The sequence below is a fragment of the Chryseobacterium sp. NFX27 genome (genome assembly GCF_049887855.1).
Taxonomy (GTDB): domain Bacteria; phylum Bacteroidota; class Bacteroidia; order Flavobacteriales; family Weeksellaceae; genus Chryseobacterium.
Genome location: NZ_JAGEKK010000017.1, coordinates 57,672 through 102,511, shown reverse-complemented (window position 1 = coordinate 102,511; position 44,840 = coordinate 57,672). Strand labels below are relative to the sequence as shown.

Here is a 44,840-nt window from a genome sequence, read left to right as displayed (position 1 = left end):
GCTTTTTACTAAAATATCAAAAAAATTCCTGAAAAAACAAATAACGGAAATCTAAACCTGAAAAATTGTAGATCGCAAACTTTGAGACACAAAAAAAGACTGCCCCTTTTGAGACAGCCTCTTTTTTGTTTTTGTCTCTCACAGACCAAGCAAATTTGGCAGATGATTCCGTTAAAAAAATCTGCAAAATCAGCGAGAAATTATATAGTTTTAATTAAAAGATTGCCGGAATTCCAAAGGCGACATCTTAGTTTTCTTTTTAAAAAGTGTACTAAAAGACTGAGAATGTTCAAAACCTAAAATATAAGCAATTTCACTTACAGAAAGATCGGTGGTTGAAAGCTTTTCTTTCGCTTTATTGATCAGCTTTTCATGGATATGCTGCTGCGTATTCTGTCCGGTATGAATTCTCAGAAGATCACTCAGGTAATTGGGAGAAAGATTCATCGCTTCCGCAATCTGATGTACGGTTAAAAGCCCCTTTTCTGCTGACTGTTCATCATCAAAATAATGATTCAGAAAACGCTCAAATTTTACCAATAATTGATGGTTATTGTTTTTCCGGGTGATAAACTGTCGCTCGTAAAAACGGTTGGAGTAGCTGAGAAGCAGATCAATTTGAGATAAAATAATTTCCTGGGTATGTCTGTCGATATACTGACATTCTTTATCTATTTTATGTAAAATATCGATGAGATTATTTTCTTCATCTTCAGATAAATGTAAGGCTTCATTCACAGCATAAGAGAAAAATCCGAAGCCTGAAATTGTATTCGCCAAAGGATGTTTCAGCAAAAAATCTTCATGAAAAATTAATAAATATCCGGAGCCGCATTCCATATTATGCCAATCTAAATATTGGACTTGATTGGGAGCTGTAAAGCTTAAAACTCCTTTGTCATAGTCGTAATGTTGCTGTCCGTATCTTATTTTTCCTTTTGCATCTCTTTTTAAAGCCACACAATAAAATCTGTTTACAAAACCTTTCCACACTTCATCTTCCAAAAAAATACTTTCGGATAAATTGATGACACTTACTAACGGATGCTTTGGTTCGGGCAGCGAAAGTAACCTGTGAAATGCTGAAATCGAAGAAATTGTATTCATCAGTGCAAATTTATAGTTTTAATAATCTAAAAGTCCCATACTGAATTCGTCATAAGGAGCACCCGTATCTGTTCCTAAAGGTACGATGTTTTCTATCCTTTGAAGTTCGCCTTCACTTAAAACAATTTTACCGGCTTCAATATTTTGCTCAAGATATTTTCTGCGCTTAGTTCCCGGAATCGGTAAAATTCCTTTGCTGATGATCCACGCCAAAGCCAATTGTGATGGTGTAATATTCTTTTCTTTAGCAATGGTTTCAATGGTTTCCACCAATTCAAGATTTTTATGAAAATGGTGCTCCTGAAAACGAGGAATTCCTCTGCGGAAATCATTTTCCGGCAAATCATCAATAGAACGGATCTGGCCGGATAAAAATCCTCGTCCCAAAGGTGAATAGGCCACAAAACCAATTCCCAATTCATTTAAAGTTTTGATCACACCTTTTTCCTCTACTGTTCTTTCGAATAAAGAAAATTCACTCTGTACAGCAGTAATGGGATGAACTGCATGTGCTTTTTTTACCGTTTCTGAAGATACTTCCGACAAACCGATATAGCCAACTTTTCCTTCTTTCACAAGATCGCTCATTGCCTCTACCGTTTCCTCGATCGGAGTGCTTTTATCCAAACGGTGCATATAATAAAGGTCTATATAATCGGTTTTAAGATTTTTAAGTGAACGCTCGACTGCTTTTCTTACATAATTTTTGTTTCCGTTAATCGCCCAGGTCACCTTATCATTATCATCTATTTCCCAGCCAAATTTTGTGGCAATGATGTACTTGTTACGATCTGTTCCAATGGCTTTTGCGATAAGCTGTTCATTTTTAAACGGGCCATACAAATCAGCCGTGTCCAGAAAGTTCCCACCCAATTCCAAAGAGCGGTGAATGGTTGCAATTGCTTCTTTTTCATCGGCCTCACCATAGATGTTCCCATCTTCAAAACCTGTCATTCCCATACATCCCAAACCGATATTCGGAACATGTAGTCCTTGATTTCCTAATTTTACTTTGTTCATATTCTGTTGATTTTTAATAAGACAAAATTCAGCAGAAATTAGGAGGTTGATGTATGCAAAATGATGATTATCGTATGCAAATTACGGATTGTACTTTTTACTTTAATTATAAAAGAAATTATAATACAATCATCTGTAAAATCTGTGGGACTAAAATTATTTTTTCGGCTTAGCACTCATATAAAAACTCAGCTTTCCACCTTTCATAATCTCAGAATGTTTCAATGTAAAGTTTTTAATTTCTTTGCCATTGAGAAGAATCTTTTCAACATAAACATTCTCCGGACTCTGATTGATGGCTTCAATCTCAAACCGTTTTCCGTTTTCTAAATTTAAAACAGCATTGTCAATCGCCGGGCTTCCCATCGCATAATCTTCCGAGCCCGGTGCTACAGGATAAAATCCGAGTGAGCTTAAAATATACCATGCACTCATCTGTCCCGCATCATCATTTCCGCCGAGACCATCCGGTGTAGCTTTGTACTGCATTTCCAAAATACGTCTGATCTGAGCCTGGGTTTTCCAGGGCTGTCCTGCCCAGTTGTAGAAATAGGCCACATGATGAGCCGGTTCGTTTCCGTGAACATAGCCGCCGATAATTCCTTCTCTTGTAATATCTTCTGTGTCTGCAAAAAACTCGTCGGGTAAATGCATTGTGAACAGTTCATCTAATTTTGAAGCGAATTTTTTCTTTCCGCCCATCAGTTGAATTAATTCATCCGGATTCTGAGGAACGAAGAAACTGTAGTTCCAGGAATTTCCTTCAATGAAACCCTGCCCATGAGTGCTTAGTACATCAAAATCTTTTTTGAAGCTGCCATCTGCTAACCGGGGACGCATGAAACCTGCTTTCGGATCAAAATTATTTTTCCAGTTTTCAGAACGTTTAATGAATTGGTTGTAAATTTCTGTTTCACCTAAATGTTTTGCAAGTTGGGCAATTGCCCAGTCATCATAAGCATATTCCAGAGTGTTGGAAACCGAAGTTCCGTTTTTCTCAGCCGGAATATATCCCATATCTATATAATATCCAATGCCTTCATAATCTCTCTTGTTAGCTGTTGCGACACAGGCTTTCAAGACTTCTTTAGGATCCCCGTTATAATTTCCTTTGATCACAGCATCGGCTGCTACGCTTACACTGTGATAGCCGCTCATGCACCAGTTGTCGTTGGCATAATGGGACCATATCGGAAGCATTTTCATGGAGAACTGGTCATAATGGGCCATCATCGATTTTACCATATCATTATTCCGTTTAGGCTGGATGATGTTAAAGAAAGGATGAAGGGCACGGTACGTATCCCAGATAGAGAAAGTAGTATAGCTAGTAAAACCTTCTGCCTTGTGAATATTCTGATCTAAACCTTTATATTCCCCATTGATATCCATGTAAGTGGTAGGACTGATAAAAGTATGATACATTGCCGTATAAAAGTTCGTCTTTTCGGTTTCAGAACCTTTGATGACAATTTTATTGAGCTCCTTATTCCAGTTTTCCTGGGCTTTGGCCTTTATCTGATCAAATGACAGGTTTCCGGTTTCTTTTTCCAGGTTTTCTAGTGCATTGGTTTGGCTTACGGGAGAAATGGCCAGCTTTACTTCGACTGCTTCATTCTCCTGAGTATCGAAATCAAAATACATTTTCAGATTTTTACCGGCAATCTCCGGGAAGTTTTTATTCTGGTCGAATTTTCTCCAGAAGCCTTTGTACACCTGAGGCCCGTCAAAGTTTTTCTGTCCGTATGATTTAAAAGGTTTTGAAAATTTCATAGCGAAATAAACTGTTCTGGTTCTTGCCCAGCCGTTGGTCTGGCGGTAGCCGGTTACCGTACCGTCATTTTCCACGCGTACGTAGGTCCATACATTTTTGCCTTCATAATTATAAATTCCTGCGGTAAGGTCTAAAATAATATGTGCCTGATCAGATTTGGGGAAAGTATATCGATGAACTCCGGTTCTTGTTGAAGCCGTCAGTTCTGCAAGAATATTGTGATCATCCAGCTTTACCTTATAATATCCGGCTTCAGCTTTTTCATTTTCATGGGAGAATCTGCTTCGGTAGCCGTTTTCAGGATGTGAGGCTGTCCCGGGATTCAGCTGCAGCTTTCCAACCGTTGGTATAATCAGAAAATCTCCAAGATCAGAATGCCCCGTTCCGCTGAAATGTGTTGAACTGAAACCTACAATGGTTTTGTCTTCATAGCGGTATCCCGCACAATATTTATAGACCTCGCCGTTGTATTTCCCATTGAGCTCATACGAAATAGTATCAGTTTCCGGGCTCAGCTGTACAGCTCCGAAGGGAACGGTAGCGCCCGGATAGGTATGACCCATTTTTTCAGTTCCTATTAAAGGATTTACATATTGATGGAGCTTTTCGAATTGTTGAGCTTTAAAATTTAAATTAAATAATAAAAATAATAGAAAAACAGAAGTTCCCGAATTTTTCATGAATAAGTAAATTTTCGAATGATAAAAGTAGTCAAAATCAAAGAATAATGTACAAATCTTTGTATTGCTTTGCGTTAATTATCGCAGGATAGACAAGATTTTTGAAAGTAATCCGCTTAATTAAAGATAAGGCACTTCGTTTACATCAGTAAGGCAAATGTGTATTTAATTATTTTTCAGAAAACCGGAAGCCTATTCCGTGCAGATTTTCGATAAGTATATTCTGCTCATCCGCGAACACTTTTCGCAGTCTGGAAATAAATACATCCAGACTCCGCCCCATAAAATAATCATCATCTCCCCAGATTGCCTTCAGTATATCCTGTCTTTTCACAACCGTATTTTTGTGGCGGATAAAATATAGGAGCAGATCAGACTCTCTTTGGGTAAGGGTAATGGTATTTCCTGTATCCTGAAGGGTGTAGTTCTTAGGATCAAAATAATATTTTCCCACTTTGTATTTTAGCGGTGAGGCCTCTGTTTTTCTGCTGCGTTTCAGGAAAACTTCAATCTTTAAAATTAATTCTTCTATACTGAATGGTTTTACCAGGTAATCATCGGCACCTATCTTGAGGCCTTTGATCCTGTCTTCTTTCAGGGCTTTTGCAGAAATGAAAATGATGGGAATTTCAGAGTTGTTATTACGGATGTGTTTTGCCAGCTCAAATCCGTTGAGTTCAGGCATCATAATATCCAGCAGACAGATATCAAAATTTTGGCTGTTGAATGCTTCAAGGGCAGATTGTCCATCGGGGTAATGATTTATATCATAATAGCTTTCCAGGCTGTCCTGGATGAGGAAAGCTATAGTAGTGTCATCTTCTGCATATAAAATTTTCGATTTTTCCATTACTTACATTATTAAATTTTAAACGGAAAAAACAGAGTGACGGTAATTCCTTTATCCGGATTATTTTCAACCGAAATTTTCCATTGATGCTGCTGAACAATTTTTTTTACATAAAATAAGCCTAGCCCAAAGCCATTGACCTCATCACTTTTTTTTGTACTGACCCTGTAAAACTTATCAAAAATATGAGGAATATTTTTAGCAGGAATCCCCATTCCGTTATCTTTAAACTTTAAATATAAGCCTTTTGAATCTTTATTTGATGAAATGGTAATATCGGGCTTCATATCACAATATTTAACAGAGTTATCCAAAATGTTGTAAATAATATTGGTAAAATGAAATTCATCTGCAACAATTGAAAGATGATCTTCAATATCTATATGGAGCCTAAGGTTTTCATTCTTTTGATGCAGGGTATCTGCAATTTCCTGAATAAATGGAAGTAGTACAATTTTCTGAGGCTTTAATGACAGTCCTGAAGCATCATTTTTCGCAATATTTAATATTTTTTCAATGTGGTTGTTGAGTTTGTAGCTTTGATTGATGATAATGGAGGTATATGCTTCCAGCTTAGAATTCTCCTGTATGATGTTGTGCTTGTTAAGAGCTTCCGATGCTAAAAGTATGGAAGATAAAGGCGTTTTAAATTCATGGGTCATATTATTGATAAAGTCCCTCTGCAGTTCTGAGAATTTTTTTTGCTGAATAATGGTATATATAGAATAAACATAGACAAGAAGAATGATGAAGAGTGCCAGCGTAAGCAAGTACCAAAACCGTAATGAACTTATCAGATAAGTTGTTTTGTCGGGAAAACGGATCGAAAAGTAATACGTCAGATTTTTATGTTTTGGAAAATTAATCATCTTATTACCGGGATTTTCCTGATGGCTCGAAATATATTTCCCATAAATCATTTTATCGCTGTGGCAGTTGTACAGGGCATATGTATAATCTGTATTGATTTGAAAACGGGTAAATTCTGTCTTAAGATAGTGTTCCAGAACTGCAGGGTGGAATTCATTGTTGATATTGACTACGTAGTAATCGTTGGCAATATTCTGTACAGGACTTTCAGTAAAAGAAGTTTTTCCGCCGGACAATTTTTCCACAACTTCCAGTAAAGCGATATTCACCTTCTGGTTAAATTTTTTATCTTCAAGATTATAAGCCTGCCGGGTCCATAAAAGCTGTGCCGTCATAATTCCGATGATAGCAAAGAGCCCGAGGGTTATAATAATATTGAGTTTTTTTATTTCCATTTCTGGAGCAATATTATCCAAAATATCTATTAAATTTTTATCATTAACAACTCGTTAACAAATGTTTGATAGCGATTAACAAGTTGTATAGGCAATCCGCTTTACATTTGCTGTATCAAAAGATAATAACCGATTTTTTTAATCTTGTAACTCTTAAAATTTATACTCATGAAAAAATTAAAAATCACAGCACTTTTAGCAGTTTTGGCATTCTCTCCGTTTTATGCCAATGTATTTCCTGTTGAAAGCAATTCAGTAGTAAAGATGATTGCAGATGCTATTAAATGGAAATCAGAATCTATAGACGTAGGAACCATTCCTCAGGGAAAACCTAAGCTCATCAGATTTGAATTCACCAATACCTCTTCAAAGCCGATCGTTATTGAAAATGTAGCTCCTTCATGCGGATGTACAACCGCAGATTATACTAAAACACCAATTCTTCCCGGAAAAAAAGGATTTGTAGAAGCGAGTTATAATGCAGCAAGCAAAGGTGCATTTATGAAAACAGTGAATGTTACGACCAGCGAGAGCAAAACTCCAAAAACACTTTCTTTCAAAGGAGTAGTTTCATAATAAAAATTTTACAGCCAGCCATTATAGAAATAACCTTGTATTCGTTGCAGGGTTATTTTTTTTATGATTTTAAACGCAGCAGCAGAATAACTATTTATAACATTATTATTTATCCCATTATTTTAAATGGCATCCATTCAATATTTAGTATTTTTAGGAAAAAATAAGATCATATGAATTTATATACACAGCCAATGTTGCGCGAAGGTGCATTACAGGATAAAGTAGCGATTGTAACGGGAGGCGGAAGCGGCCTTGGAAAAGCAATGACCAAATATTTTCTGGAACTGGGAGCAAAAGTGGTGATTACTTCCCGTAATCTGGAGAAATTACAGGGAACGGCAAAAGAACTGGAAGAGGAAACTGGCGGGAAAGTTCTGTGTGTTGCCTGTGACGTCAGAAACTGGGATGAGGTGGAAGCCATGAAAGAAGCAGCGTTGAAAGAATTCGGAAGAATAGATATTTTACTGAACAATGCAGCCGGAAACTTCATCTCTCCAACAGAACGACTGACACACTCGGCTTTTGATTCTATTTTGGATATTGTGTTAAAAGGAACAAAAAACTGTACCCTTTCTATCGGTAAGCATTGGATTGATTCCAAAAGCCCGGGAACTGTTTTAAATATTGTAACAACCTATGCATGGACAGGATCTGCTTATGTGGTTCCTTCCGCATGTGCCAAAGCAGGAGTTCTGGCAATGACCAGATCGTTAGCGGTAGAATGGGCAAAATATGGAATCCGCTTCAATGCAATTGCTCCGGGACCTTTTCCTACGAAAGGAGCATGGGACAGACTTCTTCCGGGAGATCTTCAGGAAAAATTCGATATGAGGAAAAAAGTTCCTTTGAGAAGAGTAGGAGAGCATCAGGAGCTGGCCAACCTTGCTGCTTATCTGGTTTCAGACTATTCTGCTTATATGAATGGGGAAGTAGTGACTATAGACGGTGGCGAATGGCTGCAGGGAGCCGGAGAGTTCAATATGCTTGAAGATATTCCAAAAGAAATGTGGGATGCACTGGAAGCGATGATTAAAGCTAAAAAGACAAATTAAATAAAATACTGATAAAATGACCCGGATTTGTAACGATTCCGGGTTTTTTTATAACTTATCACAGAAATAATATAACTTATTCCTATGAATTATAAACTTCCAGCCCTTATTGCAGCAGCAGCAGTCTTCCTTTTTTCAGGATCTGCTTTAGCACAGGAGACTCCGAAATATAGTTATGTAGAGGCATTTAAGCCTTTCTTTTATCCCCAGACCGGTACGGAAACCCGTTCTGCAAGCGGACAGCCGGGACATGCCTATTGGCAGAATTCGGCAGATTATGATCTGAATGTCAGCCTTAACGATGTAAAAAATGAAATCACCGGCACTGCTGAAATTACTTATACCAATAACAGTCCTGACCAGTTAGGCTTTTTATGGCTGCAGCTTGACCAGAATCTATTTGCAAAAGATTCCCGTGGTAATGCAGTTGTTCCGCCATCAGGAAGCAGAAACGGAGCTCACGGTGAAGAACTGGATGGAGGCTATAAAATTAAATCTGTAAAACTCGACGGTAAAGATGTGAAATATACCATTACCGATACCAGAATGCAGATCGATCTTCCTAAAGAACTGAAGGCGAAAGGCGGTACTGCTAAAATAAAAATTGAATATTCTTTTGTTTCTCCTGAATATGGATCTGACAGAATGGGAGTCCAAAATACTAAAAACGGTAAAATATTTACAGTCGCTCAATGGTATCCAAGAATGTGTGTTTATGATGATGTAATGGGCTGGAATACTCTTCCTTACATTGGAGCATCAGAATTTTATCTGGAATATGGCCGTATTACAGCCAATATTACAGTTCCGGCAAATCATTACGTGGTGGCATCCGGAGAACTTCTGAATTATAAAGAAGTATACAGTAAAGAAGAAAATAACCGCTGGGAACAGGCAAGGAACAGTGATAAAACAGTCATGATCCGTCCGGAATCTGAAATCGGAAAGAACCAAACCTCAGGGACAAAAACATGGAAATTTAAAATTGAACAGACCCGTGATTTTGCATGGGCTTCATCGCCGGCATTTATTCTGGATGCAGCAAAAATAAACCTTCCGAGTGGCAAAAAATCTGTGGCGATATCTGCTTATCCTGCAGAAAGCGCAGGCGAAAAGGCATGGGGCAGGTCTACAGAGTATACAAAGGCAGCCATTGAGCATTATTCTCATAAATGGTATGAATACACTTATCCGGCAGCAACCAATGTCGCAGGGAATGAGGGTGGTATGGAATATCCCGGGATTGTATTCTGCCATATGAATTCCGCCGGTGAAGGTCTTTGGGGAGTTACAGATCACGAATTCGGGCACAACTGGTTCCCGATGATTGTAGGTTCTAACGAAAGACTGTTTGCATGGATGGATGAAGGTTTCAATACCTTTATCAATGGGTTGTCGACGAAAGCGTTTAACAACGGAGAATACTATAAGAAGCAAGATATTGCCAAGAGTGGAGGCTTTATGATGGGTGATAATATTGAGCCCGTTATGGTAGGTCCGGATAATATGAAAGAAAGAAGTATAGGAGTTCTGGCTTACTTTAAGCCGGGAATGGGCCTGCAGATTTTAAGAGAGGCAATTTTAGGCCCTGAAAAATTTGATAAAGCTTTCAAAACCTACATTGACCGATGGGCTTTCAAACATCCTACCCCCTGGGATTTCTTCCATACAATGGAAAATGTTTCCGGAGAAGAACTGAACTGGTTCTGGAGAGGATGGTTTATCAATAAATGGAAGATCGATCAGTCCGTTAAAGAGGTAAAATACATCAACGGGGATTTTAAAAACGGTGCTCAGATCACAGTAGAAAATCTTGGACAGCTTCCGATGCCTACAACCGTTCAGGTGAAATTTAAAGACGGTACGAAACAGGTCGTAAAAATTCCTGTTGAGGTTTGGAAGCGCAACACGGAATGGCTGTTCAACATCAATTCAGAGAAAGAAGTTAGTGAAGTAATGCTTGATCCGGATTCTCTGGTTCCTGATGTTAATCCAAAGAATAATATCTGGCCTTCAGCACAGGCAAAGCCCGTTGAAAAGATCAATGCAAAAGATTTTGCAGGAACATATGGGATTGCAAGTGACCCGATCAAGCTGGTCTTTACCGATAAAAACGGCCAGCTGTATGTTAAAGCAGGAAACCAGCCGGAATTTCCCCTTCAATATATAGGAAGTAACCAGTTTACATTTGATGAGGCCGGAATAACCCTGGTGTTTAGCAAAGATAAAAAAGATCTTATTTTTAAACAGGCCGGAAGGGAATATAAATTTACCAAAGAATAAAAACATAGCTTTAAACAGTATTGAGAGACCTGGATTTCGCTTGAAATTCAGGGTTTTTAATAAAGATAGGTGGAAGTACTGCTGGATTTTTACCTCAATGATTGCAAGGTATATGATTAAATTTTTATAAATTAAACTGGATTCTTTTTTACTTTCAGCTGCTTTAGTTTCTTTTTTTATTTTAATCTGAGTTGATGATAAAAAATGCTTGAAACTAATTTTTATTTATCGCAAAGATAAACGAAGAAGATTTTCTGAGACGTATAGAAAGGGAAAGAGAGGCATTTCATTCAGCAAAGGAATACAAAATATTTTCCTGTGTATTGCTATCTATAAGTGGAACGGCTTTGTTTATCCTTGCGTTTATTAAGAACTATACCGAATTTGGAGTTAAATAAATTAATAATAATGTATCCTAAATCTTTATTGTCTCTCAAAAAGATATTCTATTTTTGTTATTCTAAATAAAATAGGATTATGAATTTCAGATTTTCAATGGTAACCTTGCTGTTCTTTGCACTGGGATTTTCACAGGACCTTAAAGTGATGAGTTTCAATATCAGGCTGCAGGTTACATCAGATAAGGAAAATGCCTGGACGGAAAGAAAACAGGATGCTGTGGATTTGTTAAATTATTATCATCCCGATTATTTCGGAGTTCAGGAAGCACTTCCTGAGCAGATGAAAGATATAAAGGACGGCCTTAAGAATTACGATTATGTAGGAGTAGGAAGAGATGACGGAAAGGATAAAGGTGAGTTTTCAGCTATTTTTTATGATACAAACAGACTTCAGGTGGTGAAATCCGGGACATTCTGGCTTTCGGAAACACCGGAAAAACCTTCCAGAGGATGGGATGCTGCCCTTAATAGAATCTGTACCTATGCTTTCTTTAAGGATAAAAAGTCAAAAAAAGAATTTCTGGCGATGAACCTTCATTTTGATCATATCGGAAATGTGGCAAGAGTGAAATCTTCTGAACTTATTCTGAAGAAAATTAAAGAGATGAATCCTAAAAACCTTCCTGTAACTTTAAGCGGAGATTTTAATTTAACAGAAGATTCTGAGCCGATAAAAATCCTTTCCCAGAATTTGAATGACAGCTTTTATCATTCCGAAACAAAACCTTACGGGCCAAAAGGAACATTTACCGCTTTCAATGTGAATGAAATTCCTAAAGACAGAATCGATTATATTTTTGTAAAAGGGTTTACAATAAAATCCCAGAGACACATCAACGACAGAAGAGGAAACCTGCTGTATCCATCGGATCATTTTCCGGTATTGGCAGAGCTTTCTTATTAATTGGAGATCAGCTCACCGGGAAATCAACTTCAAATCCAATGCCTCTCAGAGATTGGATTTTTATTTTGGGGTCATTCATAAAATATTTGCGGAGCCGGCTGATAAATACATCAAGGCTTCTTCCTGTAAAATAATCATTCGTCTCCCAAAGATTATCCAAAATGTCATCTCTTTTAATCATTGTACCGTTATGTTTCAGAAGATACAGAAGAAGTTCCCGTTCCCGGATTGTAAGACGGGTGTTTCCTTCAGGATGGGAAAGCAGCAGCTTTTCAGTATCTAAAGAATAACTTCCGATCTTTATTTGTGGTGAAACGGCTGGCTGAGTCCTTTTCAGAATATTTTTGATTCTTAAAACCAGCTCTTCCGGATCGCAGGGTTTAGCAATATAATCATCTGCTCCTATCTTTAGCCCCATCAGGCGGTCTATTTTCTGGTTCTTGGCAGTCAGGAAAAGTAAGGGGAAATTGTTTTTCTCCTTTAGGATCATTTTTGCTAAAGAAAAACCGTCGATCGAGGGCATCATAATATCCAGAATGCCGATATGAAAAGGAAAATCTGTACTTAGAAGGCGGACAATGTCTTCCGGATTCTGAAACCATGCTACTTCAAAATTTTCCAGTTCCAGATACTGTTTCAGAATCATTCCGAAATCCGGATCGTCTTCGGCCAGAAGAATCTTAGTTTTCATAAGGAATAGATATTTTAAAGGCAGTTTCAGTTTTAGGACGGCTGGAAACCTCTATGCTGCCATGGTATTTCATTACTATTTTTTTTACAAAATAAAGCCCTAACCCCAGGCCTTTGGTGTTATGGACATTATTAGACTGGATCCTGTAAAATTTTTCAAAAATGTGATCAAGTTCTTTTTTCTCTATACCACAGCCGTTGTCGTGGACCTCTATTTTAAGATGTTGAGAACTGTCGTTGATATTGATTTTTATATGGGAAGCTCCATACTTTACGCTGTTTTCACCAAGGTTTTTGATCAGGGTTTCCATGAGATTTTTATCAAAAGGAAGCTCTTTTGAAACCTGGCTGGTCAGTTCAAAATTTGTCTCAGGATAGGTAAAGGCGAGGTCCTGCACAAAAAAGCTCCAATCTTCAGGTTTTACAGACCGAACTTCTCCAGCTGTTTCATCCCTGTGAAGCTGAAGCATCAGATTTTCCAGTCGGCTGATCTGTCGGTCGATCAGCGGCAGAGTTTCAGGATTCCATTCTTTTTTTAAAGCTTTCGATGCGATCTTTAAAGTGGCAATCGGGGTTTTGAATTCATGGGAAATATTATCCACCACAGTATGGAGAACTTCAATCTGTTTCTGTTGCCGGGCTAAATTTTTAATGGTGAAAATATAAATCAGCAGAACACTGGCAAGGATTGCTGCACAGCATATTGTCAGCAGGGCAAGCTCTTTGAATATAATTGTTTTGATGTTTAAGATTTCAAAGCCTGTAGTGCTTTTTAGAAGAAAAGAATCGTTTCGGCCGGGTCTGCCGTCTTTAGTACTGGATTTTGATGTTGTTTCCCATTTGCCAGTATTGGAAATCTTGGGGGCCGTGACTTTATTTCTGGTTTCGTATACTGTGATCGGCTGATTGATCAGGTGGGTGCTGTCAGGAATATAAATGATCGAAATATATTCTGTTTTTGTCGCAATTTTATACCCTTCTTTTTTAAAACGGCTGTCTACATAATTGCTTAAATGTTTTTCGTTAGCTTTTCTGTTTTTTTCAAAATAAGCTAAGAAGTCTTTTTTACTTATCTTTTTGTCATGATACCTGATCAGGATCTTCTGGATAGAGTCATCTGTCTTATTTGCTATACCACCCAGATCCTCCAGTTTATCGGTGTAGTTGGTGAGGCCTTCGTGCACGGTTCTGTAGATTTCCCGTTCCTTTACCTGATATGTTTTGTACATAAAATATGCCTGTATTCCGAGCAGAAGCAGGAACAGTGCGGCGAAAAGGGCAATAAGATATTTACTTTTGGACATCATTGAAACAAAGATAAAACTTTAGACTTTCCCTTGTCTGGCATTAACCCATCATTAACCTTCCATTAACCGAAATTATCTCGACAAATACAGAATTTTGGACCGTCAAGTAAACTAACATCCATGCTTTTCAGAATCAATTATGTATAAAATTTTTCTTCTCCTGCTTTTTCCTGTGCTCCTGTCCGCACAGGTGCAGATGATCAAAGGATCAGTGACGGACACTGAGAATGGAAAGATATCCTCTGCGGATATCGGAATTTACAATTTAAAAAATGAACTGATAAAAACACTGAAAACAGAGACTGACGGGCAGTTCCATGTAGAAGGAATAACCATTGATTCCATAAAAATAACAGTCAAAAAAACAGATTATATTCCTTTTGAAAGAATTGTAGATCCACAAAAGGAGAATGAACTTAAGATCATTCTTACGAAAGAACCCCAGGAAATAGAAGCTGTCGTGATGACCAAACAGAAACCTGTGGTCACCAGAAAAATTGACCGCCTGGAATTTAATGTCGAAAATACTAATGTTTCTTCGCTTAATGCATGGGAGATATTGAAGAAGACACCCAATGTGACGATCAATAATGATGTAATCGCGATTAAAGGAGGAACAGGAATTCTGGTCACTATTAATGATAAAAAAGTAATGCTTACGGGAGATGAGCTTAAGAATTTTCTGGAAAACACCCAGGGAGACGAAATAAAATCGGTAGAAGTGATCACCAATCCACCCGCAAAATATGAAGCATCCGGAAGCGCAGTACTGAATATTGTAATGAAGAAGAATAAGATTGAAGGCTACCGTGGAATTGTTTCATCAAAATATGTTCAGACCCAATATGCAAAAGGAGTTGTGGGAGTATCCCAGTATTACAAAAAAGATAAACTTTCATTGATGGGAAGTTATTACAGAGGTTTTGGAACCTATTACCGGGAGGGAACAGACTATGTAAATTACCAGGAAAGCCAGAGGAGATGGGTGAGTACCATGAACAGAAGGGACAAGAACAGGGCACAGAATACCGTTAACTTCAATGCAGAATATGAAATTGACAGTCTGACCAATCTGAGTCTGAATTATTCAGGGTATTTCAGCCCGAAGTCTTTTGGGACTTATGTGGTGCCTACACTGATCTACAACAGTCAGGATATTGCTGAGTCAGATTATACAACCATTAACGATCACCAGTCCCGGACGATCAATAATTCACTGAGTTTTCAGATTGACAGAAAAATTAATAAGAAGACTCATCTTTCATGGATCAGTTATTTTACCGGGAACAATATGGATAAATATCAGAATGTCCTTACCCATCTGAATTTTGCTGGGGAAGTACCAAAGATTGATAATTTTTTCACTCAAAATAAAACGGATGTTCAGCTGTATTCTACTCAGGCCGATTATCAGTGGAAAGATAAAAAACTTGAAATGGAGTCCGGAATCAAGTACAGTTTTGTGAAAACAATGAGTGGTCTCGATTTTTCTGATAACGAAAACGGATCCTTACAATTACGTCCGGAGAAAAGCAGCCTGTTTGATTACAAGGAACATAATTTTGCGGTCTATTCTTCACTGGCTTATAATCTGGGAAAGTGGAATTTTAAAGGGGGTCTCCGGGCTGAGATGACGGATCTGGAAGGAGTAGTCTCCGAGCCTTACGAACGCAACAAAAATAAATACTGGAGTCTTTTTCCGACTTTCTATGTTCAGTATTCTACAGAAAGTAAGCATGAATTCGGGTTCTCCTATGGCAAAAGGATCAGCAGGCCTTCTTATGCATGGCTGAATCCCGCGAAGTCATATTATAATTTATTCTCCTATTATCAGGGAGATCCGAAACTTAAAGCTACGATCATTCATAATCTCAATCTGACCTATACCTGGAAAGGCTGGAATCTGGATTTGTACTACAGGAAGGAGGTCTATCCTTCTATGGAAATTTCATATCAGGAACCCAGTACGAATAATCTGATCTATTATTTTACCAATATTGAAAAAGGCCAGGCTTTTGGAGCCAGCCTGTACAAGAACTTTCAGATTAAACCGTGGTGGACGCTGATTCTTTCTGAAAACCTGGAGTACAACGAAAATTATTTCAAAGGGCTTGATGGTCTCCTGTATAAAAATAAGGTATGGAACTGGGTATCTAATGTTTCAACAGCCATTACGTTAGATAAAAGTAATGACTGGAAAATGGAAATGGGTCACAAATACTATTCGCCCGGAATACAGGGAACTTTCAGAATTTCCAGTGCATGGTCTGCGTATTTTGTGATGAACCGGAAATTTTTTGATAAAAAACTGGAAGCTTCATTTATTTTTAATGATATTTTCAGAAGCATGGGGCAGAAGATAAGTACAAAATATGCCAATCAGGACAATTATTTTTTGGATTACGGAGATACTCAGGGATTCACGCTTTCTCTGAAATTCAATTTCGGCAACCAGTCGGTGAAAAATGCTAAGACGATTAAGAAAACAGATGAAGCGGATAGATTGTAGAATTCGGGGTACGAGTTTGAGAGTTTGAGAAAGTTATGAATTATAAGTTTTGTGGTGAGGATCTTGATTTGGAGGATTTTCACATTTCACTTGCGCAGCAAAATTGACCATTGACGTTTCTCAATCTCAATCATTGAGCCTAACGACCAATAGTACTTCCGTCTTCTGGCATCCATCTTCCTTTCTTATTAAAACTAATATCCATAAAGCATTATTATAAAAGAAATTCCTTTTCTGTGTGACATTTTCGCTAATTTTGATGTTTATTTTTAAAAATTAGAGATATGAAACGATTTCTTTATGCTCTGGTAGTTACTGTTTCGATGCAGCATATTGCTGCCCAGGAGCTGTATATGCCAAGAAATATTAAGAAAGCCTATGAAAAAGGAACCCGTGATATTTCCGGCGCTCCGGGCAAAAACTATTGGCAGAATAAAGGGATTTATAATGTTGAGGTAAAAGTGGATGCCGGAAGCAAAACGGTTTCAGGAAAAGAAACGATCACATACATCAATAACAGCCCCGATGAACTTCACGAACTGGCGATCAGATTTGTAAACAACCTTCATAAGCCGCAGTCTCCGAGGTCTGGTTCCGTATCCACAGATTTTCTGTCTTCAGGGCTTTATATTAAATCATTGATTATTAATGGTGAAAAATATGCCGTAAACAGTGATGATTGGGGCACCGTAGAAAAAATAAAGCTCAATAAAGTACTTAAGGCCGGAGCAAAAGCTGATGTGAAAATAGAATGGGAGTATCCTCTTTCTGTACAGAGCGGAAGGGAAGGGCAAATAGATCCTGAAACTTTTTATGTAGCCTATTCTTTCCCGAGGATTTCCGTTTATGATGATTATAATGGCTGGGATATGCTTCCCCATTCGGATAGACAGGAATTTTATAATGATTTTAATGATTACAGTTTTGCCATCTATGCTCCCAAAAATTTTGTAGTATGGGCAACCGGCGATTTTCTGAATCCCGAAGCAGTACTTCAGCAGGAATATTTAAAAAGATATAAAGCCTCTCTTAGAAGCGACAAAGTGATCCATATTGCTTCCGAACAGGAAATGAGATCCGGAAAAGTGACCAAGCAGAACAAATGGAATATCTGGAAATTCAAAGCAAACCATATTACGGATTTCTGTTTCGCATTAAGCAGTCATTATGTTTGGGATGCGGCAAGTGTACAGTTAAAAACGAAAAGAGCAAGTGTTCAGGCAGGATATAAAGCCGGAGCAAAAGATTTTGAGCAATATGTAGACTGGATGCGCTATAATCTGGACTGGTTCTCAAAGAAATGGCCCGGCGTGGAATATCCTTATAATGTCATGACTGCGATTCAGGGATATGCCGATATGGAATACCCAATGATGATTAATGATACAAGTATTCCTGACGATCTCCGTGATGCAAGACTTACCGCAGATCATGAGATTGCTCACACCTACTTTCCTTTTTATATGGGAATCAATGAGACCCGGTATGCTTTTATGGATGAAGGCTGGGCAACTACCCTTGAGTACCTGATCGGTATTGATGAAAATGGTGAAGCTGCAGCAAAAGAATTCTATAAAAATTTCCGGGTTAAAAAATGGATCAATGACCCTTCTGCAGAACAGGATCAACCTATTATTACAATGAGTACACAGGTAAGCGGAACCGGATATGGAAACAATTCCTATGTAAAAGCATCTCTTTCGTATCTTGCACTGAAAGATTATTTAGGAGACGAACTGTTCAAGAAAGCGCTTCTGCATTATATGAACAACTGGAATGGAAAGCATCCTGCACCTTGGGATTATTTTAATTCAATGAATACAGGCTCCGGAAAAAATCTGAACTGGTTTTTTCAAAACTGGTTTTATACCAATAATTATATTGATCTGAAAATAACTGATATTTCACAGCTCAACGATCTCCTTACAGTCAATATAGATAATGTTGGCGGGTTTGCGATTCCTTTTGATGCTGTTTTAAATTATGAAGACGGATCAGTTGAAAAGCTTCACTTTTCACCTTCCTTATGGGAAAAGAACCAGAAGCAGGCAGACCTCGCCATTCCTATTAAAAAGAAAGTGAAATCGGTGACTCTGGATGGAGATATTTTTATGGATTATACGCCCGAAAATAATACGAAATCATTATAAAAGAAAAGCCTGAATGAAAAATTCAGGCTTTTTTATGAAGTTAATTAAATTTTAATAAAGTCTTAATCCTGATCTTGCTCCTGTAGAAGCGATTACCGACTGAACTCTTGTTTTTTGTCCTGCTGAGAACATAAACATGGCAGCATCATCTACATAATCCATATAGTTCATAAACATTACAGATCTTTGAACTCCGCTACATGTGTTGTATAATGGATAAGTTGGTTTTCCATAATTAGCAGTAGTCTGTGTAGGAGTATCTGTAACCTGGTCATTACCACAGCTCGCATCTCCCCAGATGTGTCTAAGATTTAAATAGTGTCCCACTTCGTGTGTTGCAGTTCTTCCTAAGTTAAAAGGTGAAGCTGCTCCGGTTTTTCCAAAGTATGGAGCGGCAATAGCTACACCGTCATTCCATAATCCTGCAGATTCAGGGAACGTAGCGTACCCAAGAATAGTTCTTCCCTGACTTGTCATTTTACCTACAACCCAGATGTTTAAGTAATTTGCCGGGCTTGTAGCATCAATTCCTCCTTTGGATGCTTTTTTCATGTCATCATTGGTTGCCCAGCTTGTTTTGCTTGTAGCTTTTCTTATGGTATTGACCAATCTGAATTTTACTTTTGTATCACCGGCACTTACAGTCTGGAATTCAGCAGGGATTTTACTGGCATCAGCATTTGTTCCTGTGAAGTCAGCATTCAGTACTGCAATTTGTTCTGCGATTTTTGCATCAGATACATTTTCTGCAGTAGTTTTATATAATACATTCACGACAACCGGAATTTCTACAGTACCATCTGCGAGAACTTTTCCAAGCTTTAATTCATTAGCGAATTTTTCTGTATTCGCTTCTAGTGTTACAAAATTTTGTCTAAGTTGAGCATTGTTTTTTAATGCCTCCTGTCTTACTTCTTCGGATGCACAACCCCTTTTGGATAGATCAGCTGAAGTGATCTCTTCATTTGCCGGGTTTTCATTTTGGTTCGACATATTGTCGCTGTTACAAGCAGACATGAAGCTTAATACAACTGCTCCAAATAATAATTTTTTCATAAGCTTATTTTCTATAATTTCTGTTGGTGAATTTATATTATTTGAAATTATTGTGCAACACATTTTTAATATTTTATTAAAAATGTGTTAACATTTGGCTTGAATTATTATGCATTTCATATGTTATTTAAATGAATGTTGATTTATTGTTAATTTTGAATGTTATAAATTAATTGGATTATTTTTTTTTAAGTATAACGTAATTTTAATTTTTGTAGATTTTAAGTAGATTATTGTATTTATTATTATGCTATTAATAAAATAAAATAGTTGGTTTTAATCGGTAAAATATTTTTTTTGAAAAAAACATTTTTTCATTCTGATATTCCTAAATCTGATTTTATATAACAAGTCGTAAAACAATACGGCTTATCATAAAAATAAATAGCCTGAATTAACATGTAATCCAGACTATTCTATTTAAGTTTATTAGATGTAAATTATCTCAATCCGGCTCTTGGACCGGCTGCAGCCACTACTGCCTGCATTCTTGTTTTTTGATTCGCCGAGAACATAAACATTGCTTTATCATCTACATAATCCATATAATTCATGAACATCTGAGAACGGCTTACACCTCCGCAGATTCTGTTTAAAGGATATGATGGTGTTCCGTAGTTAGGTCCTGGAGAAGTAGGAGTGTCACTGGAATAATCTGTCTGACAGCCTGTGTTGGATGATCCCCAAAGGTGAGGCAGATTTAAATAATGGCCTACTTCATGCGTAACTGTTCTGCCTAAATTGAACGGAGCAGAAGCGCCTGTTTTCCCAATAAACTGATAGCCTATTACAAGACCGTCATACCATAGCCCCGCAGACTCAGGATAATAAGCATATCCCAGTGTTCCGGGTTGGCTGTTCTCATCAAGGATAGAATTAACCACCCAGATATTCATGTTTTTAGTTGGATCAGTTGCGTTAATACCTCCGGTAGTCGATTTTTTCATTTCTTCAAGATCGGATCTCCAGCCTGTTTTTGTACTTTGCTTACGGTTGGTGGTTACCAGTCTGAAACGGATTTTTACATCGCCGGCTGCAGAAGGCTGGAATGCTGACGGTATTTGATTAACATCAGAATTGGTAGCGCCGTAATCTGCATTCAGAACTGCGATTTGCTCAGCAATTCTTGCATCAGAAATATTTTGGGTAGAAGTGTTATAGATTACATTGAAAACAACCGGAATTTCTACCGTGCCGTCTGCAAGTACCTTGCCCATTGTAAGATCTCTAGAAAATTTATCAGACTGCAGTTCATTAGCTTCAAATCTGGCTCTTAGTGCCGGATCGCTTTTAAGTGCCTTTTCCCTGATGATGTCAGAAGGACAGGTTCTTTTTGATGCCATAGCGCCTGAAAGATTTCCCGGATCCTGAGATATATCCTCCTGATTGGACATATTATCACTGTTACAAGCTGACATGAAGCCCAGGACAAGGGCTCCTAATAATAGTTTTTTCATAATATATTGTAAATGGTTTGCGATCCAAATTTATATTATAAAAAATTAATACACAAAAATATTCACACTTATTTGAATAATTATTATTAAACACCGGTGGTTATTGCATATTATGTGGTTTTTGGTTGTTTTAATTGAATTTTAATCAGTTTTGTAATTTATGTTTAATTCTTTTTCATTGTGAATTATAATAATTAAAAATATTTATTGAATTATTTAAAATGATTTATATTTTTAATTTTTGTTTCTTTTTTTGATTAACCTGCAAAACCATTTTTAATGGCAAAAACAGCCAGTCCAACCCGGGTTTTCAGATCTAATTTGTCACATAACTGGTCGCGGTAGCTTTCTACTGTTCTCGGACTGCAGCACATTCTGTCTGCAATTTCCTTATAGCTCAGCTCGGTAACCGTGTATTTCAGGAATTCTCTTTCCCGGTCCGAAATTCTTACGGTACTTTCTGTTTCCTTATCTTTATTCAGATTGGAAAATATAATCTTTGAAGCCCATTCCGGATAGAAAAAGCCGTCAGAATTTAATTTCGTTAATGCGGTTTCCAGATCTTTAGGATGTGTGTTTTTTAGTAAATATCCTTTTGCGCCGTTTTTAATCATTTTGATAACACTGTTGTCATCACCCTGCATGCTCAGTGCCATTACTTTGATCTCCGGATGGTTTTGAGTAAGCCAGGCAGCAGTTTCGAAGCCGTCCATAATCGGCATGCTGATATCCAGAAGGATGATGTCCGGAATTTTACCGTTGTCTTCAAACTTTTGGATCAGGTCTTTGCCATTCTCGCAAACGTAGATTACTTCAAATTCATTAAAATTATCAATAATCCCTTCCAGTGCTTTGGCGATTAGTATATGATCGTCAACAATTACTATTGTTTTTTTCATGGCTGTTTTTTTAAAATAATATTGAGTGTAGTTCCGGTATTTTTCTGACTTTCAAGACTGAAATCTGCCCCTATGATTGCGGCTCTGTTTTTCATATTGGTAAGACCAATGCCATTGGATGTTATCTCTGTGCTGTCAAATCCAATACCGTCATCTCTGAGATTAAGCTCCCAAAGAATCTCCTCGGAAGTATTCAGCTTAATAAAAATATTTTTACAGTTTGCATGTTTAATGCTGTTCTGAATAAATTCCTGTATGATTCTGAGAAGTACATTTTTGTGAACAAATCCAAGATCAAGCTGCTTAAAGTTATGTTCAAAACTCACATGGCATCTTTTGAAAGTATTGGTATTGTCTACCTCTTCCTGGATTAAAGTTACGATTTCCTTCTGGTTTATATTGTCATCTGTCAGTGTTTTAGAAAGGCTTCTGAGGTCCTGCAGGGACTGGTTGATGATCTGTGAAATCTGGTCGATTCTTTCGCTTACTTCAGGAACCCTGTTTTCGTAAAGAAGCTGCTGAGTATAAAGGCTTACCAGTGTCAGTTTCTGACCGATATTATCATGAAGCTCACGTCCTATCTGCTGCATGGTTGCCTGCTGTATTTCAAGCTGCGTAGCCAAAATCTCCCGTTTATGGATTTCGTTTTTTATTTCAATTTCATTCATATATTCTCTTTTGCGCTGCTTGTATTTTCTGATGTATACCATTACGGCAGCTACAAACAACACAAAGAAGATGTTGAATAGAATGATCGTTATTAAGAGCTCCGTTTTCCCCATATGAATGAAATTGAAAATAAAAGGTACATTGTAATTCCGGATATCAGAAAATAATTAAAATACATATCCCACAATTCTTTATACTTGGCCAGAAGACTGAAAAAAGTCCAGAACGGCAGAGTTCCAATATAGAACAGTGTAACTCCAAGATTGATATAAAACATTTTGTTCTTACTGAAATTTAAAATTTCAGAAGAGTTGATTTGTTTATAGTATTCCATGATTACCAATATCATTAGCATGAGACATCCGAATGTATAGTTGAAAGAGAAAATTATTTTTTTTGAAGTAAAGAATATCTCACTTGGTAAAAATGAAAGTAAATAGAGTAGTGATAGGGTATAAAAAAGCTTTGGTCTTTCCAATGATTTGGCGGCGTAGAGCCAGTAAAAAAAAAGAAACTCAATAGGAATTACGAAGTAATTAAAGAACTTCGGCTTGCTGTACTCTATAAACATATGTCCCCATTTACCTATTACTTCACACAAAAACATAAGAATAAGATAAAAAGAGAAATATTTCCAATATCTGTCTGTATTACCACGATTATAGTAAATAATGGATATTACGGCGGCAAGTCCTTCTACCCAGATTAGAGACCCCTGGAGTATATTCTGAAAATCAGTCATGTTTATTGTGGGATATAAAAAAATAGTGAATTAAGGGAACTGTTCAACTTTTGTATTCTGCGGTGGAGATAGTGTTCCATGGTTTTCTGCAAGAGTTTCAGGATCACCCGACTTTCCATTTTTTGAGGCCATAGCCAAGATTGATCCTGAATTTGGCGGACAGAAATCATAGTGAAGCATTTCTCCGGTTTCATCTGCTTTTTTCAAGGTCGGGATCATGACTAAAGTATGCCTTTCTGCATATTCTTTTTCTACAGGATGGCTTTCCATAATGGCCCAGTCTTTAGCTTTTGGATAGGCGGCGTAATAGAACCTGATGCCTAAATCCTCTTCAGAAACATCGGGATTTGCTTTTGCTGCTTCATTTTCTACACATGCTATAAACTTTTTCAGTTTAGGAAGGTCAAACCATATGGCATGAGAGTCAGTAATCCCCAATTCTTTATTGACAGCCTGCATCTGATTGTTTCTGTAGTTGCCTATTAACTGCCGAACAAGCTCTGAAGGAATGGTGTTTGCACCTGAAACAGTCTCGCTTGCTCCGGCCTCCGAAGTAGTTTTTGTTTTCATAACGTTAGTTTTATAAAAGAATGTTAGTTAGTAGTGCAAATCTCGTAAAAATTTCGAGGTAAACGGATGTGTTTTTTCCTGTTTATTTTCCGTGTTTTTACGGATTGTGTATAAGCTGTAAATAATAAAGCCCCCAAATCAGTTGGAGGCTTTATATTTATAATGATTGTGTTCTATAATATTCTCAGTCCGGCTCTTGGTCCGTTAGCTGAAACAGAGGCCTGCATTCTGTCGTTCTGATTTTTTGTAAACATAAATAAAGTCGTTTCATCAGAATAGTCCATATAATTCATGAACATTACAGATCGGGATACCCCGCCGCATGTTTCCATTTTAGGATAAGAAGGAACTCCTCTGTGAAGAGTGATCTGTTGTGGCGTGTCATCTGCAAAGTCATTTCCGCAATTGGCATCACCCCATATGTGTCTCAGGTTCAGGTAATGGCCAACTTCGTGTACCGTTACTCTTCCTTTATTGTGAGTGGCAATCGGACCGCCTTCACCTACATATTCATCCATCATTACTACCCCGTCATTCCAAAGTCCTGCAGATTCAGGGAAAGTGGCATATCCTAATACATATCCGGATTGGTAAGGCATGTAATCTACTACCCAGATATTTAAATATTTTGCAGGATCAGTAGCGTCAACCCCTCCGGTTGTTAATTTTTTCATTTTATCATCAGGAGCCCATCTGGATTTGGTGGTAGACTTTCTGTTGATCTGTGCCAGTCTGAATTTGATTTTTGTATCTCCGGCGTTCAGTGTCTGAAATTCTGCCGGAATATTGGAAACATTAGCGTGTGTTGATGCGAAAGCTTTGTTCAGTACTTCAATCTGTGAATTAATTCTTGCATCGGATATATTATTGCCTGCATTCGTGTAAAGTACATTAAAGATTACAGGAATTTCAACACTTCCGTCGGCGAGAACCTTACCCATCTTTTTTTGTTCAATAAACTCAGCCGTACTGTTTTCAATCTTAAACATACGCTGGGCTGCGTCAGGGTTTTCTGAAAGAAATTTTTGTCTCACAACATCAGAACCGCAAATCGCCCCTTTAGCTGCCATTGTTGGTTGGTCAGTGTTTGCGTTTGCGTTTTCAGTGTTGAGATTTTCTGTTTCATTGGCACATGAAACAAAAAGAGTAATCAATACTCCTAATACTGTTTTTTTCATAAAATTATCTTTTGTAGTTCAAATGTGCTACAAATGTATAAAAAATATGCATTCAGTGATTATTATTTATCATTTTAACACTTTTTACTGTTTATTTGATATTTTTATACTTGTTTATATTATTCGTTGATTTTTTTATTTACGTGAAATATTTTAATCATTTCATTAATATGGTAAATTGATAGACTATATCTTTCAGATTACTCGAAAAATAATAAGTATGATAAAAGCAAAAAAAAGCCGGAAATTTAACTCCGGCTTATAACTAAAATCTACATGCAGGGATACCTTTTGGGGTCTCTGCAGATATATCCTGTTGAACAACAAAGCCCTACATGGCAGTTCATATCGATGTCGCACTCTGTGATTGAAGCCGATAAGCCACCACTGATCCTCTTTAAATCATTTCTTTTTAACTTTTTCATACGATAATTTTAAAGATTAGTCAATAAGACTGGGTCTGCATTCAGCCTGTCCGCAATTGATGTTGATCTGTGAACATCTTTCTGTAGCGCACGTTCCACTGGTGGAACCGTCAGGGTAAGTTAATATATTGCAGCTGCAGTCAATTTTTCCCCCTAGAATAGTTTTTAATGAATCTCTTTTTAGCTTTTTCATAGTGATTTTGTTTTAGTTAGTAATTTATTTTGAATTATAAATATACTGATATTTCACATAGCTTTGATAAAAAGCAATAAAAAAATAAGTGATACAGATTGGGCTGCACCACTTACTTACAAAAATAATATATATGAAAAAAACTACTTTACAGATCTGCCGGCCTGAACACCAGGCCCGTTTCTTCAAAATAATCTAAAGTGATTCTGTCACCGTCATTTACTTTTCCGGCAAGAATCTCTCTTGATAATTTGTTTAATACTTCCTGCTGGATCACCCTTTTCAGAGGTCTGGCTCCGAAAGAAGGATCATATCCTTTATTCATCAGATAATCCAAGGCATCCTGAGTAGCGGTCATGATGATATTTCGCTTGGCAAGCATATCATTATAGCCTCTCAGCTGATACTGAACAATTTTTCCGATTTCTTTTTTATTTAAAGGCTGGAACAGCACCACTTCATCTATTCGATTCAGGAATTCCGGACGTAAGGTTTGTTTCAGAAGATCAAAAACTTCATCCTTTGTCTTGTCTACGATCTCGTCCTGATTCTCCTCAGTGATATTTTCAAAATTCTCCTGAATCAAATGCGAACCTAAATTGGAGGTCATAATAATGATGGAATTCTTAAAATTCACCACACGTCCTTTATTATCCGTCAGACGTCCGTCATCCAATACCTGAAGCAGCGTGTTGAAAACATCAGGATGTGCTTTTTCAATTTCATCCAGAAGAACCACAGAATACGGTCTTCTTCTGACTGCTTCCGTCAGCTGTCCGCCTTCATCATAACCCACATATCCTGGAGGAGCTCCTACCAGTCTGGAAACACTGTGTCTTTCCTGGTATTCACTCATATCGATTCGCGTCATATTATTCTCATCATCAAATAAATATTCTGCAAGGGCTTTGGCCAGCTCAGTTTTACCGACACCGGTTGTTCCTAAGAATAAGAAAGATCCGATTGGCTTTTTATCATCACTTAATCCGGCTCTGTTTCTTCTGATGGCATCTGCCACTGCCCCGATAGCCTCATCCTGTCCTACCACACGATGGTGAAGTTCAGTTTCAAGACTCAGGAGCTTTTCTCTTTCAGACTGAAGCAGTTTGGTAACAGGGATTCCTGTCCATTTTGCAATCACTTCAGAAATGTTTTCAGAAGTAACTTCCTCCTTAATGAGTTCATTCTGATGGTTTTGCATCTCTAATTCGAGTTTCTGCAAAGCATCTTCCTTTTCCTTTATTTTCCCGTACTGGATTTCTGCTACTTTTGCATAATCTCCGGCTCTTGAAGCTTTTTCTGCTTCCAGTTTCAGGGATTCAATATCTTTTTTAATCTGCGTTAAATCCTCAGATTTTTGTTTTTCTTTCAGCCACTTGGCATTGATCTCATTCCTTTCCTCGGAAATTTTTGAAATATCTTCTTTCAAATGGTCTATTTTTGTCTGGTTGCCTTCTCTCGAAATAGCAGCAAGTTCAATTTCCAGCTGCATTAGTTTTCTGTCTAAAACATCCAGTTCTTCAGGTTTAGAGTTAATTTCCATTCTCAGTTTAGCCGAAGCTTCGTCGATAAGGTCAATTGCTTTATCCGGTAAAAAGCGGTCTGAAATGTACCTCTGAGACATTTCCACCGCAGCAATAATTGCTTCATCCTTGATTCTTACTTTGTGGTGGGCTTCATATTTATCTTTAATCCCACGAAGGATAGAAATTGCAGATTCCGTATCCGGTTCTTCTACCATTACTTTCTGGAAACGTCTTTCCAATGCCTTATCTTTCTCAAAATACTTTTGGTATTCATTCAGAGTGGTGGCACCGATTGCTCTTAATTCTCCTCTTGCCAAAGCAGGTTTCAGGATATTGGCTGCATCCATTGCGCCTTCACCGCCTCCTGCACCTACCAGAGTGTGGATTTCGTCGATGAAAAGAATGATCTGCCCTTCAGACTTGATCACTTCATTCACAACAGATTTCAAACGCTCTTCAAACTCACCTTTATATTTAGCTCCGGCAATTAGTGCACCCATATCTAAAGAGTACAGTGTTTTGTCCATCAGGTTTTCAGGAATATCTCCCGAAATAATACGGTGGGCAATACCTTCAGCAATGGCTGTTTTACCTACACCCGGCTCCCCGATGAGGATTGGGTTGTTTTTTGTTCTTCTGGAAAGGATCTGTAATACTCTTCTGATCTCTTCATCACGACCGATTACAGGGTCCAGTTTTCCTTCCGCTGCTAATTCGTTAAAGTTTTTAGCATATTTATTTAAGGATTGATAAGTCTCTTCTGAACTGGCAGAAGTAGCCTTGCTTCCTTTTCTTAATTCTTTAATGGCACCTTCCAGAAGGCTTTTGGTGACTCCCATATCCTTAAGCATCTTGGATACTTCAGAGCTGGTTTCCAGTAATGATAACCATAGATGTTCGATGGTTACATATTCGTCACCCATTTTTTTAGCAATATTCGGGGCATCCAGCAATACTTTGTTGGCTGATTGCGAAAGATAAATATTTCCTCCCTGAACTTTTGGAAGCTTCTCAATATTCTCACGGTTGCGCTCTCTTACCAAAGCAGCATCTGCTTCAGATTTTTTTAGCAGGAAAGGTGAAATGTTTTCATCTACCTGAAAAATACCTTCAAGTATATGTTGTGGCTCAATACTCTGATTGCCAAATTCCATAGCAGTCTGCTGTGCTGCCTGGATGGCTTCTTGTGATTTTACAGTATATTGGTTTAAGTTCATATTTTTTATGTTTTTGGTAATAATTTGCTGTTGGTTCAGTTTTAAAAAGACACCAAGAAACCAAATTTTCAGGCCCGGTTTCTTAATGCCATCAAGTTATTTAATCATTTAATCGATGAATTTATCTCAAAAATCGTTCAATTATTAAATTTACAAAAAATATGGACAAAATTTCCGAATTATCTATTTTTAACGTTAAATTAACTTGACAAAATTTCCGATTCCATCATGTCGTCTTTGAAATAATGGAAAAACCGTCAGATTAAGGAAAAACTTAAAATTAAAAGAAAGAGAATTTTAATGTTTAACGGCTTCTTTATATCAACTTAACCGGAATTCCCCTCCGCTGGAGGTGGCAAATCGAAGATTTGACGGGGTGGTCAAACAAAACTCCCGCTTCTGTATTTAAATTCATAGCTTTAAATTAACATATTAACCTCAGAATAATTACTTTTGCATTTTACCAGATGGAGCTTAAAGAAAAACAAAGGAAAATTTTAGACGTAGCAGTAGAGCTTTTCAAAGAGAAAGGCTATATGGGTAGCTCAGTTAGAGATCTTGCCACAAGGCTTAATATCAAAGCGGCGTCGCTTTATGCTCATATCCGTTCAAAGGAGGAAATTTTGGAATGGATCTGCTTTGGGATAGCGCAGGAATTTTTTGATGAGCTTCAGGAAGTAAAAAATACCGAGATTGCTCCAAAAGACAAACTCAATTTATTTCTGGATAAACACCTGTCTGTCGTTTTGCAAAACCGTGATGTTACCCATATCTATTCCAATGAATGGAGACATCTTGAAGAAAGACTTCCGGAATTTATAGAATTACGGAAGAATTATCAGAATGAAGTGGAACAATTGATCACTGAAATTTACAAAGCAGAAAACTGGGAACTGAAATCACCGACTTTTACAACAAGATTTATTCTTCATACCCTCAATAATTCCTATTTCTGGTTCAAAAGAAATACGGAATCTACTTCTGAAATTACCGATGAAATAAGAGCTAAGCTTTTGTATGGGCTATTAGGAAATCAGAAATAATAATTTTTATAGCAAAAAACAAAAGCGTGAAAGTATCTCTTGATATTTCCCTGATTATTCTTCACTTCTTAAAAACTCTTAATGTTTCAATAGAGAATCCTTCTCAATGTAACCCTAAATATTTGTACTGTTTACGGATGAAATAGCTCATCCCATTATTATTCGTTTATTTAAAATCATTCAAAAAATGACAAAAATCATAAAAATTTGGTCAGCATGGAAATTCTTTTTAAATTTACACCTAACAAATGTTAGTTAGTAGGATATGGATTTTTCAGTTGAATATGTAAAGCTCGACCAGTTGAGACAGCTTCAGTCTGACCGGTTGACAGATTTGGTCGGCTACCTTGGAGAGAGATCAGAATTTTATAGAGGGAAATTTAATGAATCAGGAATATCTCCACAGGATATAAGGACCATTGAAGATATCACGAAACTTCCTATCACTTACAAACAGGACCTGAGAGACCATTATCCGTTCGGGCTTTTTACCGTTCCGAAAGAAGAACTCCAGAGAATTCACTGTTCGAGCGGAACTACCGGAAAACCTACAGTAGTAGGATACACCAAAGAAGATGTTGATCTTTTCAGTGAAGTAGTAGCGAGATCATTATATGCAGCAGGTGCAAGACCGGGAATGCAGTTGCACAATGCTTACGGGTACGGAATTTTTACCGGCGGACTGGGATTACATTACGGAGCAGAAAAATTAGGAATGAGTGTTCTTCCGATTTCGGGAGGAATGACTGCCAGACAGGTTGATCTGATTGTTGATTTTAAACCGGAAGTAATTTGTTGTTCACCATCCTATGCATTGACTATTGCTGATGAATTTACTAAAAGAGGAATTACTCCAGATCAGATCAGTTTGAAGTATGCCGTATTAGGCTCTGAGCCATGGACGGAAATTATCAGAAGCCATATTGAAGAAAGATTGGGACTTCATGCAACTAATATTTACGGATTAAGCGAGATCATCGGCCCGGGAGTATCCATGGAAGATTTTGAAGAAAAAGGTGGATCTTATATCTGGGAAGATCATTTTTATCCTGAAATTTTAGATCCGGTGACAAAACAGCCGGTTCTGTTCGGAGAAGAAGGAGTCTTGGTGATTACCACGTTAACTAAAAAAGCCATGCCGCTTTTACGCTATTGGACCAATGATATCACCAGCCTTTATTATGATGAAAACGCCAAAAGAACCATGGTGAAAATGAGACCTATCAAAGGAAGAGCAGATGATATGCTCATCGTAAGAGGAGTTAATGTATATCCAAGCCAGATTGAAGAAGCATTTTCACACGTAAAGGGAGTGGTCCCTAATTATTATCTTACACCAGTTGAAAAGGAACAGATGTGTGTAGCACTGGATATTGATGTAGAAATTGATGATGAACTGGTGAAACTTCAAAAAATAGATGCTGATACCGATGATTATTTTAATTTTGTCGGCAGCTTTGGAAAAAACATAGAAAACGAAATAAAAAAGAGGGTAGGGATTACCACAAAAGTAAAAATTCATGCTCAGGACAGCCTGCCAAAGTGTGAAGGTGGAAAAATTAATAGAATACTTAAAAAATAATGAATTCATTTTATAAACTTAAAACGGTAAAGGTTCAGAAAGATACTCCTGATGCGGTAAACGTAGCAGTAGAAGTTCCCGAGGAGCTGAAGGATAAATTCAGGTTCAAGCAGGGGCAGTATCTTAATTTCCGTATGATGATCAACGGGAATGAAGAAAGACGTTCTTATTCTATCTGCAACGCTCCAAGTGAAAAAAGCAATACGCTGGAAGTTCTGGTAAAGCTTTTGGAAGGCGGAAAGGTTTCAGGATATTTCAATGAACATCTTCATATGGATGAGCTGCTGGAAGTAATGCCTCCTATGGGTGGTTTCAATACTTCTTATCACCCTACCAATGTGAAAACCTATGTAGGTTTGGCGGCGGGAAGCGGGATCAGCCCTGTTTTATCAAATCTTAAGGAAAGCCTTTATCAGGAACCGAACAGCTGCGCTTATCTTTTCTACAGCAACAGAAGCATGAACCATGTGATGAAGAGAGCTGAGATTGATAAATTGGTGGAGCACTTCAACGGAAGGCTGAAAGTAATTTATCTCGTAAGCCGCGAAAAGCATGAAGATCCGGTATTTGAAGGAAGAATTTCTGCTGAAAAATTAGAGCAGTTATTTGAAAGATATGCAGAGATTGATGTAAAAGAAGCTACTTATTTTATTTGCGGACCCGCCGAAATGATCAAAGGGATTGCAGATTATTTGAAGAAAGATAAAAAAGTACCGGCTATTCAGGTTTTATTCGAATATTTCACGGCTCCTGACGAAGAAAATTCGGAGGAAATGAGTGACGAATTCAAGGCTATTGCCAATTTGGAAAGTATGGTGACGGTGATCATTGACGATGATGAATATTCGTTCCACCTTAATTCTAAAAAAGAGAGTATCTTAGATAAAGCATTAAAAGACAATCTTCCCGTACCTTTTGCATGCAAAGGGGGAGTTTGTTGTACGTGTAAGGCGCAGGTTTTGGAAGGAGAAGTTTTCATGGAGAAAAATTTCGCGCTTACCGAAGATGAAGTAGCCAGAGGCTATGTTCTGACGTGTCAATGTCACCCGACAACCAATGTGGTGATGCTTAATTATGATGTCTAAAAATAATGTAACAATGTGATAATTTACCAGTGTACATCATTGGTACATTGTTAAACTGATACATTGCTAAATTGAAAATTATGGATTTAGAAAAATTTGTTCAATACGTTCACGAAGAAAACAAAGTGGAGCCAAAAGATGTAATGCCCGATGATTACAGAAAACTGTTGGTTCGTCAGATTTCACAGCATGCACATTCTGAGATTGTCGGAATGCTGCCGGAAGCCAACTGGATCTCTAGAGCACCCTCACTGAGAAGAAAAATGGCTCTTTTAGCTAAAGTTCAGGATGAGGCAGGTCACGGCCTGTACCTGTATTCTGCAACAGAGACTTTAGGAAACGGAACCATCAGGGCGGACAGAGATGCCACTTATGAAGATATGTTGGAAGGTAAAGCGAAATACTCAAGTATTTTTAATTACCCGACGCTGAGCTGGGCAGATATCGGTGCTATCGGCTGGCTGGTAGATGGTGCCGCGATTATGAATCAGGTGATGCTGATGGGGAACTCTTACGGTCCTTATTCAAGAGCGATGGTGAAAATCTGTAAAGAAGAATCTTTCCACCAAAGACAGGGCTACGAAATTCTGATGGCACTTTGCCGCGGAACAAAACAGCAGAAAGAAATGGCTCAGGCTTCACTAAACCGTTTCTGGTGGCCTGCTTTAATGATGTTTGGACCAAATGACGACAGTTCACCGAACTCTAAAATCTCCATGAACTACAGGGTGAAAAGAGAAAGTAACGACAGCCTTCGTCAGAGATTTATCGACGTTACCGTTTCTCAGGCTGAATTTTTGGGATTAACCGTTCCGGATAAAGATCTGAAGTGGAATGAAGAAAGACAGCACTACGATTTCGGAGAGCTTCCATGGGATGAATTCATGGAAATCCTAAAAGGAAATGGACCTTGTAATAAGAAACGTATCGAAACCAAGAGAAAAGCTCAAAGAGAAAATTCCTGGGTAAAAGAAGCGGCAATAGCTTTTGCAGAAAAACAACAAAAAGAAGTAATATAATAATGTAACAATATACCAATGTAAAAATGTAACAATCAATTCATTATTCTGAGCCAAGCGAAGAACATTTAATTGGTAAACTGTTACACTGATACATTGTTAAATTTAGAATTTGACTATGGCAAATTTAGATATGTGGGAAGTGTTTATTCAGACTAAACCGGGATTATCTCACAAACACGCAGGAATAGTACAGGCGCCAACTGCAGAAATGGCTTTACAGAACGCGAGAGACGTTTACACCAGAAGAAAAGAAGGGACTTCCGTTTGGGTAGTTCCAAGTAAATATATTGTGACTTCAGAAGGAGTAGACAAAGAAGCTTTCTTTGATCCGGCAGATGACAAACTATACCGTCACCCAACGTTCTACGATATTCCTAATGATGTAAAAAATATGTAAAAAGAGAAATTAGAAGTTAGATTCTAGAATTTAGTCTAATTTCTAACCTCTAATTTCTAAATTCTATAAAACAATGAATTCATTATATAATTATTTATTAAAGTTTGCTGATGACAGCTTCATCATGGGACAGAGACTGTCTGCATGGTGCGGTGAAGGGCCTTATTTGGAGGAAGATATCGCATTGACAAACATCGCACTGGACGAATTGGGTCAGGCCAATAACTTTTATGTGTATGCATCAAGGGTGGCTGATAACGGCAAAAGCGAAGATGATTTGGCCTTTTTAAGATACGAGCACGAATATGTAAACGCACATTGGGTTGAACTTCCCAATGAAGATTATGCACAGACGATTCTTAAAGTATATGTTTTCTCTGTCTATCAGAAATTAATGTATGAAGCATTATCAAACTCTGCCGATGAGGAGCTTTCCGCGCTGGCTCAGAAATCTTTAAAAGAAGTGAGATATCATTACACTCATGCTTCTTCCTGGATGAAGATTTTTGCTCAGGGAACAGAAGAAAGCCGTGAACGTTTGCTAAAAGCCATCGAAAATATTTGGGAATACACAAAAGGTTTATTTGCAAAAGTGGAAGGAGAGGATGATTTAATTGCTTTAAACATTGCTCCGGATGGAGATGAACTGTACAAAGAATTTTTAGCCATCACAGAAAAAGATTTTGCAGAATATGGATTGGAATATCCGGTAAATCCATTTATGCAGCCTAAATCAAGAACAGGATACCATACTGAATATTTTGGATTTATCCTTTGCGAGCTTCAGTATATGCAGAGAGCGTATCCGGGATGTACGTGGTAAATATCTGAATATAACAATGTAGCATTGTCAATATAACAATTAATCTAGACTGTTAGATTGATAAATTGGACATTTTAAAAATGAAAGATCCTTTAGAAATATTAGAATTAGTTCCCGATCCGGAAATTCCGGTTATCAATATCGTGGAACTGGGCATTGTAAGAGAAGCAAAAGTTACCAGCGAGAATTCTTGTGAAATAACGATTACACCTACTTATTCTGCCTGTCCTGCCATGTTCACCATTGAGGAAGACATCATGAAGATCATGAAGGAAAACGGCTGGGATGCCAAAGTGGTAACCAAAATGTTTCCGATATGGACTACAGACTGGTTAACGGATGAAGCAAGAGAAAAACTGAGGGCGTACGGAATCTCACCTCCTGAAAAGGGAGCAGACGAACATCACATCGGGAAACCGAAAAAATGCCCACGTTGTGGCTCTATGAATTCAAAGCAGATCAGCAGATTCGGATCTACATTGTGTAAGGCTTCTTATCAATGCTTAGACTGTCTGGAGCCGTTTGATTATTTTAAATGTCACTAATTAATATAACATTGAATCAATGTACCAGTTTACCAATACTGAAGTAATTGTTACATTGATAAACTGATACATTGCTGGATTATTTTGATACTATGCAAGACTATTGATTGTTACATTGTTAAACTGATATATTGTTACGCTACAGAGATTGCCACATTATTTTATATTGTTAAATTAGGGCAGTGTAATTTTTCAATTCTTTAATCATTTAATTTAAATTTAAACCATGTATACACAACTTGATATTGAAACGCATTTTGACGGAAAACTGAAAATTGCTTACCTCAATCAGCCGGAAACGATGAACGCGCTTACAAAGCCGTCTTTATCAGATCTTAAAGATTTCGTTAAAGAATGCAGCGAAGACCCAACAGTAAGATGTGTGGCGATTTCAGGAAGAGGAAGAGCTTTCTGCTCCGGTCAGAATCTGGATGATGCTTTCGTACAGGGCAATGAGCACCATGATAATGATATCATCAGAAAAATTGTAGTGGATTACTACAATCCTCTGGTTACAGAGATCACGCGTTGTAAAAAACCTGTTGTGGCATTGGTAAACGGCCCTGCAGTAGGAGCAGGTGCGATGCTGGCCCTGATTTGTGATTTTGTTTTAGCAGTAGATAAATCCTATTTTGCTCAGGCATTTTCAAATATCGGATTGATTCCTGATACGGGTGGAACTTATTTTCTTCCAAAATTATTAGGAAGACAACTGGCCAATTATTTAGCATTTACAGGCAAAAGATTATCAGCTGAAGAATCTAAATCTTATGGTTTGGTAGCTGAGGTCTTTACTGAGGAAGAATTTGCTCCGAAATCTATGGAGATCCTTGAGAAAATGTCAAATATGCCGACAGCTGCTATCAAATTAACTAAAAAAGCCTTTGCACAGTCTTACAACAATACACTGAAAGAGCAGCTTGAATTGGAAGGTGACCTACAGCAGGAAGCTGCAGAGACAGAAGATTTCATCGAAGGGGTAAACGCCTTTTTACAGAAAAGAAAACCTGATTATAAAGGAAAATAAATTATAGAAGCTAGAGATTAGAAGTTAGATATTAGTAAGTATAGACCTAACTTCTAACTTCTAGTTTCTAATATCTATAAAAAATGAAAAATATCGGAATTATTGGGGCAGGAACCATGGGCGTAGGAATTGCTCAGGTGGCTGCAACAGCGGGATGCAAAGTCGTTTTATTCGATGCAAATGCTCCGCAGATTGATAAAGCATTATCAGGCTTAGAGAAAACACTTCAGAAATTAGTGGATAAAGCTAAGATTTCTCAGGAAAAAGCCACAGAAATCAGAAATAATATCGTTAAAGGTGAAGCTTTACAGGATCTGAAAGATTCCGATCTCGTGATCGAAGCCATCATCGAAAACAAAGACATAAAAACCAAAGTATTTACAGAACTTGAAACCTATGTTTCCGAAAACTGTATCATTGGTTCCAATACATCATCTATTTCTATCACCTCTCTTGGGGCAGAATTAAAGACACCTGAGCGTTTCATCGGAATTCACTTTTTCAATCCGGCACCACTGATGCCTTTGGTTGAGGTGATTCCTTCTTTATTAACAGAAAAATCATTGGCTGAGAAAATCTACAACCTCATGAAAGATTGGGGGAAAATGCCTGTGATTGCTAAAGATATCCCCGGATTTATCGTTAACAGAATTGCCCGTCCTTATTATGGGGAAGGATTAAGAATTGTTGAAGAAAACATCGCAACACCGGAGCAGGTAGACGAAGCCATGAGAACACTTGGAAACTTTAAAATGGGGCCATTTGAACTAATGGATCTTATTGGTGTTGATGTAAATTTTGCAGTAACAACAACCGTTTACAAAGATTATTTCTACGATCCAAAATACAAACCGTCTTTGCTTCAGCAAAGAATGGCCGAAGCTAAACTTCACGGCAGAAAAACCGGAAAAGGATTCTACGATTATGCAGAAGGTGCAGAAAAACCGGTTGCTGAGAAAAACAATGCATTGTATCATCAGATCTTTTTAAGGATCATTTCAATGCTGATCAATGAAGCTGTAGAGGCTAAAAGATTAGGTGTTGCCAACGATGAAGATATTGAATTGGCCATGCAGAAAGGAGTCAATTATCCAAAAGGATTGCTGGCATGGGGAAAAGAAATCGGTTATTCAAAAATCTCCGAAACCCTGCAGAATCTTTACGAGGAATATCAGGAAGAAAGATACAGACAAAGTCCTTTACTTCGTAAAATGTAACAATATAATAAGTCTAACAATGTAACAATCCATTGAGTATTTTGAATTTCTATTGGTAAACTGTTATATTGATACACTGTTAAATTAAAAGAAATGACGCCAAGACAAGTTGCAGATTATATGTTCAGTCAGGATTATTTTTCCCAATGGATGAATATCAGAATGATCGAAGTCAGAGAAAACTATTGTTTAATAGAAATGCCCATCAAAAAAGAGATGATCAATGGGCTGAAAACAGTTCACGGAGGGGTTACATTTGCTTTTGCAGATTCTGCGCTGGCATTTTCATCCAATAACACCGGAGATGCAGCTGTTGCCCTGAACTGTATCATCAATTTTACCAAAGCCGGAAAGGAAGGTGATGTTTTCAGAGCAGAAAGCATTCTGGTGAATAATACCAGAAAAACAGCTGTTTACGACATACAGATCACCAATCAGAACAGCGAACTGATTGCAAAATTCGTCGGAACAGTTTATAAAATTGGAAAAAAAGTAACAGAACTATAAATAAAATGTACCAATTTGAAAATGTACCAATTTACCAATCCAATTGTTACATTTTCAAACTGATACATTGTTAAATTAATAAAAATGAATAACGTATACATCATAGACTACGTAAGAACACCAATTTCAAAATTACAGGGCGGATTATCAGAAGTAAGAGCTGATGATTTAGCAGCTGTGGTTATTAAAGAAGTTATGGCCAGAAATCCGGAAGTTCCTGCTGAGGAAATTGAGGACGTTATTTTCGGATGTGCCAATCAGGCAGGAGAAGATAACCGTAACGTAGCGAGAATGGCTCTTTTATTGGCCGGACTGCCTTATAAAATCGGAGGGGAAACAGTAAACAGGCTTTGTGCTTCAGGAATGTCTGCGGTGGCTAATGCTTTCCGTTCCATTGCTGCTGGCGAAGGTGAAATTTATATTGCAGGCGGCGTAGAACATATGACCCGTTCACCTTATGTAATGTCTAAGCCGGGTACTGCCTTCGGAAGAGACAGCCAGATGTTTGACACCACTTTCGGATGGCGTTTTGTTAATCCGAAAATGAAAGAAATGTACGGGGTTGACGGAATGGGAGAAACAGCAGAGAATCTTGCAGATATGCACAATATCAGCAGAGAAGATCAGGATAGATTTGCCCTTTGGTCTCAGCAGAAAGCGACAAAAGCTCAGCAAAATGGAAGACTGGCAGAAGAAATTGTAAAAGTTGAAATTCCACAGAAAAAAGGCGAACCTAAAATTTTTGATCAGGATGAATTCATCAAACCTACATCTTCCATGGACGGTCTGGGAAAACTTCGTCCGGCTTTCAGAAAAGAGGGAACGGTAACCGCTGGAAATGCATCAGGAATGAATGACGGAGCAGCAGCCCTTATCCTGGCAAGCGAAGAGGCTGTGAAAAAATATGGTTTAAAACCAAAAGCCAGGATTTTAGGATCCGCCGTAGCTGGGGTAGAACCTAGAATTATGGGAATAGGACCTGTAGAAGCCACTCAGAAATTATTAAAAAGATTAAATCTTTCTCTGAACGATATTGACATCATCGAGCTGAATGAAGCATTTGCAGCACAGGCCTTAGCCGTGACCAGAAGCTTAGGTTTAAAAGATGATGATGCCAGAGTGAATCCAAACGGAGGAGCTATTGCCATCGGCCATCCACTGGGTGTTTCCGGGGCAAGAATCATTGGTTCTGCAGCTATGGAACTTCAGAAACAGGATAAGAAATACGCATTGTGTACCCTTTGTATCGGTGTCGGACAAGGCTATGCAATGGTCATTGAAAAAATGTAATTTTTCAATAATGTAACAATATAAAAATGTATCAATCTAACAATTCATGTGATATCTGAGCCTATCGAAAAATCTCTCATTGGTAAACTGTTAAATTGATACATTGTTAAATTAATTTTTTAATAAAAAAATTATGAACATCTACTCATACCACGGTATCCGTCCTATCATCAAACCTTCTGCTTATATTCATCCGCAGGCGGTCATTATCGGGAATGTGGAAATCGGTGAAGAAGTATATATCGGGCCCAATGCTGTGATCCGCGGCGACTGGGGAAAGATTATCATTAAAGATGGAGCCAATGTCCAGGAGAACTGTACACTCCATGTGTTTCCGAATATTGAAACCATCCTGGAAGAATCTGCCCATATTGGTCATGGAGCGATCATTCATTCCGGGCATATCGGTAAAAACTGTCTTGTAGGAATGAATTCAGTAGTAATGGATAAAGCGGTTATCGGTGACGAATGCATCATCGGAGCTCTGGCTTTTGTTCCGGCTAACTTCAGATGTGAGCCGAGAAAATTAATCGTAGGAAGTCCTGCCAAAATTATCAGAGATGTTTCCGATGAAATGATCCATTGGAAAACTGAAGGAACAAAATTGTACCAACAGCTGGCAAGAGAGGGAAAAGAAGCTATTCTTCCTTGTGAGCCGTTCTCAGAATATGTGGAGCAAACCGCTACCAAAACTGTTGATTACAGCATCTGGGCGGATTTAAAATAGCCGTTACACCTTATTCAAGCTGATAAGGTTTTATTATACAAACAAAAACGAATATGATCAAAAAGTTTCTCATTGCCTGTACTATGCTGTTTGCTTTTCAATTCATGGTTTTAGCCCAGAATGAGAAAGTAAAACCGTTGACTATTGGAGAGGTCAGGACATTTAAATCTAAAATATTAAATGAAGACAGAACTTTAAACATTTATCTGCCGAACGGTTTCGATAAAACAAAATCATACCCGGTTATCTATCTTCTGGATGGTTCAATCAACGAAGACTTTATCCATGTTTCCGGCTTAGTACAGTTCTTTAATCAAATGTATGCAATGCCTGAAACCATCGTGGTAGGAATTGCCAACATAGACAGAAAAAGAGATTTCACTTTTCATACAGATCTTAAAGATTTACAGAAAGACTACCCGACGACAGGCCATTCGGATAAGTTTATTGATTTTCTGGAAAAAGAACTGCTCCCTTACATTGGAAGCCAGTATAAAACGACAGAGAAATATCTATTCGGGCAGTCCCTGGGCGGACTTCTGGCTACTGAAATTCTTTTCAAAAAACCGGAAATGTTCAATAACTATTTTATCATCAGCCCAAGTTTGTGGTGGGATGATCAGAGCTTACTGAAACAGGCTCCACAACAGCTTTCCAAAAGTCCGGATACAAAGAAGTTTATTTATGTTTCTGTAGGAAAAGATGAACATCCTGTGATGGTAAAAGATGCAGGATCTCTTTATGATGTGCTGAAACAGACCGGTAAAAAGAACTGGACTGTGGAATATAAAATAATGGAAACAGATAATCATGCTACTATTCTTCACAGAAGCCTGTATGAAGGTTTGGTGAAATTGTTTCCATATAAGGAATTGAAATAAAGACTTTGAATGATACCTTTTCTGAAGAAATATTGGATTTTCCTGTTAATTGCTCTTATCGGAATCAATTATGCGGGATTCTATTTGCTGAAAGAATTAATAGGTATTTCTGATGTATTGGAGCATGTAGAATCAGAACATGTGATCAGAAAGCTGAAACAGAAGGATTTTTTATATACCCTGTTTGTGGATGCAGTCCTGATCCTGGATTTTTCCCTTATTCTGTTGCTGCTGTTTGTTGCAGGAAGAAAAATAGTACAACTCATTATTAAAAAATAAATTTCAATAATTAATAGAAAATAATGACTAGCACAGAGCATTTTGAGTCCGGTTGTATGTATCATATATACTCACATGCCAATGGAAAAGATCTACTGTTTATGGAGGAAAGTAATTATCATTATTTTTTGGATAAGTTATTAAAGTATATTGCACCGATTGCTGACATTTACGCTTATTGTTTGATGCCAAACCATTTTCATTTATTAGTTAGGTTTAAAGATTTAGAGAATAATAAGGTTACTAATGAACATCAATATTTAATGAAGCCATTCAGTAATTTTCTGAATAGTTATGTTAAAGCGTATAACAAAAGATATAATAGAAGAGGTGCTCTCTTTCTTGATTTTCTGAAACGGAAAAGAGTTCAGGATGAAAAATACCTGCTTAAACTATTGCATTATATCCACAATAATCCGGTACATCATGGTTTTGTCAGTCAGGCTGAAAAATGGAAATACTCTTCCTATAATTCATATGTAAATATAGAAAAGTCAAGCACTGTTGAAAGAAAAGAAATTCTGAAATATTTCGAGACAAAAGATGATTTTCTAGACTATCATAAATCTAATGTAGAATATGATTTTATGAATTTAGAATAAAGGTTCGCAAACCTTATAGGTTTTTAAAACCTATAAGGTTTAAAGAAAAGTGGGGTGTAAGACATTAAAAAGAAATAAAAGTTAAAAATAATATGGAAAAACTGAAAAATTACATCTACGGAGAATGGGTAGAAGGTACCGGAAACGGGATTCCTTTATACAACGCCGTTACAGGCGAACAGGTTGCTGTTTCAGATACAGAAGGACTCAATTTCGAGCAGGCTCTTGATTACGGAAGAACAGTAGGCTACAAAAACCTTTCTTCCATGACGTTTTATGACAGAGGAGAGATGCTGAAAAAAGTGGCTCTTTATCTTTTGGAAAGAAAGAAAAAATATTACGAATTATCATATAAAACAGGAGCTACCCACGCAGATTCGTGGGTAGATATAGAAGGAGGTTTTGGTACTTTCTTCACTTATTCCGGATTGGCAAAAAGAATGCTTCCAAATACTCCGTTCTGGGTAGATGGGGAAACTCAGAAAATCTCTGCTAACGGAACTTTTCTGGGAACCCATATTCTGACACCAAGTGAAGGAGTTTCTATACAGATCAATGCCTATAACTTTCCGGTTTGGGGTATGTTGGAGAAATTATCCACTTCACTTCTGGCGGGTGTTCCTTCCATTGTAAAACCGTCTCCTTACGGTTCTTACCTTACAAATGCTGTTTTCCAGGATATGATCGAAAGTGGAGTTTTGCCGGAAGGTGCACTTCAGTTGGTTTGTGGTGAGCCGGGAAATATCCTGGATTATGTTCAGGACGGTGATTCTGTACTGTTCACCGGTTCTGCCCATACAGGAAGAAAACTGAAATCAATGTCTTCCATTGCCGGAAACGCAGTCCGTTTCAATATGGAAGCAGATTCTCTGAACTGTTCAATTTTAGGTCTGGATGCAAAACCGGGAACTCCGGAATTTGATCTGTTCATTAAGGAAGTACGTAATGAGATGACCACAAAAGCAGGTCAGAAATGTACCGCAATCAGAAGAATTATTGTTCCTGAGCACTTGATTGGAGATGTTCAGAATGCTTTGTCTAAAGCTTTAGACCAGACCAAAATCGGAAACCCATTAAGCAGAGAAACCAGAATGGGATCACTGGTAGGAAAACAGCAGTACGATGAGGTAGTTAGAAAAGTAAATATTTTAAAATCTGAAACAGAATTAATTTACGACGGAAAGCATGAACTTGTAGATGCTGATTATGATAACGGAGCATTTATGAGTCCGAAGCTGTTCTTAAACGATAAGCCTTTTGAGAAAAATATCTCTCATGATGTAGAAGCTTTCGGACCGGTTTCTACGTTAATGCCTTACAAAGATGCCGAAGAAGCGGCAGCTCTTGCTAAAAGAGGAAAAGGAAGCTTGGTAGGATCTATTATTTCCCATGATGAAAGCTTTATTGCAGAAACGTCTTGGAAAATGGCTTCCCAACACGGCAGAATTTTTGTTCTGAACAGAGATAACGCCAAAGAAAGTACAGGTCACGGTTCACCGCTGCCTACCCTGATGCATGGTGGTCCGGGAAGAGCTGGTGGAGGTGAGGAAATGGGCGGACTGAACGGTCTTCATTTCTTCCTTCAGAAAACAGCGATTCAAGGTTCTCCGGATGTATTGAAAGCGATTACAAAAGTGTATCAGCAGGGTGCAGAGAAAAAATTCTCAGACAAACATCCTTTCCAGAAATATTTCGAAGAAGTTGAAGTAGGGGATTCACTGGAAACGGCAGGAAGAACAGTTACCGATGCAGATATCGTTAATTTCTCCAATGTTTCATGGGACCATTTCTATGCCCATACTGATGCAACCAGCTTAACCGGAACTATTTTCGATAAAACAGTAGCTCACGGATATTTCATCCTTTCAGCAGCAGCAGGGTTGTTTGTTTCAGGAAAAAAAGGACCTGTTATTGCAAACTACGGATTGGAAAACTGTTCATTCTTTAAACCCGTTTACGCAGGAGATACCATCACAGTCTATTTAACGGCAAAAGAAAAAATAAACAGAGGTGTAAAGGGAAGAAACATTCCTTCAGGCGTTGTAAAATGGTTAGTAGAAGTCGTTAATCAGAGAGATGAGATCGTTTGTGTAGCGACTATCTTAACACTGGTGGCAAAACATTCTCCTTTTATTGATCTGAATGTGAAAAATGTTCAGAAAATATTGGGTGGTTTAACGGAAAGTACACAGCCAAGTTGGGGTAAAATGTCTCCTCAGCAAATGATTGAACATCTGGAACATGGAGTTCTGGTAAGCTTAGGTGAGCCGGAAGCCGACAAATGTTTCACACCGGAAGAACAATTGGAAAAATGGCAGGATTCCCTTTATAATCACAGAAAAATGCCGAAAGATTTCCCGGCTCCATTCCTGGCTGAAGACGAAACATTACTGGAATTAAAGCATAAAAATCTGGATGCCGCAAAACAGTCTTTCCTGGATAATGTACAGAAATTTACAGTATATTACAGAGAAAATCCACAAGCCGAGCATATGAACTTTGTATTCGGAAAACTGAATAAAGAAATGTGGGAACTCATGCACAAAAAGCATTTTACACACCACTTTGAACAGTTTGGTTTGATTTAATTCAAAATGTAATTTAAATTTATAGTCCCTTTTGGTTTTTACTGAAAGGGATTTTTTTAACCTTGACAAGGATAAAGAAAAATTAAAAAGAACCACATAACACAAATGAAATGACAGACATCAGAACTACTCCAATTGAAGCAGATTGTTTCTACCATATTTATAATCGTGGAATTAACGGAGAAAATATTTTTAAATCAGATCAGAATTATTTGTTCTTTCTCAATAAAGTGTCTGACTTTCTTATTCCTGTTTGTAATGTATATGCATATTGCCTGTTGCCTAATCATTTTCATCTTTTAGTTAAGATAAAATCTGATTTTGAATTGGATAGCCTTGTCAAGGTTCAAAACCTTGACAAGGCTACAAATGCTACTAAGATAGGCCTCCATTCTCCTCAGAATATTTTCTCAAAGCAGTTTGCCCGAATTTTTAATTCTTATTCCCAGGCTTTTAATAAAGAAAATAAAAGACATGGTGCTCTTATTGAATCTCCATTTAAAAGAAAATTGATTACATCAGATGAGTATTTAATTAATACAATAATTTATATTCATCAAAATCCGCAAAATCATTTTTTAACACCTGAATTTTCAAAATACATTTTTTCCTCTTATCAAACTATTTTAAGTAATTCAAAAACTTTATTGAAAAGAGAAGAGGTTATTGAATTATTTGATAATAGAGAAAATTTTATACTCTCACATAAAAAGGATATTGAG

General features: G+C 37.6%; 39 protein-coding genes (1 of these 39 only partly in view). 23 read left to right on the top strand and 16 right to left on the bottom strand.

Translation table 11 applies throughout. The annotated features are described in order from the left end of the window. Positions 1–210 precede the first annotated feature (210 nt). The 5 genes from J4Q03_RS17125 to J4Q03_RS17105 form a co-directional block, all read right to left on the bottom strand. Positions 211–1,107 (bottom strand): helix-turn-helix domain-containing protein, encoded by an 897-nt coding sequence (locus J4Q03_RS17125; protein ID WP_426049335.1) that lies wholly within the window; start codon positions 1,105–1,107, stop codon positions 211–213. Between the two features lie 18 nt (positions 1,108–1,125). Next, positions 1,126–2,127, bottom strand: a complete 1,002-nt coding sequence (locus J4Q03_RS17120) for an aldo/keto reductase (RefSeq protein WP_426049334.1) — start codon at positions 2,125–2,127, stop codon at positions 1,126–1,128. 156 nt (positions 2,128–2,283) lie between these two features. After that, complete coding sequence (locus J4Q03_RS17115) at positions 2,284–4,581, bottom strand: GH92 family glycosyl hydrolase (RefSeq protein WP_426049333.1); 2,298 nt, start codon at positions 4,579–4,581, stop codon at positions 2,284–2,286. A gap of 169 nt (positions 4,582–4,750) precedes the next feature. Continuing rightward, complete coding sequence (locus J4Q03_RS17110; RefSeq protein WP_426049332.1) at positions 4,751–5,431, bottom strand: response regulator transcription factor; 681 nt, start codon at positions 5,429–5,431, stop codon at positions 4,751–4,753. An 11-nt stretch (positions 5,432–5,442) separates the two neighbouring features. Next, positions 5,443–6,696, bottom strand: a complete 1,254-nt coding sequence (locus J4Q03_RS17105) for a sensor histidine kinase (RefSeq protein WP_426049331.1) — start codon at positions 6,694–6,696, stop codon at positions 5,443–5,445. A gap of 168 nt (positions 6,697–6,864) precedes the next feature. Between J4Q03_RS17105 and J4Q03_RS17100 the strand changes: the two genes are divergently transcribed. The 4 genes from J4Q03_RS17100 to J4Q03_RS17085 all read left to right on the top strand — a co-directional run bounded on the left by J4Q03_RS17100 (position 6,865) and on the right by J4Q03_RS17085 (position 11,915). Next, positions 6,865–7,272 carry a DUF1573 domain-containing protein gene (locus J4Q03_RS17100; RefSeq protein ID WP_426049330.1) on the top strand — a complete coding sequence of 136 codons (408 nt, stop codon included), beginning with the start codon at positions 6,865–6,867 and terminating at the stop codon, positions 7,270–7,272. Positions 7,273–7,445: 173 nt separating this feature from the next. After that, complete coding sequence (locus tag J4Q03_RS17095; RefSeq protein ID WP_034703011.1) at positions 7,446–8,327, top strand: SDR family oxidoreductase; 882 nt, start codon at positions 7,446–7,448, stop codon at positions 8,325–8,327. An 84-nt stretch (positions 8,328–8,411) separates the two neighbouring features. After that, entirely contained in the window at positions 8,412–10,610 is a 2,199-nt protein-coding gene (locus J4Q03_RS17090) for a M1 family metallopeptidase (protein WP_426049329.1), read from the top strand. A 477-nt stretch (positions 10,611–11,087) separates the two neighbouring features. After that, positions 11,088–11,915, top strand: coding sequence for an endonuclease/exonuclease/phosphatase family protein (locus tag J4Q03_RS17085; RefSeq protein ID WP_426049328.1), 828 nt, complete (start codon positions 11,088–11,090; stop codon positions 11,913–11,915). Between the two features lie 7 nt (positions 11,916–11,922). Here the strand turns inward: J4Q03_RS17085 and J4Q03_RS17080 are convergent, their stop codons facing one another. Together J4Q03_RS17080 and J4Q03_RS17075 are read right to left on the bottom strand one after the other, a co-directional pair. After that, the gene (locus J4Q03_RS17080; RefSeq protein WP_426049327.1) at positions 11,923–12,606 is read right to left on the bottom strand and encodes a response regulator transcription factor; all 684 of its coding nucleotides are present in this window, start codon (positions 12,604–12,606) and stop codon (positions 11,923–11,925) included. Beyond that, positions 12,596–13,912: a sensor histidine kinase gene (locus J4Q03_RS17075; protein WP_426049326.1), complete on the bottom strand. Its 1,317-nt coding sequence runs from the start codon at positions 13,910–13,912 to the stop codon at positions 12,596–12,598. Before J4Q03_RS17075 ends, J4Q03_RS17080 begins: the two co-directional genes overlap by 11 nt. 139 nt (positions 13,913–14,051) lie before the next feature. Here J4Q03_RS17075 and J4Q03_RS17070 point away from each other — a divergent pair, with 139 nt between their 5' ends. Together J4Q03_RS17070 and J4Q03_RS17065 are read left to right on the top strand one after the other, a co-directional pair. Then, complete coding sequence (locus J4Q03_RS17070) at positions 14,052–16,421, top strand: outer membrane beta-barrel protein (RefSeq protein ID WP_426049325.1); 2,370 nt, start codon at positions 14,052–14,054, stop codon at positions 16,419–16,421. A 284-nt stretch (positions 16,422–16,705) separates the two neighbouring features. Further along, positions 16,706–18,571 (top strand): M1 family metallopeptidase, encoded by a 1,866-nt coding sequence (locus J4Q03_RS17065; RefSeq protein ID WP_426049324.1) that lies wholly within the window; start codon positions 16,706–16,708, stop codon positions 18,569–18,571. 51 nt (positions 18,572–18,622) lie between these two features. On the opposite strand, the gene J4Q03_RS17060 is transcribed toward J4Q03_RS17065, so the two are convergent. The 9 genes from J4Q03_RS17060 to clpB all read right to left on the bottom strand — a co-directional run bounded on the left by J4Q03_RS17060 (position 18,623) and on the right by clpB (position 28,503). After that, positions 18,623–19,627 carry a zinc metalloprotease gene (locus J4Q03_RS17060; protein WP_426049323.1) on the bottom strand — a complete coding sequence of 335 codons (1,005 nt, stop codon included), beginning with the start codon at positions 19,625–19,627 and terminating at the stop codon, positions 18,623–18,625. Positions 19,628–20,067: 440 nt separating this feature from the next. Continuing rightward, positions 20,068–21,084 carry a zinc metalloprotease gene (locus tag J4Q03_RS17055; protein WP_426049322.1) on the bottom strand — a complete coding sequence of 339 codons (1,017 nt, stop codon included), beginning with the start codon at positions 21,082–21,084 and terminating at the stop codon, positions 20,068–20,070. 257 nt (positions 21,085–21,341) lie between these two features. Further along, the gene (locus J4Q03_RS17050; protein WP_426049321.1) at positions 21,342–21,983 is read right to left on the bottom strand and encodes a response regulator; all 642 of its coding nucleotides are present in this window, start codon (positions 21,981–21,983) and stop codon (positions 21,342–21,344) included. Continuing rightward, entirely contained in the window at positions 21,980–22,765 is a 786-nt protein-coding gene (locus tag J4Q03_RS17045; protein WP_426049320.1) for a sensor histidine kinase, read from the bottom strand. Before J4Q03_RS17045 ends, J4Q03_RS17050 begins: the two co-directional genes overlap by 4 nt. After that, on the bottom strand, positions 22,744–23,394 hold the full coding sequence (locus J4Q03_RS17040) for a hypothetical protein (protein WP_426049319.1): 651 nt from the start codon (positions 23,392–23,394) through the stop codon (positions 22,744–22,746). The genes J4Q03_RS17045 and J4Q03_RS17040 overlap by 22 nt, the downstream gene beginning before the upstream one ends. A 30-nt stretch (positions 23,395–23,424) precedes the next feature. Then, a complete protein-coding gene (locus J4Q03_RS17035) occupies positions 23,425–23,964 on the bottom strand; it encodes a hypothetical protein (RefSeq protein WP_426049318.1) in 540 nt (179 codons plus the stop codon). A gap of 173 nt (positions 23,965–24,137) precedes the next feature. After that, on the bottom strand, positions 24,138–25,142 hold the full coding sequence (locus J4Q03_RS17030) for a zinc metalloprotease (protein WP_426049317.1): 1,005 nt from the start codon (positions 25,140–25,142) through the stop codon (positions 24,138–24,140). A gap of 441 nt (positions 25,143–25,583) precedes the next feature. Beyond that, positions 25,584–25,760, bottom strand: a complete 177-nt coding sequence (locus tag J4Q03_RS17025; protein WP_426049316.1) for a hypothetical protein — start codon at positions 25,758–25,760, stop codon at positions 25,584–25,586. 148 nt (positions 25,761–25,908) lie between these two features. Continuing rightward, positions 25,909–28,503, bottom strand: a complete 2,595-nt coding sequence (clpB, locus tag J4Q03_RS17020) for an ATP-dependent chaperone ClpB (protein ID WP_426049315.1) — start codon at positions 28,501–28,503, stop codon at positions 25,909–25,911. A gap of 467 nt (positions 28,504–28,970) precedes the next feature. Between clpB and J4Q03_RS17015 the strand changes: the two genes are divergently transcribed. The 17 genes from J4Q03_RS17015 to J4Q03_RS16935 all read left to right on the top strand — a co-directional run. Continuing rightward, the gene (locus J4Q03_RS17015) at positions 28,971–29,546 is read left to right on the top strand and encodes a TetR/AcrR family transcriptional regulator (RefSeq protein WP_426049314.1); all 576 of its coding nucleotides are present in this window, start codon (positions 28,971–28,973) and stop codon (positions 29,544–29,546) included. A 265-nt stretch (positions 29,547–29,811) separates the two neighbouring features. After that, a complete protein-coding gene (locus tag J4Q03_RS17010) occupies positions 29,812–31,128 on the top strand; it encodes a phenylacetate--CoA ligase family protein (RefSeq protein WP_426049313.1) in 1,317 nt (438 codons plus the stop codon). Further along, complete coding sequence (locus J4Q03_RS17005; RefSeq protein ID WP_426049312.1) at positions 31,128–32,213, top strand: 2Fe-2S iron-sulfur cluster-binding protein; 1,086 nt, start codon at positions 31,128–31,130, stop codon at positions 32,211–32,213. Before J4Q03_RS17010 ends, J4Q03_RS17005 begins: the two co-directional genes overlap by 1 nt. Before the next feature lie 80 nt (positions 32,214–32,293). Next, positions 32,294–33,232 (top strand): 1,2-phenylacetyl-CoA epoxidase subunit PaaA, encoded by a 939-nt coding sequence (paaA, locus tag J4Q03_RS17000; RefSeq protein ID WP_306840333.1) that lies wholly within the window; start codon positions 32,294–32,296, stop codon positions 33,230–33,232. A gap of 118 nt (positions 33,233–33,350) precedes the next feature. Continuing rightward, a complete protein-coding gene (gene paaB, locus J4Q03_RS16995) occupies positions 33,351–33,632 on the top strand; it encodes a 1,2-phenylacetyl-CoA epoxidase subunit PaaB (RefSeq protein WP_034725794.1) in 282 nt (93 codons plus the stop codon). A 73-nt stretch (positions 33,633–33,705) separates the two neighbouring features. Beyond that, a complete protein-coding gene (paaC, locus tag J4Q03_RS16990; RefSeq protein ID WP_426049311.1) occupies positions 33,706–34,455 on the top strand; it encodes a 1,2-phenylacetyl-CoA epoxidase subunit PaaC in 750 nt (249 codons plus the stop codon). An 80-nt stretch (positions 34,456–34,535) separates the two neighbouring features. Next, entirely contained in the window at positions 34,536–35,000 is a 465-nt protein-coding gene (gene paaD, locus J4Q03_RS16985; RefSeq protein WP_426049310.1) for a 1,2-phenylacetyl-CoA epoxidase subunit PaaD, read from the top strand. A 226-nt stretch (positions 35,001–35,226) separates the two neighbouring features. Beyond that, a complete protein-coding gene (locus J4Q03_RS16980) occupies positions 35,227–36,027 on the top strand; it encodes an enoyl-CoA hydratase/isomerase family protein (RefSeq protein WP_426049309.1) in 801 nt (266 codons plus the stop codon). A gap of 83 nt (positions 36,028–36,110) precedes the next feature. Then, positions 36,111–37,244, top strand: coding sequence for a 3-hydroxyacyl-CoA dehydrogenase NAD-binding domain-containing protein (locus tag J4Q03_RS16975; protein ID WP_426049308.1), 1,134 nt, complete (start codon positions 36,111–36,113; stop codon positions 37,242–37,244). A 93-nt stretch (positions 37,245–37,337) separates the two neighbouring features. After that, complete coding sequence (locus J4Q03_RS16970) at positions 37,338–37,751, top strand: PaaI family thioesterase (RefSeq protein WP_426049307.1); 414 nt, start codon at positions 37,338–37,340, stop codon at positions 37,749–37,751. 84 nt (positions 37,752–37,835) lie between these two features. Then, a complete protein-coding gene (pcaF, locus tag J4Q03_RS16965) occupies positions 37,836–39,041 on the top strand; it encodes a 3-oxoadipyl-CoA thiolase (protein ID WP_426049306.1) in 1,206 nt (401 codons plus the stop codon). A gap of 133 nt (positions 39,042–39,174) precedes the next feature. Continuing rightward, a complete protein-coding gene (locus tag J4Q03_RS16960) occupies positions 39,175–39,768 on the top strand; it encodes a transferase hexapeptide repeat family protein (RefSeq protein ID WP_426049305.1) in 594 nt (197 codons plus the stop codon). 53 nt (positions 39,769–39,821) lie between these two features. Beyond that, positions 39,822–40,649, top strand: coding sequence for an alpha/beta hydrolase (locus J4Q03_RS16955; protein WP_426049304.1), 828 nt, complete (start codon positions 39,822–39,824; stop codon positions 40,647–40,649). A gap of 9 nt (positions 40,650–40,658) precedes the next feature. Next, positions 40,659–40,928, top strand: coding sequence for a hypothetical protein (locus J4Q03_RS16950; RefSeq protein WP_426049303.1), 270 nt, complete (start codon positions 40,659–40,661; stop codon positions 40,926–40,928). Positions 40,929–40,951: 23 nt separating this feature from the next. Beyond that, a complete protein-coding gene (locus J4Q03_RS16945) occupies positions 40,952–41,530 on the top strand; it encodes a transposase (protein ID WP_426049302.1) in 579 nt (192 codons plus the stop codon). A gap of 92 nt (positions 41,531–41,622) precedes the next feature. Next, a complete protein-coding gene (gene paaZ / locus J4Q03_RS16940; RefSeq protein ID WP_426049301.1) occupies positions 41,623–44,118 on the top strand; it encodes a phenylacetic acid degradation bifunctional protein PaaZ in 2,496 nt (831 codons plus the stop codon). A gap of 110 nt (positions 44,119–44,228) precedes the next feature. Beyond that, positions 44,229–44,840 carry the 5' portion of a transposase gene (locus J4Q03_RS16935; protein ID WP_426049300.1) on the top strand. Its footprint extends 18 nt past the window's final position, so 612 of the gene's 630 nt are visible here — the first part of the coding sequence; the start codon lies at positions 44,229–44,231; its stop codon lies off the right edge, out of view.

What these genes read in the sequence shown, in the direction of transcription:
- J4Q03_RS17025 (WP_426049316.1), bottom strand. Translation starts at nt 25,760, where the DNA reads ATGAAAAAGCTAAAAAGAGATTCATTAAAAACTATTCTAGGGGGAAAA.
- J4Q03_RS17115 (WP_426049333.1), bottom strand. Translation starts at nt 4,581, where the DNA reads ATGAAAAATTCGGGAACTTCTGTTTTTCTATTATTTTTATTATTTAAT.
- J4Q03_RS17090 (WP_426049329.1), top strand. Translation starts at nt 8,412, where the DNA reads ATGAATTATAAACTTCCAGCCCTTATTGCAGCAGCAGCAGTCTTCCTT.
- J4Q03_RS17030 (WP_426049317.1), bottom strand. Translation starts at nt 25,142, where the DNA reads ATGAAAAAAACAGTATTAGGAGTATTGATTACTCTTTTTGTTTCATGT.
- pcaF (WP_426049306.1), top strand. Translation starts at nt 37,836, where the DNA reads ATGAATAACGTATACATCATAGACTACGTAAGAACACCAATTTCAAAA.
- J4Q03_RS16950 (WP_426049303.1), top strand. Translation starts at nt 40,659, where the DNA reads ATGATACCTTTTCTGAAGAAATATTGGATTTTCCTGTTAATTGCTCTT.
- paaB (WP_034725794.1), top strand. Translation starts at nt 33,351, where the DNA reads ATGGCAAATTTAGATATGTGGGAAGTGTTTATTCAGACTAAACCGGGA.
- J4Q03_RS17110 (WP_426049332.1), bottom strand. Translation starts at nt 5,431, where the DNA reads ATGGAAAAATCGAAAATTTTATATGCAGAAGATGACACTACTATAGCT.
- J4Q03_RS17125 (WP_426049335.1), bottom strand. Translation starts at nt 1,107, where the DNA reads ATGAATACAATTTCTTCGATTTCAGCATTTCACAGGTTACTTTCGCTG.
- paaZ (WP_426049301.1), top strand. Translation starts at nt 41,623, where the DNA reads ATGGAAAAACTGAAAAATTACATCTACGGAGAATGGGTAGAAGGTACC.
- J4Q03_RS16945 (WP_426049302.1), top strand. Translation starts at nt 40,952, where the DNA reads ATGACTAGCACAGAGCATTTTGAGTCCGGTTGTATGTATCATATATAC.
- J4Q03_RS17105 (WP_426049331.1), bottom strand. Translation starts at nt 6,696, where the DNA reads ATGGAAATAAAAAAACTCAATATTATTATAACCCTCGGGCTCTTTGCT.
- J4Q03_RS17100 (WP_426049330.1), top strand. Translation starts at nt 6,865, where the DNA reads ATGAAAAAATTAAAAATCACAGCACTTTTAGCAGTTTTGGCATTCTCT.
- J4Q03_RS16975 (WP_426049308.1), top strand. Translation starts at nt 36,111, where the DNA reads ATGAAAAATATCGGAATTATTGGGGCAGGAACCATGGGCGTAGGAATT.
- J4Q03_RS16955 (WP_426049304.1), top strand. Translation starts at nt 39,822, where the DNA reads ATGATCAAAAAGTTTCTCATTGCCTGTACTATGCTGTTTGCTTTTCAA.
- J4Q03_RS17045 (WP_426049320.1), bottom strand. Translation starts at nt 22,765, where the DNA reads ATGGGGAAAACGGAGCTCTTAATAACGATCATTCTATTCAACATCTTC.
- J4Q03_RS17065 (WP_426049324.1), top strand. Translation starts at nt 16,706, where the DNA reads ATGAAACGATTTCTTTATGCTCTGGTAGTTACTGTTTCGATGCAGCAT.
- paaC (WP_426049311.1), top strand. Translation starts at nt 33,706, where the DNA reads ATGAATTCATTATATAATTATTTATTAAAGTTTGCTGATGACAGCTTC.
- clpB (WP_426049315.1), bottom strand. Translation starts at nt 28,503, where the DNA reads ATGAACTTAAACCAATATACTGTAAAATCACAAGAAGCCATCCAGGCA.
- paaD (WP_426049310.1), top strand. Translation starts at nt 34,536, where the DNA reads ATGAAAGATCCTTTAGAAATATTAGAATTAGTTCCCGATCCGGAAATT.
- J4Q03_RS17055 (WP_426049322.1), bottom strand. Translation starts at nt 21,084, where the DNA reads ATGAAAAAACTATTATTAGGAGCCCTTGTCCTGGGCTTCATGTCAGCT.
- J4Q03_RS17080 (WP_426049327.1), bottom strand. Translation starts at nt 12,606, where the DNA reads ATGAAAACTAAGATTCTTCTGGCCGAAGACGATCCGGATTTCGGAATG.
- J4Q03_RS17095 (WP_034703011.1), top strand. Translation starts at nt 7,446, where the DNA reads ATGAATTTATATACACAGCCAATGTTGCGCGAAGGTGCATTACAGGAT.
- J4Q03_RS17060 (WP_426049323.1), bottom strand. Translation starts at nt 19,627, where the DNA reads ATGAAAAAATTATTATTTGGAGCAGTTGTATTAAGCTTCATGTCTGCT.
- J4Q03_RS17010 (WP_426049313.1), top strand. Translation starts at nt 29,812, where the DNA reads ATGGATTTTTCAGTTGAATATGTAAAGCTCGACCAGTTGAGACAGCTT.
- J4Q03_RS17035 (WP_426049318.1), bottom strand. Translation starts at nt 23,964, where the DNA reads ATGAAAACAAAAACTACTTCGGAGGCCGGAGCAAGCGAGACTGTTTCA.
- paaA (WP_306840333.1), top strand. Translation starts at nt 32,294, where the DNA reads ATGGATTTAGAAAAATTTGTTCAATACGTTCACGAAGAAAACAAAGTG.
- J4Q03_RS16970 (WP_426049307.1), top strand. Translation starts at nt 37,338, where the DNA reads ATGACGCCAAGACAAGTTGCAGATTATATGTTCAGTCAGGATTATTTT.
- J4Q03_RS17075 (WP_426049326.1), bottom strand. Translation starts at nt 13,912, where the DNA reads ATGATGTCCAAAAGTAAATATCTTATTGCCCTTTTCGCCGCACTGTTC.
- J4Q03_RS17015 (WP_426049314.1), top strand. Translation starts at nt 28,971, where the DNA reads ATGGAGCTTAAAGAAAAACAAAGGAAAATTTTAGACGTAGCAGTAGAG.
- J4Q03_RS17005 (WP_426049312.1), top strand. Translation starts at nt 31,128, where the DNA reads ATGAATTCATTTTATAAACTTAAAACGGTAAAGGTTCAGAAAGATACT.
- J4Q03_RS17085 (WP_426049328.1), top strand. Translation starts at nt 11,088, where the DNA reads ATGAATTTCAGATTTTCAATGGTAACCTTGCTGTTCTTTGCACTGGGA.
- J4Q03_RS17040 (WP_426049319.1), bottom strand. Translation starts at nt 23,394, where the DNA reads ATGACTGATTTTCAGAATATACTCCAGGGGTCTCTAATCTGGGTAGAA.
- J4Q03_RS16960 (WP_426049305.1), top strand. Translation starts at nt 39,175, where the DNA reads ATGAACATCTACTCATACCACGGTATCCGTCCTATCATCAAACCTTCT.
- J4Q03_RS17120 (WP_426049334.1), bottom strand. Translation starts at nt 2,127, where the DNA reads ATGAACAAAGTAAAATTAGGAAATCAAGGACTACATGTTCCGAATATC.
- J4Q03_RS16980 (WP_426049309.1), top strand. Translation starts at nt 35,227, where the DNA reads ATGTATACACAACTTGATATTGAAACGCATTTTGACGGAAAACTGAAA.
- J4Q03_RS17050 (WP_426049321.1), bottom strand. Translation starts at nt 21,983, where the DNA reads ATGAAAAAAACAATAGTAATTGTTGACGATCATATACTAATCGCCAAA.
- J4Q03_RS17070 (WP_426049325.1), top strand. Translation starts at nt 14,052, where the DNA reads ATGTATAAAATTTTTCTTCTCCTGCTTTTTCCTGTGCTCCTGTCCGCA.